The following is a 55286-nucleotide window of genomic DNA, read 5'->3' on the forward strand; positions in this document are numbered from 1 at the left end:
CGGACCTGGAACACTTCGCTGGCGCCAACGATCGGGATCGTCACCGCCGGTACCGGAAACATCGCCTTCGACGCGGTCTCGGCATGGGCCGGCGCGGATTGCGCGGCGGCGCCGGCCAGTGCGAGGGCGCCGGTCGCAAGCATCGTCCGGCGATCGAGATCAGTCATGAGCGTTCTCCTTCTTGTTCGCCGATCTATAGATGCTCGCCGATCGATAAAAAAGGCCCGCGCTGGCGCGGGCCCTGGCCGTGTGCGGGATGATGATCCGCTCAGTGCTTGATGTCCGGGGGCAGCTTGCCGCCATTGGCCGCGAGCTTCGTCATCACCTGCTTGTGCAGCCAGATGTTCATGCTGGCGGAATCGCTGGTGTCGCCGGAGTAGCCGAGCTCCTTGGCGAGCTCCTTGCGCGCCGACAGGCTGGAGTCGATGTCGAGCGCCTTCATCAGGTCGACGATCGAGGTGCGCCATTCGAGCTTCTCGCCCTTCGCGGCCACCGCCTTGTCGAGAATGGGGGCGACGTCAACGGACTGCGCGGGCGCTGCGCCGGCCGGCACCGCTGCAGGAGACGACGATGCACTGCCGGATCCACCGGCGGGAGCTGCGCTTGTGGCCGATCCGCCTGCGGGCGCGGCGCTGGCGCTGCTACCGAAGATCGCGCCCATGATTCTTCCGAAAATGCTCATCGTTCGCTCCCAAGACTGTTGAGATGTGAAAGCCAGACGGCGCTGGGACGCCTGACCGCGGTCGCAGTTGAAGTCTATAGCCCCCTCCATAGCTTGCCAATGCGACATTCACTTAAGCGTGAGTGCTTTTGCCACGGTTTGGGAGTAGCCTTGCCGAACAGTTCGCGACACGGCCAGTTCCCTGCTCTGTCTTTCGCGTCTGGCTTGCTCGTGATCGCTTCGAGAGGCGGTACGTTTGTGCCCTGTTGCGGGCGCAGAATGCGACCGCCCAGAGGGAGACAACGACCATGGCCACGTCATACCAAGGCAATGTCAGTTCGATGACGCAGAGCGGACAAGGCGCCGCGTCTGCGCCGGTCATCCGCACCATCGGCTTGTCCGATTTGCATCATGCGCTGCGTCTCGGCTGGGAAGACTTCAAGGCGGTGCCAAGTCACGCCATCGTCCTCTGCCTGATCTATCCGGTGCTCGGCCTCGTGCTTGCGCGCACCGTGCACGGCTATTCCGTGCTGCCCCTGCTGTTTCCGCTGGCCGCGGGCTTTGCCCTGCTCGGCCCGTTTGCCGCCATCGGCCTCTACGAAATGAGCCGCCGCCGCGAGGACGGCGGGGAAGCATCTGCGTGGGATGCCATGGAGGTATTCCGCTCACCGTCATTCGGCGCGATGCTCGGGGTCGGAACGCTGCTTTTCGCACTGTTCGTGACCTGGATCGCCACCGCCCAGGCCATCTACACGGCGGTGTTCGGCTATGAGACCGCGGCCAACATTCCCGATTTTGCCGCGCGCGTGCTGACCACCCAGCAAGGCTGGTGGCTCATCGTGGTCGGCTGCGGCGTCGGCTTCCTGTTCGCGCTCGTCGCGCTTTGCATCAGCGTGATCGCCTTCCCCATGATGCTCGACCGCCAGGCGACCGCCGGCGAAGCCATGGTGACGTCGATGCGCGCCGTCGCACAGAACCCGGTGCCGATGGCGGCCTGGGGCCTGATCGTCGCGGTGCTGCTGGTGCTGGGCACGATCCCGTTCTTCCTCGGGCTTGCCGTGGTCATCCCGCTGCTTGGTCACGCCACCTGGCATCTCTATCGCGAGGTCATCGTCAAGGATCCGAATGCGCGGCCGGTGATCCCCGAACCGCGCGAGCGCAAGCCCGCCGCGGACTTCCCGGCCAATCTGTTTCCGTGGCGGCGCAGCGATCGCGGCTAAGCGCCGCTAACCGGATTCGTAAACGTCAAAGCAACCGCCGGCCGATATGTTCGGCCGGCGGTTTATCGTTCAGGATCGTCAAATGGGTGTGAAACTGGCGTGGCATTTGCAGCGCGGCCTGAGAAAAAGCGGCTCGGTCACGAGCCTTGTTTTGGCCGCTGTTGCCGCGAACATACCCGCCGCCTTGCGCGACCAATCGATGACATCGCAGACTCCGGAGTGAATTGCCTATGACCTCTCGCTCTTGCTTTCGTACGCTCGCCATCGGCGCGTGGCTCCTGACCTCGACAGCATCGGCGCTGGCCGCTCAATGCGGCACGGGCACGTTCGAATCCTGGCTCGACGATTTCAAGAAAGAGGCTGCGACGAAGGGCATTTCGCAGAACGCGATCCAGGCCGGGCTGGCTGGCGTCACGCAGGACAAGGCGATCCTCGCCCGCGACCATTCGCAGCAGGTGTTCAGCCAGACCTTCGAGCAATTCTCGGGCCGCATGGTGCCGCCGCGGCTCAATCGCGGCTCCGACATGATGAAGCGCTACGGCTCGGTGCTGTCGCGAATCGAGGAGGCCTACGGCGTACCGGGCGAAATCCTGGTCGCGATCTGGGGACTGGAGACCGATTTCGGCGTCAACACCGGAAAGTTTCCGACCATACGTTCGCTGGCGACGCTCGCCTATGATTGCCGCCGCTCCGACATGTTCAAGGCCGAGTTGATGGATGCCTTGCGCATCGTCGAGCGCGGCGATCTGCCGCCGCAGGAGATGCGCGGCGCCTGGGCCGGCGAGATCGGCCAGACTCAATTCATGCCGTCGTCCTACATCAAGTTTGCGGTCGACTTCGACGGCAACGGCAAGCGCGACCTCCTGCACAACGTGCCCGACGTGCTGGCGTCGACGGCGAACTATTTGAAGAGCTATGGCTGGAAGAAGGGCAAGGGCTGGGAGCCCGGCAGCGAGAATTTTGCGGTGATCCAGCAGTGGAACAAGAGCGAGGTGTACGCCAAGACGATCGGCTACTTCGCCACCCAGCTCGCCAAGGCTCCGTAGCGCTTTCACACCAGCTCGCGTGGCGCAGCGAGCCAAGGACGAGGCCACCCTTCTGCTCTGACTAGATCAAAGCCGGTCCAGCTACGGATGAATCAAAAAGGGCCGACTGCCCCAGGCAATCGGCCCCTATCGCCATGATCAAAACCTACTTCGCCATGCTGGCTTCGGCAGCCTTGCTGAGATGCGCGCCGCAAGCACCCCACTGGTTGTTCAGCATCGCGTCCTGAGCGAGCGAGACTTCCTTCTCCGCCGCGAATTTGACCTCATTGTCAGCCATAGCTTCGACTGCAGCTTCGGTCTTGCCGAGATTGGCACCGCTGCAGCCGAGGCCCGCGTGATGACGATGCGCGGCCTGAGCGGGAGCGACAGCGTAGGCAACGGCAGCCACGGTGGCTGCTGCGATCAATGTCTTAATCATGGGATGATCCATCTGTTGTTCTTGGACAGATCCCAGCGTGATTGCGGAATCTGCGGAACGATTATTCGCTGTTCCCGACACCGTTCAGAATGAACTTCGCGCGATACAAACGTGATGAGCGCTGCGCGCGCATCGCGCATGCGTTGCATAGTGTTTTGATTACATGTCGGTAAGGAAGCGGCGCCGCAATAGCTTTGCTCGACGCGTTCACTTCAATCGAGCTGCACTTCCGATAATCAGCAGCGCGTTCGCGCGGCAGGCGAAAATCTGAGCAGGCGGGAGGGCCGAACTACCTCCGAGGTCAATGCGACTGATTGACGCTGCGTCCGCCTAGGTGCCAACCCTATCATGCTATGAATATTAAATCATTCATACAGCAACATTCCGCATGCGAATCACGCATGGAACACGCCGCCGTGATCTGGCGTCAGCCGAGCGCCATCCCTTGACCGAACGGTCTGTAATTACCATATTAACGGCGTAGTTCAAGTCACCGCCATTCTTCTAACTCACTGATCTCAAGAAGATTTTGACGCCGTCGCCCGGCTCTGCGGAACTTTGGTCCACTGGACCTTGCTCGCTGCGCCAAACGGTTAACCGGAACTTACCGCCGCTATGCGTTTTGAGCTTAGCTGCATCGCAACATCGGAACTACCGCACTGCACTATATCATCTATATTCACTTCAACGATGAGGCTTTTGAAAAGCTGAATCTGAATTACTAGGAGACTACCATGTTGCTCTCGCTCATCCGCATGATCCAGGCTTTCCGGGATTATCAGCGCAATGTCAGCGAACTGTCCCAGCTCAGCGATCGCGAACTCGCCGATATCGGCCTCGACCGCTCGGACATTCCGCGCGTTGCCGCCGGCACCTACAACGGCTAATCGGCCGCAAGCCATCTGCTAAACGGATAACGCCCGCTTCCACAGCGGGCGTTGTCGTTTGTGGTGCGGTTTCAGATGCATATGAGATCAAAACGCGCTAACGCTGCGCGATGACACCGCATCAATCCCCTTCCCAACCCGTGCACATCGTGGGCGCGGGGCTCGCCGGCTCGGAAGCCGCCTGGCAGGTCGCCAATGCCGGCGTCCGCGCCGTGCTGCACGAAATGCGCCCGCACCGGATGACCGAGGCGCATCGGACCGAAGGCTGCGCCGAACTGGTCTGCTCGAACTCCTTCCGCTCCGACGATGCCGCCAACAACGCGGTCGGGCTGCTGCACGCGGAGATGCGGCGGCTGGGCTCCCTGATCATGCGCTCGGCCGACGCCAACCAGGTGCCCGCCGGCGGCGCGCTGGCGGTCGACCGCGACGGCTTTTCGGCCGCCGTCACCAAGGCGCTCAACGAACATCCGCTGATCGAGATCAGCCGAGAGGAAGTCGCAGGGCTGCCGCCGGCCGACTGGAGCAACGTCATCGTCGCGACCGGCCCCCTCACCTCGGCACCGCTTGCCGACGCCATCAGGCTTCTGACCGACGAGAGCGCGCTGGCATTCTTCGACGCGATCGCGCCGATCGTGCACAAGGATTCCATCGACATGTCGGTGGCCTGGTTTCAGTCGCGCTACGACAAGGTCGGCCCCGGCGGCACCGGCGCCGACTACATCAACTGCCCGATGACGAAGGAGCAGTATGACGCCTTCGTCGCGGCGCTGCTCGACGGCGAGAAGGTCGACTTCAAGGACTGGGAGACCAACACGCCCTATTTCGACGGCTGCCTGCCGGTCGAGGTGATGGCCGAGCGCGGTCACGAGACGCTGCGCCACGGGCCGATGAAGCCGGTGGGATTGACCAATCCGCACAACCCGACCGTCAAGCCGTATGCGATCGTCCAGCTGCGGCAGGACAACAAGCTCGGCACGCTCTACAACATCGTCGGCTTCCAGACCAAGCTGAAGCACGGCGCGCAGCAGCGCGCGTTCCGCACCATCCCCGGCCTCGAGAACGCGGAGTTCGCCCGCCTCGGCGGCCTGCATCGCAACACCTTCCTGAATTCGCCAAAGCTGCTCGACGGGCAGCTGCGTCTGCGCGCGCAGCCGCGGCTGCGCTTCGCCGGGCAGATGACGGGGTGCGAGGGTTACGTCGAGTCGGCCAGCGTCGGCCTGATCGCCGGCCTTTGCGCTGCCGCCGACATGCGCGGTGCCGCGCTGACGCCGCCGCCGGCGACGACCGCGCTCGGCGCGCTGCTCGGCCACATCACCGGTGGCCACATCGAAACGATCGAGGCCGGTTCGCGCTCGTTCCAGCCGATGAACATCAATTTCGGTCTGTTCCCGCCGCTGGCCAGTGCGCCGACCAAGAAGCCGGACGGCTCGCGGCTGCGCGGCAACGAGAAGACCGTCGCCAAGAAGCAGGCGATCAGCGCGCGCGCGCTCGCCGATCTCGACCACTGGATCGCAGAGCACCTGCGCGTTGCGGCAGCGGCCTGACAGTCATGAGCTTGCCGAAAGACGATGACGCCACCCTGTCGGTGCGGTGGAGCCAGGGCGTGCTGCTCAAGCGCGACGTGTTCTCGACCGTCGAGCGCGGCCGCTTCCGCGCCGATGACGGCGAGGTCGACGGCGTGCTGCGCCGGCTCGATCAGGTGCCGTTCTGGTCGTTCGCCCTGGCGCTGCATCTGTTCTCCCGCGAGCGCCGCGCGCTGACCTTGGCGCGCGGCCTCGACGTCGGGCCGAAGCTGTTGTGGGCCGGCCGTCGCGCGCTGGTCCGTGGCTTCATCGACGGCGCGGCGCTGCATCTGGCGAAGCCGCACGGCGACGTCGCCTATTTTCGTTCGGCCAAGGCCGCGTTGCGCAAGCTGCATCGCGCCGGCATCTGCCACAACGATCTCGCCAAGGAGCAGAACTGGCTGGTCGGCCGCGATGGCCGCGCCTACCTCACCGACTTCCAGCTTGCCGCCTGCTTCAAGACCCGCAGCCGACTGTTCCGCATCGCCGCCTATGAGGATCTGCGGCATCTGTTGAAGCACAAGCGCAGCTACGCGCCGGAGGCGTTGACGCCGAAAGAGCGCAAGGTGCTCGCAAAGAAGTCCGCGGTCGCCAGCATCTGGCTCAAGACCGGCAAGAAGGTCTATCAGGCGATCACGCGCGGCATCTTCAATTTCACCGACCGCGAAGGCGGCGGCCGGAGGCTGGTCAACGACGCCCCGGTATTGATCGATCTGATCCGCAAGAATCCGCAGGTGCGCGACACCGCGATCGTCGCCTTTGCCGACCGGCGCGTCGGCGTCGGACTCTACGCCTTCGTCGAGGCGGACCAGTCCGCGCTGGAAAAGACGCTGCGCAACGAGCTTACCGCAGCCGGGGGCGTCAAGCCGCCCGAACACATCCAGGTCGTGCATGCGCTGCCGCGCGATGCCGCCGGCAAGCCGCGCACCGAAATCCTGCAGCTCGTCGCCATGAACCAGATCGACCTGATCGAACCGATGATGCGCAGCGACGCCGATCGCGAGTTCCTCAAGGATATCCTCGAGCAACGCAAGAATTTGCGCGACCGCTTCAATTTTGAAGTCGCCGAGATGGACCGGCCGGCAGGTTAGAGCGCGCTTCTCGGCGCGTGGCCCTCGACAAACGCGGCGCGAAGCTTCACTCTTTGCGAGGGGTAGCGCGTCGAGGGACAAGTTTAATGCCACTCACCCGTGGCCGGATCGGGGGATACGATTCCGAACGACTGGCGTTCGGATTCACCATGATGAACGGCGACCAGGAAATCGAATGCCAGATCAGCGACGCCGCACTGGACGAGTTGGCCGGCACGCGTGGAACGGCGAGCATGGCGCGGCAAGCCCAGTTCGTTGCGCTGCGCGACGCGGTCGAACAGATCGCATCCGACATCTATGACAGCGGCCCGATGGTCAAGGGCAGAACGATCCGGATCTTCACCAAGCACATCTCGAAGGAGCAAAGCTAGCGACCGAACTCCTCCGTGCGCGCGGCTCGCCACAACGTCCAGAGCGTGCGCAGGCGCGAAACCGGCTTCGGCAGGAACGGGTCGTAGTCGTCCCTCCTCGCCCGGTTCAGCTCGCGCCTGACATGGGCGAGCGGCAGGAAGATCGGCCTCACGCCCGACGGGACATCCGCAAGCAGCCCGAACGAGGTCTTGAGATGGCCCTGGGCCTCGTCCGCAAGCTGATCGATCGCGGCACGGATGTTCGGCGTCACCTTGCCGGCAAACACCTCCTCCTTGCTGCCGCCGTGCTGCTGCAGCAGCTGTAACGGCAGAAACAGCTGATGCCGTGCGGCGTCGCGTCCGAACGAAGCGATGACCTGCGCCATGCCCTGGGCAAGACCCGCATGACGGGCTAGGTGATCAATCGCCTCCGACGGTCGCGCCACCACGCGCGTAGCCTGCGAGAACAGCACTGAGGCCGTGGCGTCGAGATAGCCCTCGAGCGCGGCCAGCGACGGCATCGGGTCGTTGTAGAGATCGAACTGGTGCTCCTCGACCAGCTGCGAGAATGGCGAGACCGGCAGACGGTGATTTCGGATCGTGTGCAGCAGTTCTGCCGCGACCGGATTGCCCTCGACGCCGCCATGGCCCGCACCGGCCAGCATGTCGGTCCACCATTGCAGCCGCATCTCGCCGGGCAGCGGCTGGCTGACCTGCTCGTGCACGCGCGAGACCTCGATATTGAAGGCGTAGATCGCAAGCATCGCGCGCCGTTCCGGACCCGGCAGGAACAAGGTCGACGCGTAGCGCACGAAGTCATGGCTCCGCACCAGATCGGCGCAGAAGGCCGCGCCGTCCTTCGGCGCCTCCGTCGCGCTCATGGCACCGCGATCAGCGCCGCCGCGACGCGACGCCGCTCGCCCAGCATGATGTTGTAGGTGCGGATCGCAGGTCCCGTCTGCATCGGATCGAGCACCACCCGCACGGCCCGCAGAGCCTCGCGCAGGCCCTTTGGCGGGACCCAGACGTCGGTGCCGGTGCCGACGATCAGCGTGTCGATCGCATTGGCGGCCGCGAACACCTTTTGCAGCGAGTATTCGTCGATCTCCTGCGGCCTGGTGACCGGCCAGGCCCAGATCGAGTCAGGCAGGCACAAGAGCGAGCCGCGGTGCGACATATCGGCAAACGCGAAGCCGCCCTTGCCGTAGGCCTCGATCGGCGCCGACCTCGGAAGATGGGGAGCGTCCGAGGAGTTGCTCATGACCAGCTACTTCTTGGCTGCCGCCGTGTCCGGCTTCTTGGCCGGCGCGTCCTGCACCGCGTCTCCACCCCGCGTGGTGTGAACACCGAGATAGATCAGAATCGGCGCCGCGATAAAGATCGATGTGTAGGTGCCGACCAGCACCACGCCGAACATCATGACCGCGGTGAAGCTGTGGATCGCCTGGCCGCCGAACAGCAGCAGCGCGAGCAAAGCCAGCGTCACGGTGACGTGGGGTGATGATCGAGCGCGACAGCGTCGAATTGATCGATTCGTTCAGCAGCTGCGGCATCGGCATCTTCTTGTAGCGCCGCAGCATCTCGCGGATACGGTCGTAGATGACAACGGTATCGTTGAGCGAATAACCGAGAATCGTCAGCAGCGCCGCGATGCTGGTGAGGTCGAAATCGACCTGGGTGATCGACATGAAGCCGATCGTGAGCACGATGTCGTGGACGTTGGCGATCATGGCGCCGAGCGCGAACTGCCATTCGAACCGGAACCAAAGGTAGATCAGGATGCCCATGATCGCGAACATCAGGCCGATCATGCCGTAGGCCAGCAGTTCGCCGGAGACGCGCGGTCCCACCACCTCGACGCGACGGTAGTCGACGGATTCGCCGAGCGCGCCGCGCACTTTCGTCACCGCATCCTGCTGCGCCTTGTCGCCGCCGGGCTGCTCGGCGACGCGGATCAGGACTTCCGCCGGACCGCCGAACTGCTGCAGCTGCACCTCGCCGAGGCCAAGACCGTTCAAGGTGGTGCGCATCGCGGCGATGTCGGCGGTGCCGGATTTCGCCTGCACCTCCAGCAGCGTGCCGCCCTTGAAGTCGATGCCGAAATTCAGGCCGTGGGTGAAGAACAGCGTGATGGCAAGGATCGAGAGCAGCGCCGAGATCGGGAAGCTGATGCGGCGAAAGCGGGTGAAATCGAAATGCGTGTCGTCCGGCACGATGCGCAGCGGCGGCAGCAGGCCGAGCGCCGCGACCACGGTCAACACGGCGATCAGGATGCCAAGGCCAATGAGAACGGTATGAGTCACAACAGGCCTCTCAGATCGGCACGGTTTGCGGCCGCTTCCACCGCACCCAGCCGGCGACGATCAGGCGCGTCAGGGTAAAGGCGGTGAACACCGTGGTGATGATGCCGATGCCGAGCGTCACGGCAAAGCCGCGGACCGGTCCGGTGCCGATGTAGAACAGCACGGCGGCGGCGATGAAGGTGGTGATGTTGGAGTCGAGGATGGTCGCCAATGCCCGCTTGAAGCCGGCGTCGATCGCCGAGATCGCGTTGCGGCCGCCGCGCAGTTCCTCGCGGATGCGCTCGTAGATCAGCACGTTGGAGTCGACCGCGATGCCGACGGTGAGCACGATGCCGGCGATGCCCGGCAACGTCAGCGTGGCGTTGAGCAGCGACAGCAGTCCGAAGATCATGGCGACGTTGATCGCCACCGCGATGTTGGCGAACACGCCGAACAGCCGATAGGTGATCAGCATGAACACGATGACCAGGATCGAGCCGACATAGGCCGCGAGCTCGCCCTTCTCGATCGAGTCCTGCCCGAGGCCGGGACCGACGGTACGCTCTTCGATCACGGTCAACGGCGCCGGCAGCGCGCCGGCACGCATCAGGATCGCCAGATCGTTGGCCGACTGCACGGTGAAGCTGCCGGAGATCTGGCCCTGTCCGCCGGTGATCGGTTCACGGATCACGGGTGCCGAGATCACCTTGTTGTCGAGCACGATCGCAAACGGCTGGCCGACGTTTTCGGCGGTCGCCTGCGCAAATTTGCGCGCTCCCGACGTATTGAACTTGAAGCTGACGATCGCCTCGCCGGTGCGCTGGTCAAAGCCGGGCTGGGCATCGGAGAGCTCGCCTCCGGAAACCAGAACCTGTTTCTTGACGACATACGGAACCGGCGGCGGTGACGCGCTCATCAAGAGCTCGGAGTCCGGTGGCAGGCGGCCCTGCTGGGCCTGGTCCGGCGACACCGAGCTGTCGACCATGCGGAATTCCATCTTGGCGGTCTTGCCGAGCAGCTCCTTCAGGCGGGTCGGATCCTGCAGGCCCGGCACCTGGACCAGGATGCGGTCGGTGCCCTGACGCTGGATCACCGGCTCGACCGTGCCGAGCTCGTTGACGCGCCGTTCGACGATCTGGATCGATTGCTCGATGGTCTGCCGGATGCGCTCGGTGATCGCGGCCTGCGGGACCGTCAGGCGGATCAGGCCGCCGCCGGCGTCGGCAACCTCGAGGCTGCGCTGGCCGCTGGAGCCGAGCAGGCCGCCGAGCGGCTGCGACAGCTCGCGGAGCTTCGATAGCGCCGTCGCCTGGTCGCCTTCCCTGGAGATGCGGACTTCCACCGCGTCGTTGCGCGTGTTGAGGCCGGTGTAGCCGATCTTGGCTTCACGAAGCACCTTCCGGACATCGTCGCGGATCTGGTCGAGCTTCTCCTTCTTCACGTAGTTGGAGTCGACTTCGAGCAGCAGATAGGAGCCGCCCTGCAAGTCGAGGCCGAGGACCAGGCGCCGCTGCGCCCAGGCCGGCCAGGTCTTCACCTGCGCTTCGGGGAAGAAATTGGGCACGGCGCACAGGCAGACCACCAGCGCTGTCAGGATAATCCCCAGCGCTCGCCACCGCGTGAAATACAACATCGAGTTGACCCGTCAGATTCCAAAAAGGCGCCGCGGCAATCAGCTCGCGGACGCCTCGTCCTTGGCGTCGCCCTTCGCCGGCTCACCCTTGGTACGCACACCCGAGATCATCTGGCGCATCTGGCGCACGCGAACGCCGTCCGAAATCTCGAACTCGATCTGGTCGTCGTCGACCACCTTTGTCACCTTGCCGACGAGGCCGCCCGAGGTCACCACGGTGTCGCCGCGGCGGATGTTCTTCACGAGGTCCGCATGGTCGCGCACTTTCTTCTGCTGCGGGCGCAGAATCAGGAAGTACATGATGACGAAGATCAGCGCGAATGGCAGCAGCGACATCAACATGCTGTTGGTGTCACCAGTCGCTCCAGCCTGGGCAAACGCAGGAGTAATCAGCATTCGGACGATCCTCGGATAAGACGGGAAAGAACCGGCAGCGCCCTCGGATTCGGGGCGGTATGGCGGTCCGGACAAATTCGCGCGGACTATAGCGGCCGCGGTCCCAATTGCAACGTTAACGGACCTTCATTTAGGGCGCTTGCGGGACCGCCGCCAGCCCGATAAGGCTGCGCCGTCAGGAACTGGACAAATGCCGAAAAAAGCCAAGAAAACCACCAGTAAAACAACCCGCAAAACCACCCCCAAGGCTGCCGCCAAGCGCGCTGAAAACGCCGCGACAAAACGCCCGGTAACGGCGCTCGACGGCGCCGCGGCCGAGCGGATCGCGAACGCCCTGGAAGTCATCGCCAGCCGCCTCGCGGACGCCTCTCCGGCCCTCGATCCGGCCGAGAGCTTCGGCGCCGCGGACGCCTTTGTCTGGCATCCGGACGGGCGCCTCGCCCCGGTGCCGCGCGTCAGCCGCGTCGAGATCGGCCTGCTCAAGGGCGTCGACCGGATGCGCGATATCCTGATGGAGAACACCGAGCGCTTCGCCGACGGCCTGCCCGCCAACAATGCGCTGCTCTGGGGCGCCCGCGGCATGGGCAAGTCGTCGCTGGTCAAGGCCACCCATGCCAGCATCAATCTCGACCGCAAGCCGGCCGACCGGCTGAAGCTGATCGAGATCCACCGCGAGGACATCGAGAGCCTGCCCGGCCTGATGGAGCTGCTGCGCAGCTCCTCCTTCCGCTTCATCGTGTTCTGCGACGACCTCTCGTTCGACGGCAACGATGCCTCATACAAGTCGCTGAAGGCCGTGCTGGAAGGCGGCATCGAGGGGCGCCCCGACAACGTCATCCTCTATGCGACCTCGAACCGGCGGCATCTGCTGGCGCGCGAGATGATCGAGAACGAACGCTCGACCGCGATCAATCCCGGCGAAGCGGTCGAGGAAAAGGTGTCGCTGTCGGACCGCTTCGGCCTCTGGCTCGGCTTCCATCGCTGCAGCCAGGACGAATACCTCGCGATGGTGAAGGGCTATTGCGACCATTATGGCATCAAGATCGCCGAGGACGAACTCGAGCGCGAGGCGCTCGAATGGTCGACCACCCGTGGCTCGCGCTCGGGCCGCGTCGCCTGGCAGTACACGCAGGAGCTCGCAGGCCGGCTCGGTGTGCGGCTTAGTGGCAATTAACAGGGATGGGAGGCATAGCTCTCCCGTCATCGCCTGTGTAGCCCGGATGGAGCGCAGCGCAATCCGGGATCGTGCACTCCGCGGGTGAGCTCCCGGATTTCGCTTCGCTCCATCCGGGCTACGCGGCTGAGCGGCAAGTAATCGTCGGAGCAATCGTCAAAACAAAGCGGGGGAGGCTTGCGCCACCCCCGCTGTCTTTTTTGTGAGACTTGGAAGTCCCTTGAAGTCCCGACGCGTAGCTTACGCGCCGTTGAGGAACTGGAGCGGATCGACCGGCGACGATCCCTTGCGGATCTCGAAGTGGAGCTGCGGCGAGCCCGCCTCGCCGCTCTGGCCCGACTTGGCAATCACCTGACCGCGCTTGATGGTATCGCCGCGCTTCACCAGGATTTCGCTCGCATGGGCGTAGGCGGTGACGTAGCCGTTGGAATGGCGGACCAGCACGAGATTGCCGTAGCCCTTCAGCTCATTGCCCGAATAGGCGACGACGCCGTCTTCGGCCGCTTTCACCGGCGTGCCCTCGGGCACCGCGACGTTGATGCCGTCATTGACCTTGCCGTTGGTCTTCGAGCCGTAGGCGGTGATGACCTTGCCGCGCACCGGCCAGCGGAAGGTCGGCAACGCGCCGGTTGCCTCGCTCGACTTGGTGACGACGGGCGCTTCGGCGGCAGCCGCCGGCTGCTCGACGGTGGCGGTCGGCTGGACCAGCCGCGCGCTCTGCTGCGGCAGCGCGGTTGCAACGACCTTCGGGGCTGCGACCGCCGGCGCCGGAGCCACGGCAGCAACCGGCGCGGCGGCAACAGGTTGCGCAACGGTCGCGGGTGCCGCCATCGCCGTCTTGGCGCCGGGCACCACGAGCTTCATGCCGAGGCTCAGCCGGGCCGACTGGTCGAGGTTGTTGGCGCGGGCGAGCTCGGCCACCGGGATGTGGTGCTGACGCGCGATGCTGTGCAGCGTGTCGCCGCGATTGACATAGTGGACGCCGGCGGGCGCGGCTGCCACGGCGACAGGGCGCGCGGCCGGTGCGGCCATTGCTGGCGCCGCGGCCGTCGCCGTCGGGCGCGGAATGACCAGCTGCTGGCCAGGCGACAGCGCGCGCGGTCCCTTGTAGCCGTTGGCGCGCAGGATCTCGGCGGTCGAGACGTTGTAGCGGCGTGCCAGCACTTCCAGCGTATCGCTGGTGCCGACGATGATGGTGGTGCCGTTGTGCCCGGCAGGGGCTGCGGCGACCGAATGCGGAACGGTGCCGGTGGATTCGATCTGCGGACGCACGGGCGGCGGCGTGTAGGACGAGACCCCGCGCCCTCCTCCGGAGACGCCGGCATTGCCATTGGCGACCGGATAGGACTGCGGCGCCGCTGCGACCGGCGGCGGCAGCGGCTGTGACTGGTATTGCGAATACTGCGGTTGCGTTCGCGGCCGCGCGTATTGCGGCAACTCGCGCGGCGGCGGCGCCTGCTGCACGGTGCCGGTCGGCTGCGGATCAAACGCAAACGGATTTTGCGAGTAGGAGTTTTGCGAGAAGCGCGACGACATATCGGCGCTGCAACCGGCAAAAGCCATGGACATCAGCGTCAGCACCGCAACCTGCGGTACGCGACGCGAGCGAAGCAACTCAACAACCCCAGACATGGTTACTCACTCGTACGCAACAAAAGACTGTTTTGAGTAAACACGTACCGAGTAAATAACCGCTTAACCCTGCGAATAAGGCGTTGGTGCCAAGCAGCAAATCGCCAAATTTACAATTCGCGCGCGATTCCCGGCAACGCCGGCACAAAGCGGACGTCGACCAATTCCTTGCGGTCGAAGCGGTTCTCGGTCCGCACCACGCGGACGAGGGTCTGGATACCCTGATGCGGCCCGACCGGGGCGATCAGGATGCCGCCGGGTTCGAGCCGCTCCAAGAGCTTCTCCGGGATCTGCTCCATCGCCGCGGTGACGATGATGCGGTCGAAGTCGCCTGCCCCGGCCGGAACGTCGAAGCCGTCCCCGAGCAGCACCTCGATATTGTAATAACCCAGCTTTTCGAGGCGCTTGCGGGCGCCGTCGGCCAGCGTCCGGTAGCGCTCGATGGTCAGCACCTGCTTGCACAACCGGGACAGCACGGCCGCCTGATAGCCCGAGCCGGTGCCGATTTCGAGCACGCGATGGTCCTTCTGCAGTTTCAACTGCTCGGTCATGTAGGCCACGACGAAAGGCTGGCTGATGGTCTGCCCACAGGCGATCGCAAGCGCGCTGTCGCGATAGGCCTCGTTACGATCGCGCGGATCGACGAAGACCTCGCGCGGCACCTCCTCCATCGTACGCAGCACCGCCTGATCGCTCACCCCACGCCGCCGCAGGGTCAGCTGAAACATCATTTTCTCGGTCGGATCGGGGTTCACGGCCATGTTCATCAGCGTCTCTGGGCGGCAGCGCGGAATCTTGCCCTCTAGTGTGCTGAATGCGAAGTTCGTGCGATTTCGCGGCAGCCACTTTCACGAACTTCGCATTCATAAAGCACACTAGAATCATAAGTTTGCTAGTGTCCTTATCGAATCCGAAGTTCGCTCCGAAGGTGCGGCAAATGATGCGAACTTCGGATTCGGGACACTAGATGCCATTGAAATCCGAAATACCGCGTTAAGGAAAAATTTCCCGTCGCGTTTTGTTCCCGGCCAGGAACCATCGCCAGATTTGGCATTGGCGCCGGCCCGGCCCCCTCACATATAATTGGCGGCGATGCGCAGTTAACGTCTGGGTGGCGCAGATCAGGGCGCTCGTAGGGCCAACACACCTCGTTGGCTGTTGGGCAAATCTTGCGCAGCAAAGCCCGCCAGCGCGATGCGGAAAACGCTGTGGCGCGCCGGAAAAGGACCAATTCCCGAACGTTTGCATTGCGCGCTGTAATGTTATTTGCGAGCCTGATTCAGGGAAGGGCAAGGATTCCATCATGACAGCGATACGGCCGGCGGGCTGTTCAGTTTTCCTCGTAGAGGACGAGGTCATGATCCGGATGATGGTCGCCGATATGCTGGAGGAACTCGGCCATAGCGTTGCGGCCGAGGCCGGCGAGATCGGCGAAGCGGTCAAGCTTGCGCAATCGACCGAATTCGACCTCGCGATCCTCGACGTCAACGTCAATGGCAAGGTGATCACCCCGGTCGCCGAACTGATCAACGCCCGCAACCGCCCCTTCATCTTCGCGACCGGCTATGGCTCGTCCGGCCTGCCTCCGGAGTATCGCGACCGTCCGGCGCTGCAAAAGCCCTTCCAGCTGGAAACGCTGGCCCAGGTGATCTCCAGCGCGATGAAGGGCGCGCCGGTCTAGCCGCAAGTTGCGCGCGTAGCCCGGATGGAGCGAAGCGTGATCCGGGGACTTCACAATACGGGTTCCGGATTTCGCTTCGCTCCATCCGGGCTACAGATTCCCCGAGGATTACTTCAGCGTATCAATCAGCGTTTCCGAAAATGCTTCATCGGTGCGGTCGAGCCGCAGCGGTGTGACCGAGACGTAGCGCGCCGCAAGCGCGGCGAGATCGGTGCCTTCGGCCGGCGCATCCATCATCGCCGCGCGCTCGAAGCCGATCCAGAAATACGGATTGCCGCGTCCGTCGTGACGGCGATCGATCTTCAGGAACCCCTGATTGCGCTTGCCCTGCCGCGTGATCCGGATGCCCTTGACGTCATCGGGCATGCAGGCCGGGAAGTTGACGTTGATCACGGTGTTCCTGGGGACGCCGGCGCCGATCACCTTGCGGATGATGTCGGGCCCGAATTTCAGCGCGGTGTCCCACAGCGGCGCATTGCGCGTCTCAATCGAGAATTCCTGCGACAGCGCGAATGACGGAAAGCCCAGAATGGTGCCTTCGAGCGCGCCGGCGATGGTGCCGGAATAGACCACGTCCTCGGCGACGTTGCGGCCCTTGTTGACGCCGCTCAGCACGAGATCGGGCAGCTTGTCTCCGAGAATGTGGCGCGCGCCCATGATGACGCAATCGGTCGGCGTGCCGCGCACCGCGAAGTGACGCGGGCTGACCTCGCGCAGACGCAGCGGATCGTTGAGCGACAGCGAATGCGAGACGCCGGACTGATCGAGCTCGGGGGCAACGATCCAGACGTCGTCGGACAACGCGCGTGCGATCTGCTCGACGACCTGCAGGCCTGGAGCATGGATGCCGTCATCATTGGTGCAGAGAATTCGCATCCGTCAAAGTGCCTTTTGTTCCGATGCGGCGCGGGTATCTTACGCTGCGGCTTCTTGAGTTGACTGCCGTCTTAACCGGCTAGGGCCGCGGAGGCAAACCTGGCGATGGCCCGCGCCATCGTGCCGACGTCACGCGCCATGGACGGACAAATCGCGCGCTGCCGGCGATCTTGCGCTCGAACACCGGCCAGGATGCTCTGGCCGGCCGCCGAACAACCGCGATCACGGGCGTTGGCCGCGGCGCCTCCGGCACTTTGACCCGTGGGGTCTGACGCAGTTCGGCCCCGAGCCCCCGGGACGCGACAGCTTCTGACCTTGGAGGCTCGGGCTTGGCAGGTTCAGGCTTGGCAGGTTCAGGCTTTGCTTCAACCTTGGGAGCTTCAGATTTGAGAGCTTCAACCTTGGGCGGCTCAACCCTCCGAGCTTCCGGCCTGGCCGGCTCAAGAGCAATTGGTGCGGTTTGGCGAGGCTCAGACTTGGGAGGCTTCGGAAGCTCCGATGTGGGGAGCTCGGACTTGATGGCATCGGCCGTGATGGGATCGGCCTTGGCCGGCGCGGTCGTGAGCGACTCAGCCTTCGGAGCTTGTAACGCGCGAGACTCAGCCCTGGACGCTTCGGGGGCGACCGAAGCCGCTTGGGGGAGCTCGGACCTCGCCGGCTCGACCTTCCGAGGCTCAACCCCGAGCGGTTCGGGCTTGGGCGGCACCGGAGCGAGCGCTTCGCCCGGTTTTGCGACCGGCGCCGTCGCAGCCGATTTCGATTTCAGCCTGGCCAGCAGCTCCTCGATCGAGGGCACCGATGTCGCGTCAAGCGGAGCGCGCGGTGCCGCCGGCGGCGTCGCCCGGACCGGCGGTGGCGGCGACGCAATCGGTGCAGGTGGCGCCAAATCGGCCGGTGCCATCTGGGCGAACTTGCCGCGCGCGATCTCCAGCGCCTTGTCGAAGTCGGGCCGGTCGATCCAGGCCTTCGATTGCACCTCGGTCGCGCGCGTGTCCCACAGGCGCGCGGCTTCGATGTCGTAATAGCCCATCTGCTTCTGATTGATCAGCTGCAGACCGTGGCCCGTGACGGCCCATTGTCGACCTAGCCAGTGGATGTCACGGTGCAGCGGCATCACACTGGCCCTCGCCTCACATGCCGTGCTCGATGACCTTGAGCCCGCCCATATAGGGCTGCAGCACATCGGGCACCGCGATCGAACCATCCTGCTGCTGGTAGGTCTCCATGACGGCGATCAAGGCGCGCCCGACCGCCGTGCCGGAACCGTTCAGCGTATGCACGAAACGCGGCTTGCCGTCGGGGGCGCGATAGCGCGCGTCCATGCGGCGGGCCTGGAAATCGCCGCACACCGAGCAGCTCGAAATCTCGCGATAGGCGCCGCCGTCGCCCTGCCCCGGCATCCACACCTCGATGTCGTAGGTCTTCTGCGCGGAGAAGCCCATGTCGCCGGCGCACAGCGTCATCACGCGATAATGCAGGTCGAGCTTTTGCAGCACCTGCTCGGCGCAGGACAGCATGCGCTCCAGCTCATCCTTGCTGGCTTCCGGCGTCGTGATCGACACCAGCTCCACCTTTGTGAACTGGTGCTGGCGGATCATGCCGCGCGTATCGCGTCCCGCCGCGCCAGCTTCGGCACGGAAGCACGGCGTCAGCGCGGTGAGCCGCATCGGCAGCTCCTTCTCGTCGAGGATGGATTCGCGCGCGAGGTTGGTCAGCGAGACCTCGGCGGTCGGGATCAGGCCGAGGCGCTCGCTGCGCAGATCGGCATTCGGCGACGCGAGCAATTCGCCCTTGATCGCCCAGAACTGGTCGTCCTCGAATTTCGGTAGCTGTCCCGTGCCGAACATCACGGCGTCGCGCACCAGCAGCGGCGGATTGATCTCGGTATAGCCATGCTCGCCGGTGTGCAGGTCGAGCATGAATTGCCCAATCGCGCGCTCGAGCCGCGCCAGCCCCTTCTTCAGCACGACGAAACGTGCGCCGGACAGTTTCGCCGCCGCCTCGAAATCCATAAAGCCGAGCGCGGTGCCGAGATCGTCATGCAGCTTCGGCGCAAAGCCGTAGTCGCGCGTCTTGCCGTACACATGGTGCTGGACGTTGCCGTGCTCGTCGGTACCGTCGGGCACCTCGTCGAGCGGCAGGTTCGGAATCGACGACAGCTCTTTGGTCAGCTGTTCATCGGCCGTCTTCGCCGCCGCCTCGAGTTCTGGCATCGTGGTCTTCAGCTCGCCAACTTCAGCCATCAGCTTGGCCGCGCGCGCCTCGTCCTTTGCCTTCTTGGCCTCGCCGATCTCCTTCGAGGCCGCATTGCGCCGCGCCTGGGCCTGCTCCGACGCCAGGATCGCCGCCCGCCGCTTCTCGTCAATCGCCAGCAGCGACGGCGACAGGGCCTCTAACCCGCGGCGCTTCAGGCCGGCGTCGAAGGCTGTCGGGTTGTCGCGGATCGCTTTGATGTCGTGCATAAGTCAGTCCTGGCAGGCTATGCGTAAGCAACCAACATTGCGTTGGCAAACTACGGTTTGCAGTTCCACTACCACGACCGTCATCGTCAGCGAAAGCGGGTGATCCAGCATTCCAGAGACGTCGGCGTGTCACCGAGAAGCCGCGGCGTACGGGATACCCCGCTTTCGCGGGGTATGACACCGACTGTGAGGTGAAATCACCCTATTCGGCCGGATTGGTCGCCCCGGACGACGCATTCGAGGTCGCGGCCTTCTTCTCCACGATCCGGACCGCGATAATGGCGCCCTCGTAGAGCGCGAGCAGCGGGATCGCGAGCGAGGCCTGGCTCAGCACGTCGGGCGGCGTCAGCACGGCGGCGATGATGAAGGCGATCACGATGAAGTAGCGCCGCTTCTCCTTCAGCATCTTCGAGGTGACGATGCCGATGCGGCCGAGCAGCGTCAGGATCACCGGCAGCTGGAACGCGATGCCGAAGGCGAAGATCAGCGACATCATCAGCGAAAGATATTCGCCGACCTTGGGCAGCAGCTGGATCTGCGCGGTCTCCGCGCCGCCGGCCTGCTGCATGCCGAGCGAGAACCGCACCAGCATCGGCAGCACAACGAAATAGACGAGCGCCGCGCCCATCACGAAGAACACCGGAGTGGCGATCAGATACGGCAGGAACGCGTTGCGCTCATGCCGGTAGAGACCGGGCGCGACGAATTTGTAGATCTGGGTGGCGACGATCGGAAACGAGATGAAGCCGGCGCCGAACAATGCGAGCTTCAGCTGGGTGATGAAATATTCCAGCAGCGCGGTGTAGATGAACTTCGAATTCTCCGGCCCCGCGATCCAGACGAACGGCCAGACCAGCACGTTGTAAATCTGCTTGGCGAAGAAGAAGCAGATGATGAAGGCCACGCCGAAGCCGAGCAGCGCCTTGATCAGCCGCGAGCGCAGCTCGATCAGGTGATCCATCAAGGGGGCCTTGCTGGCCTCGATGTCTTCGGCGCTCATGACGCCCTCGCGTCCTTGAGCGCGTCGGGCTGTACCGGCGTCACGTCCTGCGGCGCCGGCTCGGCCTTCACCTCATTGGTGATCGCAAGCGGCTCGCTGGCTGCCGCGTGCGCCTCGGCCTCGACGAAGGTTTCCGGCGTCGGCTCGGCGGGAGTCGTGGGCGTCACCGGTGTGTCACTTGACGCCACCGGTGCGTCGATTGCGGACGCGACCTGCGCATCGACCGGCTTGTCGATCTGCAGGGCGTCGCTGACGTCCTTCTGCAGCGAGGTCATAATGTTGCCGCTGGTGATGCCGGTTGCGGCCTCCTTGACCTCGTCAAAGCTCTTCTTGAGGTCGGCCATCTCGGCTTCGCGCATGGCTTCCTGGAACTGGCCCTGGAATTCGGAGGCCATCTTGCGGGCTTTGCCCATCCATTGCCCGACCATGCGCAGCACGCCCGGCAGTTCTTTCGGGCCGATGGCGATCAGCGCGACGACCGCGATGACGACCAGTTCACTCCACCCGATATCGAACATGAATTCTTCCGCCTAAGCGCGCCGCCATCGGCCCCACCGCTCCCAACAGGATCTGGGGCTGCCGGCGCCTTTTCTCAATCGGCGTCCATAGCGCGTCTGTGCGACGGCGTCACCGTTTCGCGCAAGAAAAAACGTCGAAATATGCGTCAGTACAAGCGCGTTAGACGGCTTTGCTGCCGACGTCCTGGCGCGTGGCCGACGGCGCCGCATTGTGATCGATCGACTTGGTGGGCTCGGTCTTCTCGGCGACCTTGTCGTCGTCCTGCATGCCCTTCTTGAAGGCCTTGATGCCTTGGGCAACGTCACCCATCAGATCAGAAATCTTGCCGCGTCCGAACAGCAGCAGGACCACTGCGATCACGACGATCCAGTGCCAAATGCTCAACGAACCCATCCTGCAACCCTCCAGAAATGGCCGGCGGACCGGCCTGAACTTTGCCGGAAGGTAGGCCCGCGGGGTGTCAAAAACAAGGACCTCGGCCGCGGCAAATCGCTGTCGCGGCTACAGTAATATTGCTAGGCTTAACCGGGAATATTCAGGCTTATTCGCCCTTGTCCTCGGTGTCGGCGTCATCACCCTCGTGGTCGGCGCGGTCTTCCGGCTCGCCAGCATCAGGTTCGGCCGCATCCGGATCAGAGGCAACGTCCGCCTCGACCTCCGCTTGGGCGGTCGTTTCGACCTCAGCAGTCCCAACCTCGTCAGTCGTTTCTGCGTCGGCCTTCGGTTCCTCGGCTTCCGGCTCGACCGCCGGCGCCAGCAGCAGTTCCAGCGTATCACCCGGCTCGAGCGGCTCCTCGTCCTCCCGCAGCGTCGCGTCATCCGACGGCGACGGAACGGAAAATCCGGTCGGCAGACGCGAGTCGAGCAGACCCGTGCCCTTCAGCTCCTCAAGCCCCGGCAGGTCGCCGAGGGCTTCCAGGCTGAACTGCGACAGGAACGCGTCGGTGGTTCCGAAGGTGAGCGGACGGCCCGGGGTCTTGCGGCGGCCGCGCGGGCGGATCCAGCCGGTCTCGAGCAGCACGTCGATCGTGCCCTTCGACGTGACCACGCCGCGAATCTCTTCGATCTCGGCGCGAGTCACCGGCTGGTGATAGGCGACGATCGCCAGCACCTCGATCGCGGCGCGCGACAGCTTCCGCGTCTCGGTGCTCTCGCGCGTCATCAGCCACGACAGATCGCCGGCGGTGCGGAACGTCCACTTGTTGGCGACACGCACCAGGTTGACGCCACGCGGCGCGTATTCCGCCTGCAGCTGCGCGAGCGCCGCCTTGACGTCGACGCCGTCGGGCATCCGCTTTGCCAGCGTTGCCTGATCGATCGGCTCGGCCGATGCAAACAACAGGGCTTCCAGGAGCCGCAATTCCTCAGGACGCGCCACCGGATCCATAGGAGAAACCTCCTCCTCGGGCTCTTCTCTGCGCACTTCCGCCAAGCTTGCCATGGGCTTGCTCTCCTTCTTCCACTTACTCAACCGACAGGTCCGGCGCTGCCATTGCGGCCTGCGCTTGACGCTTTCGGAAATAGATCGGCGCGAACGCCTGCTTCTGGTTGATCTCCATCTCGCCCTCGCGAACCAGTTCGAGGGCGGCAGCGAAGCTCGATGCGAACACCGTCGCCTTCTGGGTGGGATCGGCGACGTAATTCATCAGATACTCGTCGAGGCAGCTCCAGTCCTCGGCGATGCCGACCAGCCGCTCCAGCGACGCACGCGCTTCGGCCAGCGACCATACGGTACGCTTTTGCAGATGAACCGTCGTAAGTACGCGCGACTGGCGCTGCGTGGCGTAGGCCGACAGCAGGTCGTACAGGGTCGCGGTGAACTTCGGATGCTTGATCTCGGCGATCGATTCCGGATTGCCGCGCGGAAAGATATCGCGCTGGAACTGGGGACGGTTCATTAGCCGGTTCGCCGCCTCGCGGATCGCCTCCAGCCGGCGCAACCGGTTGGCGAGCGCGGTCGCCATTTCCTCGGCGCTCGGCCCCTCCGCGCTCGGCGGCTCGGGCAGCAGGAGCCGCGACTTCAGGAACGCCAGCCACGCCGCCATCACCAGATAGTCGGCCGCAAGCTCGAGGCGAATCTTGCGGGCAGCCTCGATGAACGAAAGATATTGGTCGGCAAGCGCAAGGATCGAGATCTTCGACAGGTCGACCTTCTGCTGCCGCGCCAGCGTCAACAGCAGGTCGAGCGGGCCCTCATAGCCCTCGACGTCGACCACCAGCGCCGGTTCGCCCTCGGCGACGTCGGCCGGCCGCCCGGTATCAAACGAAAGAATTTCAGCGGTCATGCCGTCCCTACCCGATCCAACAACGCATCCAGTTCAGCCCGTGCCGCCTGCCGGTCGAGCGGCTCAGGCGGCTTGCGCGCGGCGAGCGTCGCCTTGGCGCGCTCAAGCGCCTTGCCGGTCAGTTCCGGCGTTTCGCGTGCGACCTCGCGCATCTCGTCAATATTGCCGTTGCAGTGCAGAACCATGTCGCAACCGGCGGTGACGATGGCGCGGGTCCGCTCGGCAATCGATCCGGCCAGCGCATTCATCGACACGTCATCACTCATCAACAAACCCTGGAACCCGATCAGGCCGCGAATCACCTGTTCGATGATTGTCGCAGAAGTCGTCGCCGGATGGACGGGGTCGAGCGCGCTAAACACAACATGTGCAGTCATGGCCATCGGCAGATCCGCAAGCGGCTGGAACGCGGCAAAATCGGTCCGTTCCAGCTCGGCCTTGGCGGTATCAACGGTCGGAAGCCGGAAATGGCTGTCCGCCGTGGCCCGGCCATGGCCGGGAATATGCTTGAGAACCGGCAGCACCCCGCCCTGTTCCAGTCCGTCCGTGACCGCCCGGGCGATCGCCGCGACCTTGCCGGGTTCAGTTCCATAGGCCCGGTTGCCGATCACCGCGTCCGCCCCGGCCACGGGAACGTCGGCCAAAGGCAGGCAATCGACGGTGATTCCGAGATCGGTCAGGTCGGCCGCAATCAGCCGTGAGCTGAGCCGAGCTGCCGCAAGCCCGAGTTTCGGATCGATGTCGTAGAGTGCCACAAAGCTCGCGCCCGGTGGATACGTCGGCCAATGCGGCGGGCCAAGCCGCTGCACCCGCCCGCCTTCCTGGTCGATCAGGACCGGGGCATCGGCGACGCCGACTGCGGACCGGAGTTCTCCAACAAGAGCCGCCACTTGGGCATGACTCTCGATGTTACGCTTGAACAGGATGAAGCCCCATGGCCGCTCGGCGCGAATGAATTCGCGTTCGGCGTCGTTGAGGATCAGCCCGGATATGCCCGTGATGAATGCGCGGTTCGTCATTCGGCCGATTAGGCCGTATGCAGCTCACGGGTCAAGGAAACGGCCTTTAATTTCTTTGGATGAGGCACTGCGGCCCACCAGCCGACATCAGGCTCCGGCACAGCTGGCTCGCCTCTTCCGACGACGCGAACGGGCCCGCGAAGGCGCGGTAGTAGACGCCCTTCTCGCCGAGATCGACGCGTTTGACTACCAGAGGCTGCGAACCGAGCACGCTGCGATATTTGCCTTGCAGCGTCCGATAGGACGCCTGCGCGTCCGCTTCGTTCTTCTGCGAGGAGACCTGGACCAGATATCCGCCACCACCAACCGGAGCTGCCGAGGTCGAGGCCACCCGGGTCGGAGGCGCGGCCGGAGCCGCCTCAGCCTGGCCGGGAACAAGCGCCATTGGCGAGTTGACGCTGGCGTTGGCCGCAGCCGGGTTGCCGCGCGACACCGGAGGCTTCGCCGCCGCAGGTTTCGCCGGCACGGCCGAGGTCGCCTGCGTGCCATCGGGCGTATCGCCCTTGACCGAGAGCGTGCGGACCTTGCGCGGCTCGTTGTTCGGCAAGGTGCCGTTCGCGGTGATCGGCGCCGGCGCCGGCTGTGCCGTCTGCACGCTCGCGGGCGGCGGTGGATTCGCATTGGCGTTCAGGGGCGGAAACACGACGCGCGGTCCGGCGGTCTTCGAATTAACGTCGACCGGCGTCTCTTCGCGCGACACGATCTTCTCGGTGCCGTCGCCCGTCGCCATGCGGTCCGGCGTCTTGGCCGGCGCGTCGGCCTGGGCCGGGATCACCTTGGTCGGCGTGTTGTCAGCCTTGATGATCGGCGGCTCACCGCTGCGGGGCGAACCGACGTAGGTCCGGTAGGCATACGCGCCACCGACACCGAACACGCCGAGCGCCAGCACCGCGGCGACCGTTATCAGGCCGCTGCGCCGCCGGCGGGGCTCGGGTTCTTCCTCGTAGGCCTCCTCATAGGCATAGGGATCGTCCGGATAGGCGGGATCGCGCTGCAGGTCCTGCTCGCCGGCTTCCAGCTGGCCGTAGAGCGCGTCGTCATAGCGCGACGGATCCTGACTCTGACCGCCACTCTGATAGTGCGGCTCATCGTCAAATGCCTCCGGCTGCCGAGGGGCCTCGACCGGCCGATACTGCGCCACCGGCGCGGGCGCGGGCTGCGCCTGCTGAGCCGCGTAGCGATGCAACGGATGCACCGGCTTCGGCTGGTAGTCCTGCTCGGGCTCTTCGTCTTCGATGTTCTGCACGGGAGGCGGAGCGACAGCCTCCTGCCGCGCGCGCTGCATCCAGGGCGGCGGGCCCGCGGGCGGCGCATCCTCGTCCGCGGCCTGCGGCTCGTACTGTTGCGGCCGCGCGTTGGCGCGCGACTGCAGCGGTCGCGGCGGTGGCTTGTTCGCGCTGCCGAAGGGATCCGTCTGGCCGATCAGCCGTGCCAGTTCGGCAAGCGGATCGCTGTCGGCCTTGGAAGCCGTGTCGGCGGGAAAATGTCGGTCCTGATATCGATCAGCCATTGTGATCATGCATCCCCTTCGGGACAGCGCCAAGATCGCCGGCACAGCCGGTCCGAACGAGTTGGCCCCTGCCAGATGCCCTCACAAATCCCCACTCGTGAGGGCCTAATGCCCCTGCCTACCGCATCTCGGTCGGAGCGTGGACGCCTAGAACAGCTAAGCCCGATGCCAGAACCGAGACGACGCCCTGAACCATTGCCAGTCGCGCCCTCGTGATCTCTGCATCATTATTGATAATGAAGCGTAAATAGGGCAAATCGCGCCCCTTGGTCCAAAGCGCATGAAATTCACTGGCCAAATCATAGAGATAAAAAGCGATTCGGTGTGGCTCATGTGCCACCGCGGCAGCCTCGATTATCCGCGGATAAAGCGCAAGCCGCTTGAGCAGCTCGAGCTCGGCCGGGTCGGTCAGCCGCTCGACCGTAGCATTACGGAGATAGGCCTGCCGGGCCTCATCGGTCTCGGGCAGATCGGGAACCGCTTCCTCCCGCGCGTTGCGGAAGATCGAATGGCCGCGGGCGTGGCCGTACTGGACGTAGAACACCGCGTTGTCTTTTGACTGCTCGATCACCTTGGCGAGGTCGAAATCGAGCACCGCGTCGTTCTTGCGGAACAGCATCATGAATCTGACAGCGTCGGAGCCGACCTCGTCGACCACCTCGCGCAGCGTGACGAATTCGCCGGACCGCTTCGACATCTTCACCGGCTCGCCGTCGCGCAGCAGCTTCACGAGCTGCACGATCTTGACGTCGAGCACAGCCTTGCCCGCGGTCACCGCCTTCACGGCGGCCTGCATGCGCTTGATGTAGCCACCATGATCGGCGCCGAACACGTCGATCAGATTGGTGAAGCCACGCTCGAATTTGTAGCGGTGGTTGGCGATGTCGGATGCGAAGTAGGTGTAGGAGCCGTCCGACTTGATCAGCGGACGATCGACGTCGTCGCCATAGGCGGTGGCGCGGAACAGCGACTGCTCGCGGTCCTCGTAGTCCTCGACCGGCTTGCCCTTCGGGGGCGGCAGGCGGCCCTCGTAGATGTCGCCCTTGGCGCGCAGGAAATCGATGGTCTCGGCGACCTTGTTGTTGCCTGACGTGATAAGCGAGCGCTCGGAGAAGAACACGTCGTGATGGATATTGAGCGCGCCGAGATCGCCCTTGATCATCTCCATCATCATCGCGATCGCCTTGTCGCGCACGATCGGCAGCCACGCGGCTTCGCTCATGTCGAGCAGCTTCTTGCCATATTCCTTGGCGAGTGCCTCGCCGACCGGCACGAGGTAATCGCCGGGATAGAGCCCTTCCGGGATCGCGCCGATGTCCTGGCCCAGCGCCTCGCGGTAGCGCAGGAACGCCGAGCGTGCGAGCACATCGACCTGAGCGCCGGCGTCGTTGATGTAGTATTCGCGGCAGACGTCGAAGCCCGCGAATTGCAGCAGGCTGCACAGCGCGTCGCCGAACACGGCGCCGCGGCAATGGCCGACATGCATCGGTCCGGTCGGGTTGGCCGAGACATATTCGACATTGACCTTCTCGGCCTTGCCGATGTCGCTGCGCCCGTAAGCCGAGCCGGCGGCCAGCACGGCGCGCAGCGCGTCCGCCCAGACCTGCGGCTTCAAGGTCAGGTTGATGAAGCCGGGCGCGGCGACATCGACCGCGGCCACCAGCGCATCGGCGCGCAGCCGCTCGGCGATCTTGTCGGCGAGCTCGCGCGGCTTGGCCTTGGCATCCTTGGCGAGCACCATCGCGGCATTGGTCGCCATGTCGCCATGGCTGGCGTCGCGCGGCGGCTCCACCACGACGCGGGACAGATCGATGCCGGCGGGCCAATTGTCCTCGGCTGCGACAGCGGCACAGATCGCATGCACGCGCGTCAGCATGTCGGCAAAAAGGTGTGGTGAAGCAGTGGTGTCGGTCATGGCAGGGCGCTAACGCAAATCCGGGGTCGAGTCAAAAAGCCTTTGATGCTCGATCAGGGCGAAACGGTCGGTCATCCCGGCAATGAAATTGCCGATCCGCCTGTTCCGAGCGCTCCCGGTCTCCTGCACGCTGCCCTCGATCCATTCCGCCGGCAGGTCTTCAGGCGATTGCAGGTAGCGCTCGAACAGGTTGCGGACCACCTCCTCCGCCTCCCCCATCACCAGCATCACCCGCTTGTGGCGATACATCCGCCGGAACAGGAACGCCTTGATCGCCGCCTCCTGCTCCGCCACCTCGGACGGAAACGCAATCAGCGGGGCATTGTGGTGGCGCACGTCGTGGGCCGATTGCGGCTGCGCGGCCGCGAGGCGCCGGCTCGCCTCGTTGAAGACCGCGCTGATGAAGTGTGAGATCAGCTCACGCACCAGTTCGGCGCCGCGCCGGACCTCGTCGAGCCCGGGATAGTGGCGGTCGATCTCGGCGATGATGTCGGCGGTCAGCGGCATCTCTTTGAGGTCGTCGACCGCGAAAAGACCGGCACGCAGGCCGTCATCGATGTCGTGCGCGTCATAGGCGATGTCGTCGGCGAAGGCCGCGATCTGCGCCTCGAGCGAGGCATAGCTCCAGAGCTCGAGGTCGTGGCCCTTGTTGTAGTCGGCAATTCCGATCGGGATTCCACTCCCTAGGTAGCGGCCGGCCGGTGCGCCACCGCGTTCGGTCAACGGACCGTTGTGTTTGACGATCCCTTCGAGCGATTCCCAGGTCAGGTTCAGCCCGCCGAATTCGGGGTAGCGATGCTCCAGCGAGGTGACGACCCGCAGCGCCTGCGCATTATGGTCAAAGCCGCCGTCATCCCTGAGGCATTCGTCGAGCGCCCGCTCCCCGGCATGGCCGAACGGCGGATGGCCGAGGTCATGCGCCAGCGCCAGCGTCTCGGTCAGGTCCTCGTCGACCCCGAGCTGGCGGGCCAGCGCCCGGGCGATCTGCGCGACCTCCAGCGAATGGGTCAGCCGCGTGCGGTAGTGATCGCCTTCGTGGAAGACGAAGACCTGCGTCTTGTGCTTGAGGCGGCGGAACGCGGTGGAATGAATCACCCGGTCGCAGTCGCGCCGGAACGGGCTCCGGGTCCGGCTCGGCGGCTCCGCGACCAGCCGGCCGCGGCTGCGATCGGGGTCGCAGGCATAAGGCGCGCGGGGGGCAGCCATTCCGACCGACACTGTATTTTAGTCCTTATCCATTTGATTCCATGGTCCGACGCACTTAACTATCACTGAGGCGGCCGACCAAATGAATTGGGGATGACGCCGGGCCTGATCCGGATCGGATCATGCTCAAATAGGGTTTCGGAGACCGACATGACTGCTGCCATCACCGTCAGCGAACGGGCCGCCCGCCGGATCGGGCAGATCCTCAGCAAAGAAGGCGAAGGCGCCAAGCTGCGCATTTCGGTCGAGGGCGGCGGCTGCTCCGGTTTCCAGTACAAGTTCGACGTCGAGCGCACCCAGGCCGATGACGACCTCGTGATCGAACGCGACAGCGCGGTGGTGCTGATCGATCCCGCCTCGGTCCCGTTCCTCGCGGGCTCGGAGGTCGACTTCGTCGACGACCTGATCGGCGCCTCGTTCCGCGTCGTCAATCCGAACGCCACCGCCTCCTGCGGCTGCGGCACCAGCTTCTCGATCTAACGCTTCGCGATCCCGGGCGGTTTCTCCCGGCGCGCCGGTTTCCGGCTCGCGCCGAATGCTCGGCTATTCCGCCGCGACCACCTGCGGTCGCTCGACGTCGCCGCCCGCCTCGGCTTGCGGGTCGAGCTTGCGGCGCAGCCTGCGGTCGATGCGGTCGAGATAGATGTAGATCACCGGCGTGATGAACAGCGTCAGCAGCTGCGACACGCAGAGGCCGCCGACCACGGCGACGCCGAGCGGTTGACGCAGTTCGGCGCCGGCACCCGCGCCGAGCGCGATCGGCAGCGTGCCGAAGATCGCCGCGAACGTCGTCATCATGATCGGACGGAAGCGCAGCAGTGCCGCCTCGCGGATCGCGTGCTCGGCGCTGAGGCCGACGCGGCGACGCTCCAGCGCGAAGTCGACCATCATGATCGCATTCTTCTTGACGATGCCGACCAGCATCACGATGCCGATCATCGCAATCACAGACAGCTCCATCCCGAACATCATCAGCGTCAGGATCGCGCCGATACCGGCCGACGGCAGGCCGGAGATGATGGTGATCGGGTGGATGAAGCTCTCATAGAGAATGCCGAGGATCACGAAGGCTGCGAACACCGCGGCGAGGATCAGCACGCCCTGCCCGCGCAGCGAATCCTGGAACACCTGCGCGGTGCCGGAGAAGCCGGTCACAATCGTCGGCGGCAGGTTCGCGGTCTGCTCGAGTTCGGTGATCTTGTCGACCGCGTAGCCGAGTGAGGTGCCCGGCGCGAGGTTGAACGAGATCGTCACCGCCGGCTGCTGGCCCTGGTGGTTGATCTGCAACGGCCCGACCGTCGGCACCAGCCTCGCCACCGCATCCAGCGGAATGGTCTGGTTGTTCGCGGTCTTCATGTAGAGCTTCGAGAGGTCGGACGGATCGACGCGGAACTGCGGCTGCACCTCGAGGATGATCTGGTAGTCGTTCGACGGCATGTAGATGGTGCCGACCTGCCGCGCGCCATAGGCGTTGTAGAGCTGGTTGCGGACCTGATCGACGGTGACGCCGTAGACCGCCGCCTTCTCGCGGTCGATGTCGACCGTCATCTGCGGGTTCTTGATGTACAGGTCGGTGGTAACGTCGAGCAAGCCCGGAATCTTCTCGATCTTGTCGCGCATCTCGGGCGCCAGCCGGTACAGCGCCTCGGTATCGCCGCTCTGCATCACATACTGATACTGGCTCTTGGAGATGCGCCCGCCGATGCTGAGGTTCTGGATGCTCTGGAAGAACGCCTGCATGCCCGGGATCTCGCGCGCCTTCTGCCGCAGACGGCCGATCACCACGGTGGCGTTGTCACGCATCTTCTGCGGCTTCAGCGCGATGAACAGACGGCCGTAATTCGCCGTCGGATTGGGACCGCCGGAGCCGACCGTAGAGTTGATGTACTCTATCGCCGGATCGGTCCGCAGCACCTCGACCAGCGCCTGCTGGCGCACCTTCATCGCCTCGAACGAGGTGTCGGTCGCAGCCTCCGTCACGCCGATCAGAAAGCCGGTGTCCTCCTGCGGGAAGAAGCCCTTCGGCACGATCATGTAGAGGTAGATGGTGCCGCCCAGCGTAGCCAGCGTCACCACCAGCATCAGGGCCTTCTTGGCCAGCACCCAATCCAGCGCCCATTCATAGGCCCGCAGCCAGGCCTCGAACATCGCCTCGAACGCCCGCAGCACGACGTTCGGCCGCTTGGTCGCGTCATGCGCGCGCAGCACACGGGCGCACAGCATCGGCGTCAGGGTCAGCGACACGAAGCCGGAGACGATGATCGCAACCGAGATCGTCACCGCGAATTCGCGGAATACGCGGCCGACGATGCCGCCCATCAGCAGCACCGGGATGAACACGGCGATCAGCGAGAAGGTGATCGAGATGATCGTGAAACCGATCTCGCGGGCACCCTTCAGCGCCGCCTCGAACGGCTTCATGCCGTGCTCGATGTGGCGGACGATGTTCTCCAGCATGACGATGGCGTCGTCGACCACGAAGCCGACCGAGAGCGTCAGCGCCAGCAGCGTCATGTTGTTGATGGAGTAATCCAGCGCGTACATCGCCGCGCACGTGCCGAACAGCGAGATCGGCACCGCGAGCGCCGGGATGAAGGTGGCAGAGGCCGAGCGCAGGAACAGGAAGATCACGAGGATCACGAGGCCGATCGCGATCAGCAGGGTCTCCTCGACGTCGCTGACCGCCTGGCGGATCGAGACCGAGCGGTCCATCATGACCTGCATGGTCACCGAGGGCGGGATCGCGGCGCGCAGCGCCGGGAGCTTGGCCAGCACGGCGTCGACCACCGCCACGGTGTTGGCGTCGGGCTGCTTCTGGATCGCGAGCACGATCGCCCGCTCGTCGTTCATCCAGGTCGCGATCTTGTCGTTCTCGACGCTGTCATAGACCTTGGCGATCTCGTCGAGCCGGACCGGCGAGCCGTTGCGCCAGGCGACATAGATCTGGCGGTAGTCGGCCGCCTTGTCCATCTGGCCGGAGGCCTGCAGCGCGACGTCCTGCTTGGGGCCATTCAAGGTACCGACCGGCGTCGACGAATTGGCGCGCGACACCGCGGCGCGGATATCCTCCATCGAGACGCCGCGCGCGGCGGCGGCCTCCGGATCGGCCTGAACGCGGATGGCGAATTTCTGCGCGCCGTAGATCAAGACCTGGGCGACGCCCGGCAGCTGCGACAGTGCCTGCCCGATCGTGATGTCGCCGTATTCGTTGACGCTCGACAGCGGCAGCGTCGCCGAGCCGAGCGAGACGAACAGCACCGGGAAGTCCGCCGGGTTCACCTTCCGGAAGCTCGGCGGGATCGTCATCTCGATCGGCAGCCGGCGCTGCGCGATCGTCAACGCGGTCTGCACGTCGAGCGCGGCGGCATCGATGTTGCGGTTGAGGTCGAACTGGATGGTGATGACGCTCGTGCCCTGCGAGGAGTTCGAGGACATCGAGGAGATGCCGGCAATGGTCGAGAGCTGGCGCTCGATGATGCCGGCGACCGAGGCCGCCATGGTGTCGGCGCTGGCGCCGGGCAGGGTCGCGGTCACCGCGATGGTCGGGAAGTCCACCTTGGGCAGCGCCGAGACCGGCAGCAGGCGGAAGCCGAACACGCCGAATGCGATGATCGACGCCGTGATCAGCGTCGTCATGACCGGGCGGCGGATGCAAAGCTCGGAGAGCGTCATCGGTCAGGCTCCGGCCTTGCGCGCCCGCAGTTCAACCCGCGATCCCTCCGAGAGCAGCAGCTGGCCGTCAACGACGACGCTTTCATCGCCCGCCAATCCGTCTGAGATCACCGATGAGCCCTGGAAGGTGCGATCGACCTTGACCGGCCGGACCTTGGCAACGCCGTCCTTGACGACGAAGACGAAATTGCCGTTCTGGCTGCGCTGCACCGCGACCGTCGGCACCACGACCGCGTCTTCGCTGCGGATGATCAGCTTGGTCTGCACGATGGTGCCGGGCCAGAGCGTCTCGCTCTCGTTGTTCATGATGCCGCGCACGGTCACCATGCCGGTGGTCGCGTCGACGGCGTTCTCCACCATCGCGATCTTGCCGCGCTCGGAGCGCTGGTGGCCGGGAATGGTCGCGATCACCTTTGAATCGCCCTTCCCCATGGCGTCGCGCAGATCGACCAGCGCCCGCTGCGGAATCGCGAAGGTGACGTAGACCGGTGCCATCTGGTTGATGACCGCGAGCGGCTGGGTGTCGGCGGGGCGGACGAAGTTGCCGACCTTGACGTTGGCGGCGCTGATCCGTCCCGCGAATGGTGCGCGGATGACGGTGTAGCTCTTCTGGACGCGGAGGTTCTCCAGCGCGAAGCGGTCGGCCTTGATGGTGCCGATCAGGACGTCGGACTGGGTCTTGGCGTTGTCGAGGTTGACCTGGGTGGTCGCACCCTTGCCGACCAGTTCGGTGTAGCGGCGGAGGTCGCGCTGCGCGCCCTCGAGCTGGGCCTGGTCGCGGGCCAGGACGCCCTCGGCCTGTTCGATCTGCGCGTCGATCTGCCGCGCGTCGAGGGTGAACAGCAGGTCGCCTTCATTGACCCTGGCGCCGTCCTCGAAATGCACCGAGACGATGGTGGTCTCCAGCCGCGACTTCAGCGCCACGCTGGAGATCGGCGTGACCTGTCCAATGGCATCGACATCGACCGGAACCGATTTGCGTTCCGCCTTAGCGAGATCCACGGACACCACGCGCGGCCGCGCCGTCCCTTGCGCGGTGGCGGCGCCGCCACCCATCCATGAAGTGCGGGTCATGTAAGCCGCCCCGGCCGCAATGCCGAGAACAGCGACAGTCAGAACCAAATTGCGTTTTTTCATAAGTTTTGCACGTGCGCCGCCGGCTTCCCTTGAAGGCCGGTGCGCGTCGTCACTCCCCCATCGGCAATTGTTGCGCCTTGTTTCCTGAGAGGGTTAGCACAGGCGGACCGCCCATGGTATGCCACCTAAGTGAAATAGTGCGGCTTCAATCCGGTGATTTGCATGCGCATCGCCGGACGTTTTGAGTAACCGGACCGCATCCGTTCTGCTTCATTGAGCTTTCGAATCGCGACCTTATGTCCACCTCCGTCCTTGTCTGCCCCTGGGAAGAAGCCCGCGAACGCTCCCGTGCCATCCGCTACAGCGTCTTCGTCGAGGAACAGCGGGTGCCGGTAGAACTGGAATGGGACGACATGGACGCATCGAGCTGGCATGCGCTGGCGTTCGCCGACGACGGTGCGCCCTTGGCCACGGGCCGGCTGCGGCCGGACGGTCATATCGGCCGCATGGCCGTGCTCAAAGCGGCGCGCGGCACAGGCGTAGGCGCCCGCGTGCTGGACGCGCTGATGGCCAAGGCGGCCGAACTCGGCTATCCGGAACTGATCCTCAACGCGCAGACGCACGCGGAGCCGTTCTACGCGCGCGTCGGCTTCGAGCGGATCGGCGCGGAATTCGAGGAGGCCGGCATCCCGCACATCGAGATGCGGAAGCGCCTGGTCTAAGCGGGGCGGCGCTCGGTCACGTTCCCCCACAATGAAGGAAGTCCGATGGCAGTTCGCATCGCTACGTGGAACGTCAACTCGGTCCGGCAACGGATCGAGCTTCTGGTCAGCTGGCTGAAGGAGTGCTCCCCCGACATCGTCTGTCTGCAGGAGATCAAATGCGTCGATGATGCGTTTCCCCGCCTCGAGGTCGAGGCGCTCGGGTACAATGTCGTCACCCACGGCCAGAAGACCTTCAACGGCGTCGCGCTGCTGTCGAAGCTGCCGTTCGACGAGACCAAATCGGGCCTCGCCGGCGACGACGAGGACGCCCATGCCCGCTTCCTCGAAGGCGTCGTCACGCTGAAGCAGGGCGTGATCCGGGTCGCGTGCCTTTACCTGCCCAATGGCAACCCCGCCAATACCGACAAATATCCGTACAAGCTCAAGTGGATGTCGCGGCTTCTTGAGTATTCGAAGGAGCGGCTGAAGGCCGAGGAGCCGTTGATCCTGGCCGGCGATTTCAACGTCATCCCGGCCGCGCGCGACGTCTACAATCCCGCCGCCTGGGCCGATGACGCCCTGTTTCGGCCTCAGACCCGCGAGGCCTTCCAGTCGCTGCTCGGCCTCGGCCTGACCGACGCGCTGCGGGCGGTCAATGACGAGCCGGGCCAGTACACTTTCTGGGACTACCAGGCCGGCGCCTGGCAAAAGAACTGGGGCCTGCGCATCGACCACCTGTTGATGTCGGCACAAGCGAGCGACCGGCTGATCGACGTCGGCATCGACAGCTATGTGCGGGCTTGGGAGAAGCCGTCCGACCATGTCCCGGTCTGGGCCGATCTCGATTTCGAGATCGCCTGACCCCGCCGGCCGGCCGGAAGTTCAATCCCGGCGGCCCTGCACCCAGTGCTCGAGCATCTGCAGCGCCATCGCGCGATCGTCCTCGGAGGCCTTGGCGATCGCCCGGTTGTAGCTTTCCTTGATCCAGGCCTCATCCGGCGTCGCGCTGTCGCGCGCCAGCGTCAGCCACATCAGGCCGCGTGCCCGCTGCGGCGGCAGGCGGTCGCCGTTGAACAGCATCTGGCCGAGCAGCGCCTGCGCCTGATGCTGGCCCTTCTGGGCGGCAAGGCCGAGCCAGCGCGCGCCGTAGCGGAAGTCGTCCCGCGAGGCGTCCGGCGTCTTCAGGTAGAGCCGGGCAAGATCATACTGGGCGTCGGCATTGCCGAAATAGGACGCGGCATAGGAGAACATCTCCCGCGCCCGCTCGGTGTCCGCCTTCACCTTGGAATTGGGAATGCCGCTCAGATAGTAGCGGCCGAGCGCGACGAAGGCGTTGGCCACGATCGAGGCCTGCGGTGCCGACGGCGAATCCTCGGCATGCGCATTGGCGATCCGGCTGAAATATTCGAAGGCGCGCATGTCGTCCTGGATGACGCCGTCGCCCTCGGCGTACATCTTGCCGAGCTTCCACTGCGCGACGGGGTGACCACCCTCGGCCTGATACTGCAGCGTGCTGAACGACGAGGTCGGCGAGGTCGCCGCAGGCGCCACTGGAGTGGCGGCCCGTTTCAGCGCGCCCGCGGTCCCCGGCTGCGGGGAAACCACAGGAAGAACCGTATCTTGTGGGTTGACCGGTGCGCCGTCGAATCCGAATCCGGGGCCCGCCACCGGGATGGCCCCTAACGCAAACGCCAATATCGTACGCCTAAACGTCCGCATAACACTGTTTCTCGTACGCGCCACCCGGATGGGTGACTGCGCCATCCACCGCCGGCCCCACTTGCTCGGCGTACTTCCACAGCGCACCAGATGTATGGTTCGTCGCGCGAGGGGCCCATTTGGTCTTACGATTTGCGAGTTCGGCGTCGCTCAAATTTACGTTAAGGGTGCCGGCGACCGCATCGATCTCGATGATGTCGCCGTCTTGCAACAACCCGATCGGCCCGCCGACGGCCGCTTCAGGTCCAATATGTCCGATGCAGAAGCCACGGGTGGCGCCGGAGAACCGGCCATCGGTGATCAGGGCAATCTTGCCGCCCATCCCCTGCCCGGTCAGTGCCGCCGTGGTCGCCAGCATCTCCCGCATGCCGGGACCGCCCTTCGGCCCCTCATAGCGGATCACGATCACCTCGCCTTCCCTGTAGGTGCGCTTCTGCACCGCCTCGAAGGCGTCTTCCTCGCGGTCGAAGCACCGGGCCGGACCGGTAAACCTCAGGTTGGACATTCCCGCGACCTTCACGATCGCACCCTCCGGAGCGAGATTACCCTTTAGCCCAACAACGCCACCCGTCACGGTGATCGGATTGTCGGCGGGCCGCACCACATCCTGGTGCGGATTCCATTTCACGCTTTTGAGGTTTTCGGCGATCGTTCGGCCAGTGACGGTTAGGCAATTCCCGTGCAGGTGGCCATTGTCGAGCAGCGTCTTCATCAGCAGCGGAATGCCACCTACTTCAAACATGTCTTTGGCAACATAACGGCCGCCCGGCTTCAAATCCGCGACGTAAGGAGTCTTTTTGAAGATTTCGGCAACGTCGAACAAATTGAATTTAATGCCGCACTCATGGGCAATCGCCGGCAGGTGCAGCGCAGCATTGGTCGAACCACCTGAGGCTGCAACCACGGCCGCAGCATTTTCAAGGGCTTCGCGGGTGACGATGTCGCGGGGCCGGATGTTTTTCTCGATCAGCTCCATCACCTTCTCGCCGGCGGCGGCGCAGAAGGAGTCGCGGATCTCGTAGGGCGCCGGAGCCCCGGCGGAATACGGGAGCGCGAGGCCGATCGCCTCGGAGACGGTCGCCATGGTGTTGGCGGTGAACTGGGCGCCGCAGGCGCCGGCCGACGGGCACGCCACCCGCTCGATCTCGTCGAGGTCCTCGTCCGACATGGCGCCGACCGAGTGCTTGCCAACCGCCTCGAACATGTCCTGGACGGTGACCGGCTGGCCGCGGAAGTTGCCGGGCAGGATCGAGCCGCCATAGATGAAGATCGACGGAACGTTGAGGCGGACCATCGCCATCATCATGCCCGGCAGCGACTTGTCGCAGCCGGCGAGCCCGACCAGCGCGTCATAGGAGTGGCCGCGGACCGTCAGTTCGACCGAATCGGCGATGCATTCGCGCGACGGCAGCGACGAGCGCATGCCGTCATGGCCCATTGCGATGCCGTCGGTGACGGTGATGGTGCAGAACTCGCGCGGCGTGCCGCCGGCCGAGGCCACGCCCTTCTTCACCGCCTGCGCCTGGCGCATCAGCGAGATGTTGCAGGGAGCGGCTTCATTCCAACATGAAGCAACGCCGACAAAGGGTTGATGAATCTGGGCTGTCGTCAGCCCCATCGCGTAGAGATAGGACCGGTGCGGAGCGCGTTCGGGCCCTTCCGTCACGTGACGGCTGGGCAGCCTGCCCTTGATGTTCGTCTTGGCGTCCATCGCGACCCTGTTCCCGGCGCTCTTTCCTCCATCAACGCCGGAACCCGAAAAAATGTCCCGCCGTCGGAGCGCTGGCTATTCAGCTACGTGAATATCCTTTCATGTCGGGGTGTGGCTAAAAAGCGGCGCGACTACGGACCGGGTGCTTTTAAGGTTAAATGTTCAGGCATCGTTGCAACATCGCAACAATCGTGGCCGCCGCGCAACCATGTATTATCAGTCCTTATAGGGACCTGACGGGGACCCGACCACCTGCAATTTACCCGGCGGCCAGCTTCGGTGGCGACGGAGGTGACCAGCACTCCGTGCGATTCCTGCCGTGCTCCTTGGCCTGGTAGAGCGCCGCATCGGCAGCCTTCATTAGGGCATCGATCCCCGGCATGCTTGTGAGCGCCTCGGCAACGCCGATGCTCACCGTGAGTGATACCGGCCGATCATCCGCACCCACCGTCAGCGCTTCCGCCCTCTTGCGGATGCGTTCGGCGACGGTTCGGGCGCGCGACAATGTGGTCTCCGGCAGCAGGACGGCGAACTCCTCGCCTCCAACGCGGCCGACGACGTCGGACTTGCGCTTGCCCCGAATGCATATCCCGGCGACAGCCTTGATGGCCTCGTCACCGACCGCATGTCCGAAGCGGTCATTGATGCTCTTGAAGTGATCGATATCGACCATCAGCACGGATACCGAACGATAGTAGCGCTGGAACCGGCTCCACTCCGCATCCAGCGTCGTCAGGAAGTGCCTGCGGTTGAACAATCCGGTGAGCGGATCGGTGGTCGCGAGCACCTCCAGCTGCCGTGCGTTGCGTACGAGATCGGTCACGTCGACGAAGGTCAGCATGCGACCGCCGTTTGCCATCGTCGAGCAATGGATCCTGATATGGCGACCGTCCGGCGTCTGCACGTCGCGCTTGTGATCGCCTGCCTTGATCTCCGCAATCCGCTTCGCAGGAAAGGCCCTGATCTGCTCCGGGGTCGCGCCCGTCGGAGCGGCGCGGCGGTTGCGCGTGAGCAGCGTGATGTATGCCGGATGCCGCGCGACCTCCTCCTCGCTCACCTCCCAGAATTCCCGCATTCGCCGATTGAGGAAGATCGCATTGAGATCGCGGTCGAGCAGGACGACGCCGTCCTCCACAGTCTCGAGCGCGCCGGTCAGCACCTTCAGCTTGTCGGACGCGCGCACGATGTCGGTCACGGGCGTGTAGCTCACCATCCGGCCGCCGTCGGGCAGCGGCGTGCACTGACATCGAACCACGTCGCCATTGCTGCGCCTGAGATCGATCGGGCTCGGGTCCCCGACGTTCACGAGGCGGACGCGCTCGGCAACATAGGCTTCGAGTTGCGCGGCCGGCAGCTCGTAGGCCATCGTCTTGCAGCCGTGATGCATCAGGTCGGTGAAGCTGGGGTTGCGGTCGGCCACCTCGTCCGGAAGCCGCCACATGTTCCGAAACGCGCGGTTGATGAACTGGGCCTTCAGCTCCACGTCCAACAGCAGGATGCCGACGGGTATCTGATCGAGCGCCCGCGCGCAGCGCCAGCATGTGCCCGCGCAGAATATCGCCGCTGCGCCGCTCCGGAATGGCGGCCGGCGCAGGAGCGGCAGGCGTGGGCGCCGCAGCGTTGGCCTGCTGCTCTTCAAAAGCCAGGCCGAGCTGGCGGTCCGATTGCCACAGCCGTTTGCATGGCTTCACCTGATTGCTGCCGACGAGCAACAGTTGAATGTGATCGGGAATGCCAACGACACTTTCGAGTTCCACGGTGGCGCCCGTCTCCGTGAGCTGGCGGACCGTGCAGTCGAAGGCCGACCGGCCGAAGTTGAAGACGATCTTTCCGGCCAGAAACGTTCGGCCGCGGGAAGCTGACACCTGTCCGGACATAGCGAGAATCCACCTGGAGCAATTGCGAGCCCCTCACCTCAGCACGTTTGAGTCACCAAGCCATGAACGCTTTCCGGAGGGTTTATCGGGAGCCGAGCCGATGACGCCGGCTGTGTGCGCCGCAAAACGGGTTCCATTCGGTGGAAAGGACTCGCTCGTAGGGTGGAGCGAAGCGATACCCATCATTCGCGCCGCGGATACTGAATTGATGGGCTTCGCTGCGCGCTACCGATCCGATTACGGCTCCGCCGCATCGTCCTCATATCCGAGCGCTTCGATTTGCCTCCGGAATTCCTCGAAACGCTCATGCGCTTCCGCCTTCGCTGTTCGAGCTACGGCGGACAAGTCGCTCCCATCAATCGGTCAAAGTCACTGCCGGGAAGAATTTAGTTCTACCCCATAATTATGCTGTGTTAGACACAGTCCGAGTAGTAGCGTCGCAACTCCCTCAGTAACAGTGTCAGGGAAACGCCCGCCATGTCTGCTCTCCAAGCAAAGCTGGAACGATTTGAGATCCTCGCCGACGAATGCGAGCTGATCGCTAGCAGGACGCTGGATGGGAGCAACCGCGAGCTATACCAGCGGCTGGGCGGGCACTATCGCGAGCTGGCGACCGATATGAGGGCCGTGATCGCGACGATCAATGCTCCTGCGGCGTAAGAAAAAGGGCCGCTCGAAACAACAAGCGGCCCAAGTCTAGGGAGGAAACGCCCTCAAGGAGGGCGGCGATAGCGCGAGGCGCTGTCGCACGCTACGCATATGGGTTGAGAGTCCAGCATCGGGAGCCCAGACTGCGCAAGCCAGAGGCGCGACTATGAGCCTTGAATCTGCGCTTCGCAGCGCATAACTCCCAACGCGACCGCCGACGATTGAGGCGGCTACGATCCCAAATCGCTCCAAGCATCCCACAATTTACGATTTGGCGAGCCGCGTGCGCTTCGCGTTGAGCGCGGACGCAACACGGCTGACCGGCGGACGGCCGAGCAAGCCGGCCATCTCGTTGGTCGCGGCCAGCAGTCTGTCCATATCGATCCCGGTCTTCACGCCCATGCCCTCGAGCATGTAGACGACGTCCTCGGTCGCAACGTTGCCGGTGGCGCCGGGGGCGTAGGGGCAGCCGCCGAGCCCCCCGGCGGCGGCATCGATGACGCGAACACCCTCTTCCATGCCGGCATAGAGATTGGCCAGCGCCTGGCCGTAGGTGTCGTGGAAGTGCATCGCAAGGTTGCCGACCGGCAACTCGGAACCGACCGCACGCAGCATCTGTTTGGCCTTCAGCGGCGTGCCGACGCCGATGGTGTCGCCAAGCGAGATCTCGTAGCAACCGAGATCCCACAGCGTCACCGCGAGGTCGGCGACCGCCTTCGGCTTGATCTCGCCGTCGAACGGACAGCCGAGCACACAGGAGATGTAGCCACGCACCTTGACGCCGTCGGCCTTGGCGCGCGCCAGCACCGGCTTGAAACGCTCGATCGATTCCGCGACCGAGCAATTGATATTGGCGCGCGAGAAGCCTTCGGAGGCCGCCGCGAACACCGAGACCACCGCGGCGCCGGCCGCGCGCGCGGCGTCATAGCCCTTCTCGTTCGGAACCAGCACGTGGAATTCGGCGCCCTTGATGTGGCTGACGCCGCGCAGCACCTGGTCAGAGCTCGCCATCTGCGGGATCGCCTTCGGCGACACGAAGGCGCCGACCTCGACGGTATTGAGCCCGGCCGCCACCAGCGCCTCGACGAAGGCGATGCGCGCCTCGACGCTGACCGGCGTCTTCTCGTTCTGCAGGCCGTCGCGCGGCCCCATCTCGACGAGCTGGATCTGATCGCTCATGATGCGGCCGCAGGTTCGACTTCGGCAAGCTCGACGCCCTCGCCGACGATGTCGCCGACCTTGCATTTGAGCTTCTTCAGCAGCCCGGCATAGGGCGCGCGCAGGGTCTGCTCCATCTTCATCACTTCCAGGGTGAGGATCGGGGCGCCCTTCTCCAGTGTCGCGCCCTCCTCGGCCAGCAGCGCCACCACCGTGCCCGGCAAGGGCGCCACGATCTTGTCCTCGCCGACCTGCTCCTCGCTCTCGCCGCCGAACGGATCGACCCAGTGCAGGTCGAAGCGGCCGTTGCGGGTGCGCAAGTAAAGCTCGTGGCCCTCGATGACCGAGGCTATACTCGACTTGAGGCCGTTGAGCGTCAGGTCGAAGCCGTCATCGCCGGCTGACGAGATGGCGAAGACGAGTTCGCGCCCGCCGACGGAGAGCGTCGACGGTCCGTTGCCATAGTGCAGCGTGATGGTCTGGGCAGGCTCATGGCCCTGCCGGAACGAAAACACCCGCTGACGGCGGCCGACCGGCATCCAGCCGAAGGCCTGCCAGGGCGAGTTGGCCTCGCGTCGCGCCGCCTTCTGCTCGTCGTTGACGATCGCGGCCACCGCCGCGCAAAGCTCGAACTCGCCGGCCGTGCCCGTGCTCGATGTCAGGTTCTTCAGCTCGCGCTCGATGAAGCCGGTGTCGATCGCATTGGCTCGCGTATCCTTGTGCGTCACCAGCGCCGACAGGAACGGGATATTGGTGACGATGCCGCGGACATCGGTCTCCTGCAGTCCGCGATTGAGCTTGTCGATCGCGCCCTCGCGCGTCGGCGCCCAGGCGATCACCTTGGCGAGCATCGCGTCGTAGTACGGCGAGACGTTATCGCCGCTGCGATAGCCGGCATCGATGCGCAGGCCGTCGCCTTCCTGTGGCGTGCGCCAGGTCTTGATGCGGCCGACCGAGGGCATGAAGTTCTTCTGCGGGTTTTCCGCGTAAACGCGCGCCTCGATGGCATGCCCGTTCAGCCTGATCTCGTCCTGCTTCAGCGGCAGCGCCTCGCCGAAAGCGACGCGGAGCTGCCATTCAACGAGATCGACGCCGGTGATCAGCTCGGTGACGGGATGCTCGACCTGCAGGCGGGTGTTCATCTCGATGAAGAACACGTCCTTGCCGTCGGAGACGAACTCGATGGTGCCGGCGCCGATATAGTTGACCGCGCCGGCGGCCTTGCGGGCGGCCTCGCAAACCGTCTCGCGTTGCGCGGCGTTCAGCGTCGGCGACGGCGCCTCCTCGATCACCTTCTGGTGGCGGCGCTGCAGCGTGCATTCGCGCTCCCACAGCGAGAGCAGATTGCCGTGGCTGTCGCCGATGATCTGCACCTCGATGTGGCGCGGGTTCTGCACGTATTTCTCGATCAGCATGCGGTCGTCGCCGAACGCCGCCTTGGCCTCGCGCTTGGCGCTGGTGATCGCGGCCGTGAGCTCAGCCGCCGAATTGACCACACGCATGCCGCGGCCGCCGCCGCCGGCGGACGCCTTCACCAGCACCGGGAAGCCGATCCGGTTGGCGGCCTCCGCCAGCGTCGCCTCGTCCTGGGCCTCGCCGTGATAGCCCGGCACCAAGGGCACGCCGGCCTTCTCCATCAGCGCCTTCGAGCCGGACTTCGAGCCCATCGCCGTCATCATCTCGGCGGTCGGACCGACGAACACCAAACCTGCTTCAAGACAGGCCTGCGCGAACTCGGCATTTTCAGACAGGAAGCCGTAGCCAGGATGCACCGCCTCAGCGCCGGTCTCCTTGGCGGCGGCGATGACGCGCTCGATGTTGAGATAGCTGTCGCGCGCCCGGGCAGGCCCGAGCAGCACGGCCTCGTCGGCGAGCGCGACATGCATCGCGTCGCGGTCGGCCTCGGAATAAACCGCGACGGAGCGCAGCCCCATGGCGCGCGCCGAGCGGATGACGCGGCAGGCGATCTCGCCGCGGTTGGCGATCAGAAGCGTGCGAAAACGCCGGGTGAGTTTTGAGCGGTCCATGATCAGATCCTGGGTCACATCCTGAACAGGCCGAATTTCGTCGGCTCGATCGGCGCATTCGCCGCCGCCGAGAGGCCGAGCCCGAGCACGAGGCGCGTATCGGCGGGATCGATCACGCCGTCATCCCACAGCCGCGCCGTGGCGTAATAGGGATTGCCCTGCTTCTCGTATTGCGCGCGGATCGGCTCGCGGAACTTGTCTTCCTCTTCCGCCGACCAGCTCTCGCCCTTGGCCTCGATGCCGTCGCGCCGCACCTGGCTCAGCACCATCGAGGCCTGCTCGCCGCCCATCACCGAGATGCGCGCGTTCGGCCACAGCCAGAGGAAGCGCGGGCTGTAGGCGCGGCCGCACATGCCGTAATTGCCGGCGCCGTAGGAGCCGCCGATCACGACGGTGAATTTCGGCACCCCGGCGGTGGCGACCGCCGTCACCAGCTTGGCGCCGTCGCGCGCGATGCCGCCGGCCTCGTACTTCTTGCCGACCATGAAGCCGGTGATGTTCTGCAGGAACACCAGCGGAATGCCGCGCTGGCAGCACAGCTCGATGAAATGCGCGCCCTTCAGCGAGCTCTCGCTGAACAGGATGCCGTTGTTGGCGATGATGCCGACCGGATAGCCAAAAATATGGGCGAAGCCGCAGATCAGCGTGGTGCCGTAGAGCTTCTTGAACTCGTCGAATTCGGAGCCGTCGACGATCCGCGCGATGATGTCGTGCACGTCGAACGGTTTTCTGCCGTCGGCGGAGACCACGCCATAGATCTCCTCGGCCGGAAACAGCGGCTCCTGCGCAGGGCGCATGTTGAGCTGTGCCTTCACCGGCTGCTTCAGCGTGCCGACGATGCGGCGCGCGATCCCGATCGCGTGGGCATCGTTCTGGGCGTAGTGATCGGTCACGCCGGACTGCCGGGAGTGGACATCGGCGCCGCCGAGTTCTTCGGCGGTGACGACCTCGCCGGTCGCGGCCTTCACCAGCGGCGGACCACCAAGGAAGATCGTGCCCTGGTTGCGTACGATGATGCTCTCGTCGGACATCGCCGGCACATAGGCGCCGCCCGCGGTGCAGGAGCCCATCACGATCGCGATCTGCGGGATGCCCTGCGACGACATCTGGGCCTGGTTGTAGAAGATGCGGCCGAAATGCCGTTCGTCGGGAAAGATCTCGTCCTGCAGCGGCAGGAAGGCGCCGCCGGAATCCACCATGTAGACGCAGGGCAGATTGTTCTGCCGCGCGATGTCCTGGGCGCGCAGATGCTTCTTCACCGTCATCGGGTAATAGGTGCCGCCCTTGATGGTGGCGTCGTTGGCGACGATGATGCATTCGCGGCCCGCGATGCGCCCGACGCCGGTGATCACGCTGGCCGAATGCACGTCACCGCCATAGAGCCCGTTGGCGGCGAGCGGCGACAGCTCGAGAAATGCGGTGCCGGGGTCGACCAGGAGATCGACGCGATCGCGCGCCAGCATCTTGCCGCGCGAGGTGTGCCGCTTGCGCGAGGTCTCGCCGCCGCCGCCGGCCACCTGGTTGAGCTTGCCGCGGAGCTCCGCGACCAGGCCGCGCATCACCTCGGCGTTGCGGGCAAATTCAGAAGATGTGGGATCGATCGTCGAATGAAGCGGCATCGGTGTTTGCACGTTTCGTTGGAGTATCGGTGGGGTTCAAGGTCAATCATCGTGCCGGGGTGAGCACAACTGCCACCACTGGTGCGGTGACAGCCCCTCACCCCGCCCCTCTCCCCGCAAGCGCGGGCGAGGGAGAAGACATCAGGCTGTCTTGGCGAACAGTTCGCGGCCGATCAGCATGCGGCGGATCTCGCTGGTGCCGGCGCCGATCTCGTAGAGCTTTGCGTCGCGCAGCAAGCGGCCGGTGGGATAATCGTTGATGTAGCCGTTGCCGCCGAGCAGCTGGATCGCATCCAGCGCGCATTGGGTGGCCTTCTCCGCGGCATAGAGGATGGCGCCGGCGGCGTCCTCGCGCGTGGTCTCGCCGCGATCGCAGGCCTTCGCCACCGCGTAAACATAGGCGCGCGAGGCGTTCATCGTGGTGTACATGTCGGCGACCTTGCCCTGCACCAGCTGGAACGAGCCGATCGGCTCGCCGAACTGCTTACGCTCGTGCACGTAGGGCAGCACGACGTCCATGCAGGCCTGCATGATGCCGATCGGCCCGGCCGCCAGCACCGCGCGCTCATAGTCGAGACCACTCATCAGCACGTTGACGCCGCGGCCGACCTCGGAGAGCACGTTCTCCTCCGGCACCTCGCAATCCTCGAACACCAGTTCGCAGGTGTCGGAGCCGCGCATGCCGAGCTTGTCAAGCTTCTGCGCGGTGGAAAATCCCTTCATGCCCTTTTCGATGATGAACGCGGTGATGCCGCGCGGGCCGGCGTTCGGATCGGTCTTGGCGTAGACCACCAGCGTATCGGCGACCGGGCCGTTGGTGATCCACATCTTGTTGCCATTGAGGACGAAGCGGTCGCCCTTCTTGTCGGCGCGCGTCTTCATCGAGACCACGTCCGAGCCCGCCTGCGGCTCCGACATCGCGAGCGAGCCGACATGCTCGCCCGAGATCAGCTTCGGCAGGTATTTGCGCTTCTGTGCCTCGTTGCCGTTGCGGCGGATCTGGTTGACGCAGAGGTTGGAATGCGCGCCGTAGGACAGGCCGACCGAGGCCGACGCCCGCGAGATCTCCTCGACCGCGATGCAGTGCTCGAGATAGCCGAGGCCCGAGCCGCCATACTCCTCCTCGACGGTGATGCCGTGCAGGCCGAGCGCGCCGATCCTGGGCCAGAGGTCGCGCGGAAACTGGTTGCTGCGGTCGATCTCGGCGGCGCGCGGCGCGATCTCGTTGGTCGAGAAATCATGCACCGTCTCGCGGATCGCATCTGCGGTCTCGCCAAGGTCGAAATTGAAGATTGCCGCCTGGTTCGAGGCCATGATCCCTCCCGTGAGATTCATCTTGCAATTAAACGATCATACGTTTTTTTCTTGGCTTCGCAAGCAATCGTGCTATGGTTTGTGCGCGAAATCCGCAGTTCATTGAATTCACTGGGATTTCATGCGATATACATACGGTCGTTCGCTTGTTTCCTGGTCCTCCCTGGCAAGCCAACACCCTCCGAGGCCCCGATGGCACGCACGATCGGCTCACACGGCCCCACCACGCTGGAGGCGATCCGCAAGGCCGGCGTGCGCCTGATCTTCGAGCACGGCTACGAGGCCATGAGCCTGCGCCAGCTCGCCGCCGAGGTCGGCATCCAGGCGGGCTCACTCTACAACCATATCTCAACCAAGCAGGACCTGCTGTTCGATCTGGTGCAGGACCATATCAACGATTTGCTGCGCGAGCTTGACCTTGCGCTCGAGGGCAAGGCCGATCCGGGCGAGAAGCTGCGCGCCTTTGTCGCGTTCCACGTCACCTATCACATGACCCGCAAGCGCGAGGTCTTCATCGCCAATTCCGAGCTGCGCAGCCTCGATGCGAAGAACTACGACGCGGTGGTGGCGCTGCGCGGCGCCTATGAGCAGCGGCTGGCGCAGATCCTCACCGACGGGGTGGCGGACGGCGCGTTCGAGGTGGTCGACATCCAGGTCGCGACCTTCGCGATCCTGGCGCTGCTCACCGGGCTGTGCACCTGGTACCGCCCCGGCGGCCGGCTGACCCGCGACGCCATCATCGCGGCGCATGAGAAGCTGGTGCTGTCGGGCGTGGCGCCGCGGGCTGCGATCGGCCAGGCGAGCCACGGCAGCGACAGCCGGCGCGCCGCCGTGGCGGGCTCGTGACCGTGACCGAGCGCCCACAGCTCGATGACATCGATCTGCGGATCCTGTCCGAGTTGCAGCGGGACGGCCGGATCAGGATCAACGAGCTCGCCGAGCGGGTCGGCATCACTGCCCCGCCTTGCCTGCGCCGGGTTCGCGCCCTGCGCAGCCGCGGCGTGATCCAGGCGATCCGCGCCACGCTGGACGAGCGGCTGCTCGGCTATGAGGTGACGACCTTCGTGCTGATCCAGCTCGACAGCCAGACCCTGAGCGCGATCGAGGCGTTCGAGGCTGATGTGGCGGCCGTGCCGCGCTTCCTGCAATGCTGGCGGATCTCGGGCGATGCCGACTTCATGCTCCGATGCGTCGCGCCCAGCGTCGACGAGATGCGCCAGCAGCTGCTGCAATTCGCCGGCCTGCCCAATGTGCGTAAGATCAGAAGCTTTCCGGTGCTCGGCGTCTCCAAGGACGCGCCGCTGCCGATCCCGGGCGCCCTCGCCGCGCCCGCGGCGAGCTGATCGGGCGCTAGTCTGGACTTAGTGGGTCCAACCTTAGTGGGTCCAAGGCTCCCAGCGGCGGAACGCGAAATTGTCGGCATAGGCGATCTGGCGGTGCGCCGAATCCTTCGGCTCGATCACCTGGTAGGCGATGCCCTTGCGCTCGCAATAGGCGACCGCCTCTTCCTTGGTCTCGAACTGCAGCGTCAGCTGCTGCTTCATGTCGGTGGACGAGGTCCAGCCCATCAAAGGCTCCACGGAGCGCGGCTGCTCCGGCTCGTAGTCCAGTTGCCACTCTTTGGTCTTGGCACGTCCCGATTGCATCGCGTTTTTGGCGGGCTTAAAAATGCGTGCGGTCATGGATGGTCGGCCCCGTGGGATGTGCGACATGGAAGCGATTTGAAGGAAACCGCCGGGATAGTATAGAGACACCTATCAACGATCTGATCGGTGATTCCTCGATCTCGGAGGCAGCCTTCGCCGGACCGGTATAGTCATTCTACCGCGCTGTGACAATCTGGCCTCGGGAGGCTTCCCTTAGCAGTCCCCCGGGCCCGCGGCGCGATCTTCTCGACAAGCATCACCTCGAGGAAACGGCGCGCCATGGAAATCCACGCTACCCTGCCCGAAAAAGGACGTGACCTCCGGCTCGACCTGTTCCGCGGGGTCGCGAACTGGGCGATCTACCTCGATCACATCCCCGACAACGTCGTGAACTGGATCACGACGCGGAATTACGGCTTCAGCGACGCCGCGGACCTGTTCGTCTTCATCTCCGGCTACACCGCCTCCTTCGTCTATGCCCGCATGATGCTGGAGCGCGGCTTCATCGTCGGCGCCACCCGGCTGACCAAGCGGGTCTGGCAGCTCTATGTCGCCCACATCATCCTGTTCGTGATCTACATCGCCTCGATCAGCTATCTGGCGCTGCGCTTCGGCGATTCCGAGATCATCAACGAGTTCAACGTCGCCGGCCTCGTCGACAACGCCACCGAGACGCTGCGCCAGGGCCTGTTCCTGAAATTCAAGCCGGTCAATCTCGACGTGCTGCCGCTCTATATCGTGCTGATGGGCCTGTTCCCCCCGGTGCTGTGGTTCATGCTGCGGCGGCCGAACTGGACCATGGCGGCCTCGCTCGTGCTGTGGCTGGTGTCGCGCCACCAGGGCTGGAACCTGCCGGCCTACCCGGCCGGCAGCTGGTACTTCAATCCGTTCGCCTGGCAGGTGCTGTTCGTGTTCGGCTCATGGTGCGCGATGGGCGGCGCCCGCAACAACATGCGCATCATCAACTCGCGCTACACGCTGTGGTTTTGCATCGCCTATATGATCTTCGCGCTGATCATGACGATGGCCGGGCGCTTCCCGGACTTCGGCGCCATGTTCCCGGACTGGCTCTATTCGGCCTTCAACCCGAACGACAAGACCAACCTCGCGCCGTATCGCTTCCTGCACTTCGTGGTGATCACGGTGCTGGTGATCCGCTTCATCCCGAAGGACTGGGCGGCGCTGGAGTGGAAGGTGTTCGATCCCCTGATCGTCTGCGGCCAGCAGTCGCTGGCGGTGTTCTGCGTCGGCGTGTTCCTGTCCTTTGTCGGACATTTCGAGCTCTCGATGAGCTCGGGCTCGCTGTTCGCGCAGATCTTCGTCAGCATCTCCGGCATCGCGATCATGACGATCGTGGCCTATTACATCTCGTGGTCGAAGCGGCAGGACAAGCCGGTCAAGCCGCCGGCGGCAAAACCCACGGCGCCGGCGAAGGCGGCGTAAGTCCCTTATTTTTGAGCAAGGCCGCGCAAACGCTTCGCGTTTGTCGCGGGGAAAACCGCTTCGCACTTTTCCGGGCCATGCTCTAGAGCATTTTCGGTTCTGATTGAATCAGAACCGAAGCTCTAGATTCTTGTTTTGACGCGTTTTCTTCACGCGAACCGGTGCCCACTTCGCTCGAAAACGCTCTCTAGCCGCCGCGACTGGTATCCTGCGTCGTCGAGGAGACGATGGTGGCGACGTCGCCGAACGTCGTCATCACGGGCGTGACGACCTTGTGCATGGCGGTCTTCGACACCAGCGTGTCATGCATCACGAGGTTGTCGATCCCGGTGGTGAGGAAGCAACTCACCGCGTCCTGCGGCGTCTCGATGATCGGCTCGCCCTTGACGTTGAACGAGGTGTTGATCAGGACCGGCACGCCGGTCAGCGCCTCGAACTCCTTCAGCAGGCGATAGAGCATCGGGTTGGTCTCTTCCCGCACGCTCTGCACCCGCGCCGAACCGTCGACATGCACGATCGCCGGGATCTTGTCGCGCCATTCCGGCCGCACCGGCTTTGCGATCAGCATGTAGGGCGAGTCCTCCTCGCCTTCGAAGATCTCCTTCATGCGCTCGGCCAGCACGATCGGCGCGAACGGCCGGAAGGCCTGGCGGTGCTTGACCCGGCTGTTGAGGATATCCTTCATCTCGGCCCTGCGCGGATCGGCGATCAGGCTGCGGTTGCCGAGCGCGCGCGGACCGAACTCGGAACGGTCCTGAAACCAGCCGATCACGCGCTGGTCGGCGAGCAGCTTTGCGGTGTCGCGGCAGATATTGTCGCTGCGCTTCGCGTCGACCTGGATGCGCACCAGGAAGCTTTGCAGCGCGGCGGCCACCTCGGCGTCGCTGTAGCGCCGCCCGACATAGGCGTGGTCCATCACGAACGAGCGGCGCTGCTTGAGCACCTCGAGCCAGCCGTAATAAGCGCAACCAATCGCGATGCCGTCGTCGCCGGCGGCGGGCTGGATCCAGATGTTTTCGAAACCCGACTCGCGCGCGATGCGCCCGTTGGCCACGCAGTTCAGCGCGACGCCGCCGGCGATGCAGAGATTTTTCGCCCCCGTGGTCTCGCGCAGCCAGCGCGCCCGCGCCAGCAGCACGTTCTCGGTATCGTCCTGCACCCGCCAGGCGATGTCCTCCCAGTGCCGCATCGTCGGGCTCTTGTCCCAGCTGCCGCTGTCGAGCACGAAGGGCTGCTGGTTCTCGGCGCCCCAGAACGGCACGTGCAGCTTGCCGTCCTTCATCTCGAGCAGATGGCCGACCTGCTCATGGCGGCCATAGGGCGCCAGCCCCATCAACTCGCCGCACTTGTTCCAGTCGCCGAACACATAGGTCGAGACCCGGCTGTACAGCGCCCCCAGTCCCGGCATGTTGTAGAACTCGTCCGACAACAGCCCCCGCGCCGGCTCCATCCAGACCTTCTTCAGGCATTCGAGCCTGGCGTCGTCGAACCTGTAGTAGCTCTCGGACTCGCGGGCCAGCGGCGACGCCTCATCTTCGGAGCAGGACTCCATCGCGTCGGCCCGATAATTGCCGACGCCGTCGACGATCATCACGACGCCGTCCTTGAATGGGGACACCGCGAACGCGCTGTAGGCATGCGCGAGGTGGTGCGAGATCGACACCACCTTGTCGGATTTGGAACGAAACAGCGGGTGCTTGATTGCCTCGTTGCGTTCGGCGATCGGCAAGAAGCCCGGCATATCCTGGTGGAGCATCCGCTCCTCCATCTCGGGCACCGGCAGGATGTAGCTGTTGCGCACCACGAGATCGACGTCGTCGAGGGTGATGCCCTCGGCCGACAGGCAGTAGTCGACGACTTCCTTGTAGAAGCCGGAGGCGTGCTTCTCGCGGGTGATGCGCTCCTTGGAGATCGCGTAGGCGATCGCGCCGTCACGCAGCAGGCAGGCGCTGACGTCATGGTCGTAGACGTTGAGACCAAGGACGTAAGTGTGTTGTTTCGGCATGGGCACTCTTTGGAAGGATACAGCAACGCTCAGAGAACAGGATCGTGTCGACTTCAAGTTCTCGCCGGCATTTTCCGAGGTTCTCAAACCTCTGCTTCTGCGATGCACAAATCAAATCGGCGCAACGCAAGATGAACAGAATGAACGGCGGATGAACGACAAGATGAGCGCAGCAACGACAGCATCCTCTGCAGGCGGGACTGTAACTTGACCTTACCTGTTGGTCTCAATAGAGTCGTTAAAGCTCGCAAGAACCTTAGTGAAAATATTGTCTTAGCATGCACGAACCGAATGCCGGTGTCGCGCGTCTAAGCGAGACAGCCAGCATCAGTTCAGATGTTTGGAAGTGGACTGGAGATCTTCAGAATGACTAAACGCTACAATATCCTGACTCGTTGCCTGGCAGCAGTCGCTTTGTTGTTCGTCTATGTCGCAAGCACCTCCGCCATCCTGGTCGGCGCCACTACGTCGTCTGCGCAAGCGCAATGGCGCGGACGCGGCGGCTGGGGCTATCGCGGCGGCGGCTGGGGTCGCGGCCGCGGATGGGGTTATGGTCGCGGCTATGGATACGGACGCGGCTATGGCTACTACGGTGGTGGGCCCCGTTGCTGGTGGACCCCGCGTGGCGTTCGCGTTTGCCGGTGGTAACAACCGCCCGGTCGACACAAGCGATATTAAAGACATGAAATCAGGTGCGTCGTTCCCGACGCACCTGATTTGCTTTTTGGGGTTGGTTCACCTGCCGGGCTTGGCTCAGCTGCGGCACGCAAGAAAGAGCCCCGGAGACGCCGGGGCTCTAGTCACGGGAGAGAACGCTTCCGAAATCGGGACGCGAGGACGAGCCGGCGGCCCGATCACCCAATGCATCTACTGCGTGCATTAAAGCAGATTCGGCTGCCTCAGGCTGTAGCCGTGCCGCAACAACCCGCCGTAATGCACAGCCTGTCCACCGGTTCCCGAAGCTGGCCGATCACAACCCCGGCGCGCCTAGCCGTCGAGGATGGCGACCGCCCTCGTCCAGCCCGCCGACGCGCGCTCGATCTTCACCGGGAAGCACGACACCATGAATCCGGTCGACGGCAGCTGCTCGAGATTGTGCAGCTTCTCGATGTGGCAGTAACCGATGTGCCGCCCGGCCTTGTGGCCTTCCCAGATCAGGCTGGCGTCCCTGGTCTCGGCGTATCTCTTCGCGGTGAAGACGAACGGCGCGTCCCAGCTCCAGCCGTCGATGCCGGTCAGCCGCACGCCGCGCTCGAGCAGATACATCGTCGCCTCGTAGCCCATGCCGCAGCCCGAATTGACGTAGTCGGGCTGGCCATATTTCGCGCCCGCGCTGGTGTTGACGACGACGATCTCGAGCGGCGACAGCGTGTGGCCGATGCGCTTCAGCTCGGCTTCGACATCCTTGGCGGTCGCGACATAACCGTCAGGCAGATGGCGGAAGTCGAGCTTCACGCCCGGCTGGAAGCACCACTCCAGCGGCACCTCGTCGATGGTCCAGGATCGCTCGCCGCGGTTCATGGACGGATGGAAATGCCAGGGCGCATCGAGATGCGTGCCGTTGTGGGTGGAGAGCGAGACCTGCTCGACGGCCCAGCCCTGTCCGTCGGGCAGGTCCTCCGCCTTCAGTCCATCGAAGAACTGCAGCATGCGCGGCAGCCCCTGCTGGTGATCGATATACTGGATGGTCGGATGGTTGCCGGGCGGATCGGCCGGAACGTCGTTCTGCAGGGGAACGGAGATATCGATCAGTCTGCGCGCCATGGTGCTTTTCTCGCGGATTGGTCTTGTCGGGCCGAACTACCCTGCCAGCGCGCGCGCGTTATCGGCAAGCCACATCCGCTCGAGATCGCGCAGCTCACGATGTCGTGGCTTGGACTGCGGCAAGGAGGCGCAACGTTGAACCTATCCCCCGCCGGCACGACCCATTGGCACTGGGGATTTCAGGGCCCAGTATTTCGACGGCGCCGTCTGGACGAGCATATTCCGTCCAGGCGGCGTTGTTGCCTCAGGCGAGACAATCTCGGCCGAAGCTTGGTTACCCGTACCGGAACGCTGTTCACGCACAGAGAGCCACAGAAACAATACGTGTGCTCATTTCGCGCGGATTGCTGGTGGTGTTGCCACGCCGATACAGAGATACCCCCGCAACGATGCTAACCAACCTGCATCTGAACCAAGACGGGGTTGCGTCGTGTCGGGATTTGATCACTGGAACGGTGCAAATAGAGCCTACTCGTCCGCCGAAGCGCCACATCTGCGCGATGAGCAGCAGCAGTTCGACCGCTATCACAAATTCGACGACCCCATCTCGCGACCGCCGGAGGGTGGCTCAAGAACCGTGATCCTCGATCGCTACAACCCGCCGGCTCGTTGATCTGGTCAGCGCCCGGGCGGCTGAAGTTGCGAGCAGTGGAGCGCGGGGGCTTCGGTCCCGCGCTTGCTATTTCAGGGTGCCAACTGACCGCGATTTGTGGACCAGGTCAGGCGCGAGTGCCGAGCACGCGCCGACCATAAACATCGCGTCCGCCTCATCTACCGACGGAGCGTCTCTGTTAAGTCTTTGATTGGGATGGTCGGGGCAGCTGGATTCGAACCAACGACCTGCAGTACCCAAAACTGCCGCGCTACCAGGCTGCGCTATACCCCGACATTTCCGAGAAGCCCCGTGGATACACGCTTCAGCCAGCGCCAGCAAGGCACCGGTGCGGGGCTTCGTGCGGCGAATCCGGCATCGGTTTCCGCCCGGAAATCGCGTCGAAACCGGCTGCTAACGGCCGCCGAACAGCGGATGGGCAACCCGGTCGCCGGGCTGGATGCCGTATTTCTGCGCGGTCCCGGCAATCACCTCGAGCACGCCCTTGGCGAGCCCGCGCGACGGAATGATCCGGGTCGAGAGCGGCTCGGTGTTTTCCGCGATCCGCAGGATGCGCCCGTCGGCGCGGATGAAGATCATGTCGAGCGAGATGTAGGTGTTCTTCATCCACATCGACACTTCCTGCTCCGGTGAGAAGTCGAACAGCATGCCTTTGCCGTCCGCGAGCTCCTTCCGGTACATCAGGCCGGTCTCCTTCTCCTGCTCTGTGGTTGCCATTTCGACCGAGAAGACGTGCACGCCCGATTTGGTGACGATCTCGAGCGGCTGGACGCTGGCAGCCTGCGCGGCCGGAGCCAGCAGCGCACCGAACATGATCACGAGGCAGGCCATCAGCCACGAACGATGGCGCCCAACAATGCGAACGAAATTCATCGACAAATACTCACACCGGGGAAGATTTTCCGGCGGACCCTAACCCGACGATTGCGGCAAATGCCAGAGCCGAGAATGCTCGCCGGCGGCTCACGTTTCCGTCAGGGAGGATCAGACCCGGATCAGTGCGAGGACAGCGCCGACGGACCGGTCTCCGGGTGGATCTCGGCGGCCATCATGCCCTTGGAGCCGGGCCCAAACCGCACCAGCACGTACTGGCCGGGGCGCAGTTCGGTCATGCCGAAGCGGCGCAGCGTCTCCATATGCACGAAGATGTCGGGCGTGCCCTCGCCGCAAGTCACGAAGCCGAAGCCGCGCAGCCGGTTGAACCACTTGACCTGCGCGCGCTCGAGCCCGCTTGTTGCCGTCACCGTGACATGGGTGCGCGGCGGCAGCATCTGCGCCGGATGGATTGCCGTCGATTCGTCCATCGAGACGATGCGGAAAGCCTGGTAGCCCTTCGCGCGCTGCACGCATTCGACGACCAGCCGCGCGCCTTCATAGGCGGTCTGATAACCGTCGCGCCGCAGCACGGTCACGTGCAGCAGGATGTCGGGCCAGCCATTGTCGGGGACAATGAAGCCGTATCCC

General features: G+C 64.5%; 52 protein-coding genes, 1 tRNA gene and 2 pseudogenes (2 of these 55 running past the window's edge). 19 read left to right on the forward strand and 36 right to left on the reverse strand.

Annotation, left to right across the window (positions count from 1 at the left end):
- On the reverse strand, positions 1–167 hold the 5' end (the start) of the coding sequence (locus ACVWZM_RS41595) for a fumarylacetoacetate hydrolase family protein (protein ID WP_141340426.1). It extends 625 nt beyond the left edge of the window; the window shows 167 of its 792 coding nt (coding positions 1–167); the start codon lies at positions 165–167; its stop codon lies beyond the left edge, outside the window.
- Between the two features lie 101 nt (positions 168–268).
- On the reverse strand, positions 269–682 hold the full coding sequence (locus ACVWZM_RS41600) for a DUF3597 domain-containing protein (protein ID WP_456856158.1): 414 nt from the start codon (positions 680–682) through the stop codon (positions 269–271).
- 287 nt (positions 683–969) lie between these two features.
- On the opposite strand from ACVWZM_RS41600, the gene ACVWZM_RS41605 reads away from it, so the two are divergent.
- The 3 genes from ACVWZM_RS41605 (at position 970) to ACVWZM_RS41615 (ending at position 2927) form a co-directional block, all read left to right on the forward strand.
- The gene (locus tag ACVWZM_RS41605) at positions 970–1881 is read left to right on the forward strand and encodes a DUF2189 domain-containing protein (protein ID WP_076828616.1); all 912 of its coding nucleotides are present in this window, start codon (positions 970–972) and stop codon (positions 1879–1881) included.
- A gap of 82 nt (positions 1882–1963) precedes the next feature.
- Entirely contained in the window at positions 1964–2104 is a 141-nt protein-coding gene (locus ACVWZM_RS41610) for a hypothetical protein (RefSeq protein ID WP_156436338.1), read from the forward strand.
- A gap of 7 nt (positions 2105–2111) precedes the next feature.
- Positions 2112–2927 (forward strand): lytic murein transglycosylase, encoded by an 816-nt coding sequence (locus tag ACVWZM_RS41615; RefSeq protein WP_076828618.1) that lies wholly within the window; start codon positions 2112–2114, stop codon positions 2925–2927.
- A 145-nt stretch (positions 2928–3072) separates the two neighbouring features.
- Here ACVWZM_RS41615 and ACVWZM_RS41620 read toward each other — a convergent pair whose 3' ends face one another.
- Positions 3073–3357: a hypothetical protein gene (locus ACVWZM_RS41620; RefSeq protein WP_057018525.1), complete on the reverse strand. Its 285-nt coding sequence runs from the start codon at positions 3355–3357 to the stop codon at positions 3073–3075.
- Positions 3358–4079: 722 nt separating this feature from the next.
- Here ACVWZM_RS41620 and ACVWZM_RS41625 point away from each other — a divergent pair.
- The 4 genes from ACVWZM_RS41625 (at position 4080) to ACVWZM_RS41640 (ending at position 7256) form a co-directional block, all read left to right on the forward strand.
- On the forward strand, positions 4080–4232 hold the full coding sequence (locus ACVWZM_RS41625; RefSeq protein ID WP_016846063.1) for a DUF1127 domain-containing protein: 153 nt from the start codon (positions 4080–4082) through the stop codon (positions 4230–4232).
- A 110-nt stretch (positions 4233–4342) separates the two neighbouring features.
- Positions 4343–5776, forward strand: a complete 1434-nt coding sequence (trmFO, locus tag ACVWZM_RS41630) for a methylenetetrahydrofolate--tRNA-(uracil(54)-C(5))-methyltransferase (FADH(2)-oxidizing) TrmFO (RefSeq protein ID WP_456856160.1) — start codon at positions 4343–4345, stop codon at positions 5774–5776.
- Positions 5777–5781: 5 nt separating this feature from the next.
- Complete coding sequence (locus tag ACVWZM_RS41635) at positions 5782–6885, forward strand: serine/threonine protein kinase (RefSeq protein WP_456856162.1); 1104 nt, start codon at positions 5782–5784, stop codon at positions 6883–6885.
- Positions 6886–6971: 86 nt separating this feature from the next.
- Positions 6972–7256, forward strand: a complete 285-nt coding sequence (locus ACVWZM_RS41640; protein WP_057018527.1) for a DUF1488 family protein — start codon at positions 6972–6974, stop codon at positions 7254–7256.
- Here the strand turns inward: ACVWZM_RS41640 and ACVWZM_RS41645 are convergent.
- From ACVWZM_RS41645 to yajC, 5 genes and pseudogenes are all read right to left on the reverse strand, one after another.
- Positions 7253–8116 carry a phytoene/squalene synthase family protein gene (locus ACVWZM_RS41645; RefSeq protein WP_456856164.1) on the reverse strand — a complete coding sequence of 288 codons (864 nt, stop codon included), beginning with the start codon at positions 8114–8116 and terminating at the stop codon, positions 7253–7255. The genes ACVWZM_RS41640 and ACVWZM_RS41645 overlap by 4 nt on opposite strands.
- A complete protein-coding gene (locus ACVWZM_RS41650) occupies positions 8113–8496 on the reverse strand; it encodes an Mth938-like domain-containing protein (protein ID WP_018271534.1) in 384 nt (127 codons plus the stop codon). The genes ACVWZM_RS41645 and ACVWZM_RS41650 overlap by 4 nt, the downstream gene beginning before the upstream one ends.
- 6 nt (positions 8497–8502) lie before the next feature.
- Positions 8503–9538, reverse strand: a pseudogene (gene secF, locus ACVWZM_RS41655) (protein translocase subunit SecF).
- 10 nt (positions 9539–9548) lie between these two features.
- A complete protein-coding gene (gene secD / locus ACVWZM_RS41660) occupies positions 9549–11150 on the reverse strand; it encodes a protein translocase subunit SecD (protein WP_057018530.1) in 1602 nt (533 codons plus the stop codon).
- A gap of 39 nt (positions 11151–11189) precedes the next feature.
- Positions 11190–11546: a preprotein translocase subunit YajC gene (gene yajC / locus ACVWZM_RS41665; RefSeq protein WP_026192737.1), complete on the reverse strand. Its 357-nt coding sequence runs from the start codon at positions 11544–11546 to the stop codon at positions 11190–11192.
- Between the two features lie 190 nt (positions 11547–11736).
- Between yajC and ACVWZM_RS41670 the strand changes: the two genes are divergently transcribed.
- Positions 11737–12720, forward strand: a complete 984-nt coding sequence (locus tag ACVWZM_RS41670; protein WP_057018531.1) for an ATP-binding protein — start codon at positions 11737–11739, stop codon at positions 12718–12720.
- A 240-nt stretch (positions 12721–12960) separates the two neighbouring features.
- Here ACVWZM_RS41670 and ACVWZM_RS41675 read toward each other — a convergent pair whose 3' ends face one another.
- Together ACVWZM_RS41675 and ACVWZM_RS41680 are read right to left on the reverse strand one after the other, a co-directional pair.
- Positions 12961–14352: a LysM peptidoglycan-binding domain-containing M23 family metallopeptidase gene (locus tag ACVWZM_RS41675; protein ID WP_057018532.1), complete on the reverse strand. Its 1392-nt coding sequence runs from the start codon at positions 14350–14352 to the stop codon at positions 12961–12963.
- 110 nt (positions 14353–14462) lie between these two features.
- A complete protein-coding gene (locus ACVWZM_RS41680; RefSeq protein ID WP_057018533.1) occupies positions 14463–15119 on the reverse strand; it encodes a protein-L-isoaspartate(D-aspartate) O-methyltransferase in 657 nt (218 codons plus the stop codon).
- A gap of 536 nt (positions 15120–15655) precedes the next feature.
- On the opposite strand from ACVWZM_RS41680, the gene ACVWZM_RS41685 reads away from it, so the two are divergent.
- Positions 15656–16033 carry a response regulator gene (locus tag ACVWZM_RS41685; protein WP_026192734.1) on the forward strand — a complete coding sequence of 126 codons (378 nt, stop codon included), beginning with the start codon at positions 15656–15658 and terminating at the stop codon, positions 16031–16033.
- Positions 16034–16141: 108 nt separating this feature from the next.
- Here ACVWZM_RS41685 and surE read toward each other — a convergent pair whose 3' ends face one another.
- Positions 16142–16909: a 5'/3'-nucleotidase SurE gene (gene surE / locus ACVWZM_RS41690; protein WP_456856166.1), complete on the reverse strand. Its 768-nt coding sequence runs from the start codon at positions 16907–16909 to the stop codon at positions 16142–16144.
- Positions 16910–17604: 695 nt separating this feature from the next.
- Between surE and ACVWZM_RS41695 the strand changes: the two genes are divergently transcribed.
- On the forward strand, positions 17605–17931 hold the full coding sequence (locus ACVWZM_RS41695) for a hypothetical protein (protein WP_057018534.1): 327 nt from the start codon (positions 17605–17607) through the stop codon (positions 17929–17931).
- 108 nt (positions 17932–18039) lie between these two features.
- Here ACVWZM_RS41695 and serS read toward each other — a convergent pair whose 3' ends face one another.
- From serS to ACVWZM_RS41745, 10 genes and pseudogenes are all read right to left on the reverse strand, one after another.
- Positions 18040–19371 carry a serine--tRNA ligase gene (gene serS / locus ACVWZM_RS41700; protein WP_057018535.1) on the reverse strand — a complete coding sequence of 444 codons (1332 nt, stop codon included), beginning with the start codon at positions 19369–19371 and terminating at the stop codon, positions 18040–18042.
- Between the two features lie 202 nt (positions 19372–19573).
- A complete protein-coding gene (gene tatC / locus ACVWZM_RS41705) occupies positions 19574–20371 on the reverse strand; it encodes a twin-arginine translocase subunit TatC (RefSeq protein WP_038381092.1) in 798 nt (265 codons plus the stop codon).
- Positions 20368–20889, reverse strand: coding sequence for a Sec-independent protein translocase protein TatB (gene tatB, locus ACVWZM_RS41710; RefSeq protein ID WP_057018536.1), 522 nt, complete (start codon positions 20887–20889; stop codon positions 20368–20370). The genes tatC and tatB overlap by 4 nt, the downstream gene beginning before the upstream one ends.
- Positions 20890–21049: 160 nt before the next feature.
- The gene (locus ACVWZM_RS41715) at positions 21050–21283 is read right to left on the reverse strand and encodes a twin-arginine translocase TatA/TatE family subunit (RefSeq protein WP_057018537.1); all 234 of its coding nucleotides are present in this window, start codon (positions 21281–21283) and stop codon (positions 21050–21052) included.
- A 160-nt stretch (positions 21284–21443) separates the two neighbouring features.
- Positions 21444–22331 (reverse strand): annotated as a pseudogene (gene scpB, locus ACVWZM_RS41720) (SMC-Scp complex subunit ScpB); the annotation flags it as partial.
- Positions 22332–22353: 22 nt separating this feature from the next.
- The gene (locus ACVWZM_RS41725) at positions 22354–23175 is read right to left on the reverse strand and encodes a segregation and condensation protein A (RefSeq protein WP_057018539.1); all 822 of its coding nucleotides are present in this window, start codon (positions 23173–23175) and stop codon (positions 22354–22356) included.
- Positions 23172–24194 (reverse strand): beta-N-acetylhexosaminidase, encoded by a 1023-nt coding sequence (gene nagZ, locus ACVWZM_RS41730; RefSeq protein ID WP_456856168.1) that lies wholly within the window; start codon positions 24192–24194, stop codon positions 23172–23174. Before nagZ ends, ACVWZM_RS41725 begins: the two co-directional genes overlap by 4 nt.
- Before the next feature lie 46 nt (positions 24195–24240).
- The gene (locus tag ACVWZM_RS41735; protein WP_456856169.1) at positions 24241–25704 is read right to left on the reverse strand and encodes an SPOR domain-containing protein; all 1464 of its coding nucleotides are present in this window, start codon (positions 25702–25704) and stop codon (positions 24241–24243) included.
- A gap of 118 nt (positions 25705–25822) precedes the next feature.
- The gene (argS, locus tag ACVWZM_RS41740) at positions 25823–27619 is read right to left on the reverse strand and encodes an arginine--tRNA ligase (RefSeq protein WP_456856171.1); all 1797 of its coding nucleotides are present in this window, start codon (positions 27617–27619) and stop codon (positions 25823–25825) included.
- Between the two features lie 9 nt (positions 27620–27628).
- Entirely contained in the window at positions 27629–28837 is a 1209-nt protein-coding gene (locus tag ACVWZM_RS41745; protein ID WP_456784900.1) for a deoxyguanosinetriphosphate triphosphohydrolase, read from the reverse strand.
- 138 nt (positions 28838–28975) lie between these two features.
- Here ACVWZM_RS41745 and erpA point away from each other — a divergent pair, with 138 nt between their 5' ends.
- Complete coding sequence (erpA, locus tag ACVWZM_RS41750) at positions 28976–29305, forward strand: iron-sulfur cluster insertion protein ErpA (RefSeq protein WP_016846874.1); 330 nt, start codon at positions 28976–28978, stop codon at positions 29303–29305.
- A 63-nt stretch (positions 29306–29368) separates the two neighbouring features.
- On the opposite strand, the gene ACVWZM_RS41755 is transcribed toward erpA, so the two are convergent.
- Together ACVWZM_RS41755 and ACVWZM_RS41760 are read right to left on the reverse strand one after the other, a co-directional pair.
- Positions 29369–32497 (reverse strand): efflux RND transporter permease subunit, encoded by a 3129-nt coding sequence (locus tag ACVWZM_RS41755; protein ID WP_057018544.1) that lies wholly within the window; start codon positions 32495–32497, stop codon positions 29369–29371.
- Positions 32498–32500: 3 nt separating this feature from the next.
- Positions 32501–33634: an efflux RND transporter periplasmic adaptor subunit gene (locus ACVWZM_RS41760; RefSeq protein ID WP_456856172.1), complete on the reverse strand. Its 1134-nt coding sequence runs from the start codon at positions 33632–33634 to the stop codon at positions 32501–32503.
- A gap of 236 nt (positions 33635–33870) precedes the next feature.
- Here ACVWZM_RS41760 and ACVWZM_RS41765 point away from each other — a divergent pair, with 236 nt between their 5' ends.
- Together ACVWZM_RS41765 and xth are read left to right on the forward strand one after the other, a co-directional pair.
- Entirely contained in the window at positions 33871–34296 is a 426-nt protein-coding gene (locus ACVWZM_RS41765; protein ID WP_456856174.1) for a GNAT family N-acetyltransferase, read from the forward strand.
- A gap of 45 nt (positions 34297–34341) precedes the next feature.
- Positions 34342–35139, forward strand: a complete 798-nt coding sequence (gene xth / locus ACVWZM_RS41770) for an exodeoxyribonuclease III (protein WP_076828641.1) — start codon at positions 34342–34344, stop codon at positions 35137–35139.
- A 21-nt stretch (positions 35140–35160) separates the two neighbouring features.
- Here xth and ACVWZM_RS41775 read toward each other — a convergent pair whose 3' ends face one another.
- From ACVWZM_RS41775 to ACVWZM_RS41785, 3 genes are all read right to left on the reverse strand, one after another.
- On the reverse strand, positions 35161–35997 hold the full coding sequence (locus tag ACVWZM_RS41775; RefSeq protein ID WP_026192730.1) for a tetratricopeptide repeat protein: 837 nt from the start codon (positions 35995–35997) through the stop codon (positions 35161–35163).
- Complete coding sequence (ilvD, locus tag ACVWZM_RS41780) at positions 35984–37708, reverse strand: dihydroxy-acid dehydratase (protein WP_018271516.1); 1725 nt, start codon at positions 37706–37708, stop codon at positions 35984–35986. The genes ACVWZM_RS41775 and ilvD overlap by 14 nt, the downstream gene beginning before the upstream one ends.
- 259 nt (positions 37709–37967) lie before the next feature.
- On the reverse strand, positions 37968–39191 hold the full coding sequence (locus tag ACVWZM_RS41785; protein ID WP_456856853.1) for a diguanylate cyclase: 1224 nt from the start codon (positions 39189–39191) through the stop codon (positions 37968–37970).
- Between the two features lie 58 nt (positions 39192–39249).
- On the opposite strand from ACVWZM_RS41785, the gene ACVWZM_RS41790 reads away from it, so the two are divergent.
- Both ACVWZM_RS41790 and ACVWZM_RS41795 read left to right on the forward strand, forming a co-directional pair.
- Complete coding sequence (locus tag ACVWZM_RS41790; protein WP_456856175.1) at positions 39250–39570, forward strand: hypothetical protein; 321 nt, start codon at positions 39250–39252, stop codon at positions 39568–39570.
- A gap of 492 nt (positions 39571–40062) precedes the next feature.
- Complete coding sequence (locus ACVWZM_RS41795) at positions 40063–40245, forward strand: hypothetical protein (RefSeq protein ID WP_016846867.1); 183 nt, start codon at positions 40063–40065, stop codon at positions 40243–40245.
- 252 nt (positions 40246–40497) lie between these two features.
- Here ACVWZM_RS41795 and ACVWZM_RS41800 read toward each other — a convergent pair whose 3' ends face one another.
- From ACVWZM_RS41800 to ACVWZM_RS41815, 4 genes are all read right to left on the reverse strand, one after another.
- Positions 40498–41412 carry a hydroxymethylglutaryl-CoA lyase gene (locus tag ACVWZM_RS41800; RefSeq protein ID WP_076828643.1) on the reverse strand — a complete coding sequence of 305 codons (915 nt, stop codon included), beginning with the start codon at positions 41410–41412 and terminating at the stop codon, positions 40498–40500.
- Complete coding sequence (locus ACVWZM_RS41805) at positions 41409–43418, reverse strand: acetyl/propionyl/methylcrotonyl-CoA carboxylase subunit alpha (RefSeq protein WP_076828731.1); 2010 nt, start codon at positions 43416–43418, stop codon at positions 41409–41411. Before ACVWZM_RS41805 ends, ACVWZM_RS41800 begins: the two co-directional genes overlap by 4 nt.
- 14 nt (positions 43419–43432) lie before the next feature.
- A complete protein-coding gene (locus ACVWZM_RS41810; protein ID WP_038386820.1) occupies positions 43433–45037 on the reverse strand; it encodes a carboxyl transferase domain-containing protein in 1605 nt (534 codons plus the stop codon).
- Between the two features lie 141 nt (positions 45038–45178).
- Complete coding sequence (locus ACVWZM_RS41815; protein WP_028332150.1) at positions 45179–46351, reverse strand: isovaleryl-CoA dehydrogenase; 1173 nt, start codon at positions 46349–46351, stop codon at positions 45179–45181.
- Positions 46352–46543: 192 nt separating this feature from the next.
- Here ACVWZM_RS41815 and ACVWZM_RS41820 point away from each other — a divergent pair, with 192 nt between their 5' ends.
- Both ACVWZM_RS41820 and ACVWZM_RS41825 read left to right on the forward strand, forming a co-directional pair.
- Entirely contained in the window at positions 46544–47197 is a 654-nt protein-coding gene (locus ACVWZM_RS41820; RefSeq protein WP_076828648.1) for a TetR/AcrR family transcriptional regulator, read from the forward strand.
- 2 nt (positions 47198–47199) lie between these two features.
- A complete protein-coding gene (locus ACVWZM_RS41825) occupies positions 47200–47694 on the forward strand; it encodes an Lrp/AsnC family transcriptional regulator (protein WP_057018554.1) in 495 nt (164 codons plus the stop codon).
- A 33-nt stretch (positions 47695–47727) separates the two neighbouring features.
- Here the strand turns inward: ACVWZM_RS41825 and ACVWZM_RS41830 are convergent, their stop codons facing one another.
- On the reverse strand, positions 47728–48033 hold the full coding sequence (locus ACVWZM_RS41830; RefSeq protein ID WP_016846428.1) for an ETC complex I subunit: 306 nt from the start codon (positions 48031–48033) through the stop codon (positions 47728–47730).
- Positions 48034–48276: 243 nt separating this feature from the next.
- Here ACVWZM_RS41830 and ACVWZM_RS41835 point away from each other — a divergent pair, with 243 nt between their 5' ends.
- Positions 48277–49440 carry an OpgC domain-containing protein gene (locus tag ACVWZM_RS41835; RefSeq protein ID WP_050384313.1) on the forward strand — a complete coding sequence of 388 codons (1164 nt, stop codon included), beginning with the start codon at positions 48277–48279 and terminating at the stop codon, positions 49438–49440.
- A gap of 187 nt (positions 49441–49627) precedes the next feature.
- On the opposite strand, the gene ACVWZM_RS41840 is transcribed toward ACVWZM_RS41835, so the two are convergent.
- Positions 49628–51445 (reverse strand): carbamoyltransferase family protein, encoded by a 1818-nt coding sequence (locus ACVWZM_RS41840; RefSeq protein WP_076828650.1) that lies wholly within the window; start codon positions 51443–51445, stop codon positions 49628–49630.
- Positions 51446–51811: 366 nt separating this feature from the next.
- Between ACVWZM_RS41840 and ACVWZM_RS41845 the strand changes: the two genes are divergently transcribed.
- The gene (locus ACVWZM_RS41845; protein WP_076828733.1) at positions 51812–52093 is read left to right on the forward strand and encodes a hypothetical protein; all 282 of its coding nucleotides are present in this window, start codon (positions 51812–51814) and stop codon (positions 52091–52093) included.
- Positions 52094–52432: 339 nt separating this feature from the next.
- On the opposite strand, the gene ACVWZM_RS41850 is transcribed toward ACVWZM_RS41845, so the two are convergent.
- The 4 genes from ACVWZM_RS41850 to ACVWZM_RS41865 all read right to left on the reverse strand — a co-directional run.
- A complete protein-coding gene (locus ACVWZM_RS41850) occupies positions 52433–53209 on the reverse strand; it encodes a cyclase family protein (protein WP_076828652.1) in 777 nt (258 codons plus the stop codon).
- An 809-nt stretch (positions 53210–54018) separates the two neighbouring features.
- Positions 54019–54095: transfer RNA gene (locus ACVWZM_RS41855), tRNA-Pro, on the reverse strand.
- Between the two features lie 120 nt (positions 54096–54215).
- Positions 54216–54695, reverse strand: a complete 480-nt coding sequence (locus ACVWZM_RS41860; protein WP_057018558.1) for a DUF192 domain-containing protein — start codon at positions 54693–54695, stop codon at positions 54216–54218.
- Positions 54696–54817: 122 nt separating this feature from the next.
- Positions 54818–55286: the 3' portion of a cold-shock protein gene (locus ACVWZM_RS41865; RefSeq protein WP_057018559.1), read on the reverse strand. 194 nt of this gene lie beyond the right edge of the window; 469 of the gene's 663 nt are visible here — the last part of the coding sequence; its start codon lies off the right edge, out of view; its stop codon occupies positions 54818–54820.

This window comes from Bradyrhizobium sp. USDA 4501, from assembly GCF_054062115.1.

What these genes read in the sequence shown, in the direction of transcription:
- ACVWZM_RS41810 (WP_038386820.1), bottom strand. Translation starts at nt 45,037, where the DNA reads ATGCCGCTTCATTCGACGATCGATCCCACATCTTCTGAATTTGCCCGC.
- ACVWZM_RS41820 (WP_076828648.1), top strand. Translation starts at nt 46,544, where the DNA reads ATGGCACGCACGATCGGCTCACACGGCCCCACCACGCTGGAGGCGATC.
- tatB (WP_057018536.1), bottom strand. Translation starts at nt 20,889, where the DNA reads ATGTTCGATATCGGGTGGAGTGAACTGGTCGTCATCGCGGTCGTCGCG.
- ACVWZM_RS41735 (WP_456856169.1), bottom strand. Translation starts at nt 25,704, where the DNA reads ATGGCTGATCGATATCAGGACCGACATTTTCCCGCCGACACGGCTTCC.
- xth (WP_076828641.1), top strand. Translation starts at nt 34,342, where the DNA reads ATGGCAGTTCGCATCGCTACGTGGAACGTCAACTCGGTCCGGCAACGG.
- ACVWZM_RS41675 (WP_057018532.1), bottom strand. Translation starts at nt 14,352, where the DNA reads ATGTCTGGGGTTGTTGAGTTGCTTCGCTCGCGTCGCGTACCGCAGGTT.
- ACVWZM_RS41715 (WP_057018537.1), bottom strand. Translation starts at nt 21,283, where the DNA reads ATGGGTTCGTTGAGCATTTGGCACTGGATCGTCGTGATCGCAGTGGTC.
- serS (WP_057018535.1), bottom strand. Translation starts at nt 19,371, where the DNA reads ATGCACGACATCAAAGCGATCCGCGACAACCCGACAGCCTTCGACGCC.
- ACVWZM_RS41680 (WP_057018533.1), bottom strand. Translation starts at nt 15,119, where the DNA reads ATGAACATGGCCGTGAACCCCGATCCGACCGAGAAAATGATGTTTCAG.
- trmFO (WP_456856160.1), top strand. Translation starts at nt 4,343, where the DNA reads ATGACACCGCATCAATCCCCTTCCCAACCCGTGCACATCGTGGGCGCG.
- ACVWZM_RS41840 (WP_076828650.1), bottom strand. Translation starts at nt 51,445, where the DNA reads ATGCCGAAACAACACACTTACGTCCTTGGTCTCAACGTCTACGACCAT.
- ACVWZM_RS41830 (WP_016846428.1), bottom strand. Translation starts at nt 48,033, where the DNA reads ATGACCGCACGCATTTTTAAGCCCGCCAAAAACGCGATGCAATCGGGA.
- ACVWZM_RS41850 (WP_076828652.1), bottom strand. Translation starts at nt 53,209, where the DNA reads ATGGCGCGCAGACTGATCGATATCTCCGTTCCCCTGCAGAACGACGTT.
- ACVWZM_RS41610 (WP_156436338.1), top strand. Translation starts at nt 1,964, where the DNA reads ATGGGTGTGAAACTGGCGTGGCATTTGCAGCGCGGCCTGAGAAAAAGC.
- ACVWZM_RS41765 (WP_456856174.1), top strand. Translation starts at nt 33,871, where the DNA reads ATGTCCACCTCCGTCCTTGTCTGCCCCTGGGAAGAAGCCCGCGAACGC.
- ACVWZM_RS41605 (WP_076828616.1), top strand. Translation starts at nt 970, where the DNA reads ATGGCCACGTCATACCAAGGCAATGTCAGTTCGATGACGCAGAGCGGA.
- ACVWZM_RS41860 (WP_057018558.1), bottom strand. Translation starts at nt 54,695, where the DNA reads ATGAATTTCGTTCGCATTGTTGGGCGCCATCGTTCGTGGCTGATGGCC.
- ACVWZM_RS41620 (WP_057018525.1), bottom strand. Translation starts at nt 3,357, where the DNA reads ATGGATCATCCCATGATTAAGACATTGATCGCAGCAGCCACCGTGGCT.
- ACVWZM_RS41805 (WP_076828731.1), bottom strand. Translation starts at nt 43,418, where the DNA reads ATGGACCGCTCAAAACTCACCCGGCGTTTTCGCACGCTTCTGATCGCC.
- ACVWZM_RS41600 (WP_456856158.1), bottom strand. Translation starts at nt 682, where the DNA reads ATGAGCATTTTCGGAAGAATCATGGGCGCGATCTTCGGTAGCAGCGCC.
- surE (WP_456856166.1), bottom strand. Translation starts at nt 16,909, where the DNA reads ATGCGAATTCTCTGCACCAATGATGACGGCATCCATGCTCCAGGCCTG.
- ACVWZM_RS41645 (WP_456856164.1), bottom strand. Translation starts at nt 8,116, where the DNA reads ATGAGCGCGACGGAGGCGCCGAAGGACGGCGCGGCCTTCTGCGCCGAT.
- ACVWZM_RS41760 (WP_456856172.1), bottom strand. Translation starts at nt 33,634, where the DNA reads ATGAAAAAACGCAATTTGGTTCTGACTGTCGCTGTTCTCGGCATTGCG.
- ACVWZM_RS41625 (WP_016846063.1), top strand. Translation starts at nt 4,080, where the DNA reads ATGTTGCTCTCGCTCATCCGCATGATCCAGGCTTTCCGGGATTATCAG.
- ACVWZM_RS41725 (WP_057018539.1), bottom strand. Translation starts at nt 23,175, where the DNA reads ATGACCGCTGAAATTCTTTCGTTTGATACCGGGCGGCCGGCCGACGTC.
- nagZ (WP_456856168.1), bottom strand. Translation starts at nt 24,194, where the DNA reads ATGACGAACCGCGCATTCATCACGGGCATATCCGGGCTGATCCTCAAC.
- ilvD (WP_018271516.1), bottom strand. Translation starts at nt 37,708, where the DNA reads ATGGACGCCAAGACGAACATCAAGGGCAGGCTGCCCAGCCGTCACGTG.
- ACVWZM_RS41615 (WP_076828618.1), top strand. Translation starts at nt 2,112, where the DNA reads ATGACCTCTCGCTCTTGCTTTCGTACGCTCGCCATCGGCGCGTGGCTC.
- ACVWZM_RS41795 (WP_016846867.1), top strand. Translation starts at nt 40,063, where the DNA reads ATGTCTGCTCTCCAAGCAAAGCTGGAACGATTTGAGATCCTCGCCGAC.
- argS (WP_456856171.1), bottom strand. Translation starts at nt 27,619, where the DNA reads ATGACCGACACCACTGCTTCACCACACCTTTTTGCCGACATGCTGACG.
- ACVWZM_RS41775 (WP_026192730.1), bottom strand. Translation starts at nt 35,997, where the DNA reads ATGCGGACGTTTAGGCGTACGATATTGGCGTTTGCGTTAGGGGCCATC.
- ACVWZM_RS41800 (WP_076828643.1), bottom strand. Translation starts at nt 41,412, where the DNA reads ATGAGCGATCAGATCCAGCTCGTCGAGATGGGGCCGCGCGACGGCCTG.
- ACVWZM_RS41815 (WP_028332150.1), bottom strand. Translation starts at nt 46,351, where the DNA reads ATGGCCTCGAACCAGGCGGCAATCTTCAATTTCGACCTTGGCGAGACC.
- ACVWZM_RS41755 (WP_057018544.1), bottom strand. Translation starts at nt 32,497, where the DNA reads ATGACGCTCTCCGAGCTTTGCATCCGCCGCCCGGTCATGACGACGCTG.
- ACVWZM_RS41835 (WP_050384313.1), top strand. Translation starts at nt 48,277, where the DNA reads ATGGAAATCCACGCTACCCTGCCCGAAAAAGGACGTGACCTCCGGCTC.
- ACVWZM_RS41670 (WP_057018531.1), top strand. Translation starts at nt 11,737, where the DNA reads ATGCCGAAAAAAGCCAAGAAAACCACCAGTAAAACAACCCGCAAAACC.
- secD (WP_057018530.1), bottom strand. Translation starts at nt 11,150, where the DNA reads ATGTTGTATTTCACGCGGTGGCGAGCGCTGGGGATTATCCTGACAGCG.
- ACVWZM_RS41650 (WP_018271534.1), bottom strand. Translation starts at nt 8,496, where the DNA reads ATGAGCAACTCCTCGGACGCTCCCCATCTTCCGAGGTCGGCGCCGATC.
- ACVWZM_RS41685 (WP_026192734.1), top strand. Translation starts at nt 15,656, where the DNA reads ATGACAGCGATACGGCCGGCGGGCTGTTCAGTTTTCCTCGTAGAGGAC.
- ACVWZM_RS41640 (WP_057018527.1), top strand. Translation starts at nt 6,972, where the DNA reads ATGCCACTCACCCGTGGCCGGATCGGGGGATACGATTCCGAACGACTG.
- yajC (WP_026192737.1), bottom strand. Translation starts at nt 11,546, where the DNA reads ATGCTGATTACTCCTGCGTTTGCCCAGGCTGGAGCGACTGGTGACACC.
- ACVWZM_RS41845 (WP_076828733.1), top strand. Translation starts at nt 51,812, where the DNA reads ATGACTAAACGCTACAATATCCTGACTCGTTGCCTGGCAGCAGTCGCT.
- ACVWZM_RS41635 (WP_456856162.1), top strand. Translation starts at nt 5,782, where the DNA reads ATGAGCTTGCCGAAAGACGATGACGCCACCCTGTCGGTGCGGTGGAGC.
- erpA (WP_016846874.1), top strand. Translation starts at nt 28,976, where the DNA reads ATGACTGCTGCCATCACCGTCAGCGAACGGGCCGCCCGCCGGATCGGG.
- tatC (WP_038381092.1), bottom strand. Translation starts at nt 20,371, where the DNA reads ATGAGCGCCGAAGACATCGAGGCCAGCAAGGCCCCCTTGATGGATCAC.